At 66.0% G+C, this 56071-nt stretch carries 61 protein-coding genes, 2 tRNA genes and 3 pseudogenes (2 of these 66 running past the window's edge); 55 read left to right on the top strand and 11 right to left on the bottom strand.

What is annotated here, in order from left to right; translation table 11 throughout:
- Window positions 1-2047, bottom strand: the 5' portion of a protein-coding gene (locus ACOCMM_RS19440; RefSeq protein ID WP_419554772.1) for a hypothetical protein. 1385 nt of this gene lie to the left of the window's left edge; 2047 of the gene's 3432 nt are visible here — the first part of the coding sequence; the start codon lies at window positions 2045-2047; the stop codon falls past the left edge of the window.
- A 155-nt stretch (window positions 2048-2202) separates the two neighbouring features.
- On the opposite strand from ACOCMM_RS19440, the gene ACOCMM_RS19435 reads away from it, so the two are divergent.
- Complete coding sequence (locus tag ACOCMM_RS19435; protein ID WP_419551533.1) at window positions 2203-3489, top strand: IS256 family transposase; 1287 nt, start codon at window positions 2203-2205, stop codon at window positions 3487-3489.
- 22 nt (window positions 3490-3511) lie between these two features.
- Here the strand turns inward: ACOCMM_RS19435 and ACOCMM_RS19430 are convergent, their stop codons facing one another.
- Complete coding sequence (locus ACOCMM_RS19430; protein ID WP_419554771.1) at window positions 3512-3751, bottom strand: hypothetical protein; 240 nt, start codon at window positions 3749-3751, stop codon at window positions 3512-3514.
- Window positions 3752-3964: 213 nt separating this feature from the next.
- Here ACOCMM_RS19430 and ACOCMM_RS19425 point away from each other — a divergent pair.
- The 17 genes and pseudogenes from ACOCMM_RS19425 to ACOCMM_RS19345 all read left to right on the top strand — a co-directional run.
- A pseudogene (locus ACOCMM_RS19425) lies at window positions 3965-4120 on the top strand (IS982 family transposase); the annotation flags it as partial.
- An 82-nt stretch (window positions 4121-4202) separates the two neighbouring features.
- Window positions 4203-4279 (top strand) — tRNA-Met (locus ACOCMM_RS19420).
- Between the two features lie 185 nt (window positions 4280-4464).
- A tRNA-Trp gene (locus tag ACOCMM_RS19415) sits at window positions 4465-4538 on the top strand.
- An 81-nt stretch (window positions 4539-4619) separates the two neighbouring features.
- A complete protein-coding gene (gene secE, locus ACOCMM_RS19410; protein WP_419554770.1) occupies window positions 4620-4928 on the top strand; it encodes a preprotein translocase subunit SecE in 309 nt (102 codons plus the stop codon).
- Window positions 4929-4949: 21 nt separating this feature from the next.
- Window positions 4950-5732, top strand: a complete 783-nt coding sequence (gene nusG / locus ACOCMM_RS19405; RefSeq protein WP_419554769.1) for a transcription termination/antitermination protein NusG — start codon at window positions 4950-4952, stop codon at window positions 5730-5732.
- A gap of 61 nt (window positions 5733-5793) precedes the next feature.
- A complete protein-coding gene (gene rplK, locus ACOCMM_RS19400) occupies window positions 5794-6246 on the top strand; it encodes a 50S ribosomal protein L11 (protein ID WP_419554768.1) in 453 nt (150 codons plus the stop codon).
- Window positions 6247-6269: 23 nt separating this feature from the next.
- Entirely contained in the window at window positions 6270-6956 is a 687-nt protein-coding gene (gene rplA, locus ACOCMM_RS19395; RefSeq protein ID WP_419554767.1) for a 50S ribosomal protein L1, read from the top strand.
- A gap of 294 nt (window positions 6957-7250) precedes the next feature.
- On the top strand, window positions 7251-7847 hold the full coding sequence (gene rplJ / locus ACOCMM_RS19390; RefSeq protein ID WP_419554766.1) for a 50S ribosomal protein L10: 597 nt from the start codon (window positions 7251-7253) through the stop codon (window positions 7845-7847).
- Window positions 7844-8236 (top strand): 50S ribosomal protein L7/L12, encoded by a 393-nt coding sequence (gene rplL, locus ACOCMM_RS19385; RefSeq protein WP_419554765.1) that lies wholly within the window; start codon window positions 7844-7846, stop codon window positions 8234-8236. Before rplJ ends, rplL begins: the two co-directional genes overlap by 4 nt.
- Window positions 8237-8493: 257 nt before the next feature.
- Complete coding sequence (locus ACOCMM_RS19380) at window positions 8494-12123, top strand: DNA-directed RNA polymerase subunit beta (protein WP_419554764.1); 3630 nt, start codon at window positions 8494-8496, stop codon at window positions 12121-12123.
- Window positions 12124-12177: 54 nt separating this feature from the next.
- Entirely contained in the window at window positions 12178-16122 is a 3945-nt protein-coding gene (gene rpoC, locus ACOCMM_RS19375) for a DNA-directed RNA polymerase subunit beta' (RefSeq protein WP_419554763.1), read from the top strand.
- Between the two features lie 159 nt (window positions 16123-16281).
- Window positions 16282-16653: a 30S ribosomal protein S12 gene (gene rpsL, locus ACOCMM_RS19370; RefSeq protein WP_419554762.1), complete on the top strand. Its 372-nt coding sequence runs from the start codon at window positions 16282-16284 to the stop codon at window positions 16651-16653.
- A gap of 1 nt (window position 16654) precedes the next feature.
- The gene (rpsG, locus tag ACOCMM_RS19365; RefSeq protein ID WP_419554761.1) at window positions 16655-17125 is read left to right on the top strand and encodes a 30S ribosomal protein S7; all 471 of its coding nucleotides are present in this window, start codon (window positions 16655-16657) and stop codon (window positions 17123-17125) included.
- Between the two features lie 25 nt (window positions 17126-17150).
- Window positions 17151-19235 (top strand): elongation factor G, encoded by a 2085-nt coding sequence (gene fusA / locus ACOCMM_RS19360; RefSeq protein WP_419554760.1) that lies wholly within the window; start codon window positions 17151-17153, stop codon window positions 19233-19235.
- A gap of 182 nt (window positions 19236-19417) precedes the next feature.
- Window positions 19418-20602 carry an elongation factor Tu gene (gene tuf, locus ACOCMM_RS19355; protein WP_419554759.1) on the top strand — a complete coding sequence of 395 codons (1185 nt, stop codon included), beginning with the start codon at window positions 19418-19420 and terminating at the stop codon, window positions 20600-20602.
- A gap of 25 nt (window positions 20603-20627) precedes the next feature.
- Entirely contained in the window at window positions 20628-20942 is a 315-nt protein-coding gene (gene rpsJ / locus ACOCMM_RS19350) for a 30S ribosomal protein S10 (protein WP_419554758.1), read from the top strand.
- Between the two features lie 169 nt (window positions 20943-21111).
- Window positions 21112-21570: a hypothetical protein gene (locus tag ACOCMM_RS19345; RefSeq protein ID WP_419554757.1), complete on the top strand. Its 459-nt coding sequence runs from the start codon at window positions 21112-21114 to the stop codon at window positions 21568-21570.
- 274 nt (window positions 21571-21844) lie between these two features.
- Here ACOCMM_RS19345 and ACOCMM_RS19340 read toward each other — a convergent pair whose 3' ends face one another.
- Genes ACOCMM_RS19340 through ACOCMM_RS19325 form a run of 4 tightly spaced genes read right to left on the bottom strand, consistent with a single transcriptional unit; the run spans window position 21845 to window position 25855 of the window.
- On the bottom strand, window positions 21845-22093 hold the full coding sequence (locus tag ACOCMM_RS19340) for a MoaD/ThiS family protein (RefSeq protein ID WP_419554756.1): 249 nt from the start codon (window positions 22091-22093) through the stop codon (window positions 21845-21847).
- Window positions 22094-22123: 30 nt separating this feature from the next.
- On the bottom strand, window positions 22124-24445 hold the full coding sequence (locus ACOCMM_RS19335; protein WP_419554755.1) for a xanthine dehydrogenase family protein molybdopterin-binding subunit: 2322 nt from the start codon (window positions 24443-24445) through the stop codon (window positions 22124-22126).
- Between the two features lie 37 nt (window positions 24446-24482).
- The gene (locus ACOCMM_RS19330) at window positions 24483-24962 is read right to left on the bottom strand and encodes a (2Fe-2S)-binding protein (RefSeq protein ID WP_419554754.1); all 480 of its coding nucleotides are present in this window, start codon (window positions 24960-24962) and stop codon (window positions 24483-24485) included.
- A complete protein-coding gene (locus ACOCMM_RS19325; protein WP_419554753.1) occupies window positions 24959-25855 on the bottom strand; it encodes an FAD binding domain-containing protein in 897 nt (298 codons plus the stop codon). Before ACOCMM_RS19325 ends, ACOCMM_RS19330 begins: the two co-directional genes overlap by 4 nt.
- Before the next feature lie 227 nt (window positions 25856-26082).
- On the opposite strand from ACOCMM_RS19325, the gene ACOCMM_RS19320 reads away from it, so the two are divergent.
- From ACOCMM_RS19320 to ACOCMM_RS19155, 34 genes and pseudogenes are all read left to right on the top strand, one after another.
- Window positions 26083-27108, top strand: a complete 1026-nt coding sequence (locus ACOCMM_RS19320) for an NADP-dependent oxidoreductase (protein WP_419554752.1) — start codon at window positions 26083-26085, stop codon at window positions 27106-27108.
- Window positions 27109-27164: 56 nt separating this feature from the next.
- Window positions 27165-28130: a sterol desaturase family protein gene (locus ACOCMM_RS19315; protein WP_419554751.1), complete on the top strand. Its 966-nt coding sequence runs from the start codon at window positions 27165-27167 to the stop codon at window positions 28128-28130.
- Entirely contained in the window at window positions 28127-29821 is a 1695-nt protein-coding gene (locus tag ACOCMM_RS19310; RefSeq protein ID WP_419554750.1) for a GH3 auxin-responsive promoter family protein, read from the top strand. Before ACOCMM_RS19315 ends, ACOCMM_RS19310 begins: the two co-directional genes overlap by 4 nt.
- A 23-nt stretch (window positions 29822-29844) precedes the next feature.
- Window positions 29845-30975 (top strand): mandelate racemase/muconate lactonizing enzyme family protein, encoded by a 1131-nt coding sequence (locus ACOCMM_RS19305; protein WP_419554749.1) that lies wholly within the window; start codon window positions 29845-29847, stop codon window positions 30973-30975.
- Window positions 30972-31430 (top strand): hypothetical protein, encoded by a 459-nt coding sequence (locus ACOCMM_RS19300; RefSeq protein WP_419554748.1) that lies wholly within the window; start codon window positions 30972-30974, stop codon window positions 31428-31430. The genes ACOCMM_RS19305 and ACOCMM_RS19300 overlap by 4 nt, the downstream gene beginning before the upstream one ends.
- 298 nt (window positions 31431-31728) lie before the next feature.
- A complete protein-coding gene (rplC, locus tag ACOCMM_RS19295; protein ID WP_419554747.1) occupies window positions 31729-32430 on the top strand; it encodes a 50S ribosomal protein L3 in 702 nt (233 codons plus the stop codon).
- 10 nt (window positions 32431-32440) lie between these two features.
- Window positions 32441-33148, top strand: coding sequence for a 50S ribosomal protein L4 (gene rplD / locus ACOCMM_RS19290; protein ID WP_419554746.1), 708 nt, complete (start codon window positions 32441-32443; stop codon window positions 33146-33148).
- Entirely contained in the window at window positions 33145-33435 is a 291-nt protein-coding gene (gene rplW / locus ACOCMM_RS19285; protein WP_419554745.1) for a 50S ribosomal protein L23, read from the top strand. The genes rplD and rplW overlap by 4 nt, the downstream gene beginning before the upstream one ends.
- Before the next feature lie 11 nt (window positions 33436-33446).
- Complete coding sequence (gene rplB, locus ACOCMM_RS19280) at window positions 33447-34283, top strand: 50S ribosomal protein L2 (protein ID WP_419554744.1); 837 nt, start codon at window positions 33447-33449, stop codon at window positions 34281-34283.
- 4 nt (window positions 34284-34287) lie between these two features.
- Window positions 34288-34569, top strand: coding sequence for a 30S ribosomal protein S19 (gene rpsS, locus ACOCMM_RS19275; protein WP_419554743.1), 282 nt, complete (start codon window positions 34288-34290; stop codon window positions 34567-34569).
- Window positions 34566-35312 (top strand): 50S ribosomal protein L22, encoded by a 747-nt coding sequence (gene rplV, locus ACOCMM_RS19270; protein WP_419554742.1) that lies wholly within the window; start codon window positions 34566-34568, stop codon window positions 35310-35312. The genes rpsS and rplV overlap by 4 nt, the downstream gene beginning before the upstream one ends.
- A 3-nt stretch (window positions 35313-35315) precedes the next feature.
- The gene (gene rpsC, locus ACOCMM_RS19265; protein ID WP_419554741.1) at window positions 35316-36203 is read left to right on the top strand and encodes a 30S ribosomal protein S3; all 888 of its coding nucleotides are present in this window, start codon (window positions 35316-35318) and stop codon (window positions 36201-36203) included.
- Window positions 36203-36619, top strand: a complete 417-nt coding sequence (gene rplP / locus ACOCMM_RS19260) for a 50S ribosomal protein L16 (protein WP_419554740.1) — start codon at window positions 36203-36205, stop codon at window positions 36617-36619. The genes rpsC and rplP overlap by 1 nt, the downstream gene beginning before the upstream one ends.
- A pseudogene (rpmC, locus tag ACOCMM_RS19255) lies at window positions 36619-36849 on the top strand (50S ribosomal protein L29); the annotation flags it as partial. The gene rplP and the pseudogene rpmC, both read left to right, overlap by 1 nt.
- A 122-nt stretch (window positions 36850-36971) precedes the next feature.
- A complete protein-coding gene (gene rpsQ / locus ACOCMM_RS19250) occupies window positions 36972-37226 on the top strand; it encodes a 30S ribosomal protein S17 (RefSeq protein ID WP_419554916.1) in 255 nt (84 codons plus the stop codon).
- Window positions 37227-37256: 30 nt separating this feature from the next.
- Window positions 37257-37625, top strand: a complete 369-nt coding sequence (gene rplN / locus ACOCMM_RS19245; protein ID WP_419554739.1) for a 50S ribosomal protein L14 — start codon at window positions 37257-37259, stop codon at window positions 37623-37625.
- A gap of 13 nt (window positions 37626-37638) precedes the next feature.
- On the top strand, window positions 37639-37977 hold the full coding sequence (gene rplX / locus ACOCMM_RS19240) for a 50S ribosomal protein L24 (RefSeq protein WP_419554738.1): 339 nt from the start codon (window positions 37639-37641) through the stop codon (window positions 37975-37977).
- Window positions 37978-38042: 65 nt separating this feature from the next.
- Window positions 38043-38582, top strand: coding sequence for a 50S ribosomal protein L5 (gene rplE / locus ACOCMM_RS19235; RefSeq protein ID WP_419554915.1), 540 nt, complete (start codon window positions 38043-38045; stop codon window positions 38580-38582).
- Window positions 38582-38767, top strand: coding sequence for a type Z 30S ribosomal protein S14 (locus ACOCMM_RS19230; protein WP_419554737.1), 186 nt, complete (start codon window positions 38582-38584; stop codon window positions 38765-38767). The genes rplE and ACOCMM_RS19230 overlap by 1 nt, the downstream gene beginning before the upstream one ends.
- A 13-nt stretch (window positions 38768-38780) precedes the next feature.
- Window positions 38781-39185: a 30S ribosomal protein S8 gene (gene rpsH, locus ACOCMM_RS19225; RefSeq protein WP_419554736.1), complete on the top strand. Its 405-nt coding sequence runs from the start codon at window positions 38781-38783 to the stop codon at window positions 39183-39185.
- Window positions 39186-39194: 9 nt separating this feature from the next.
- Window positions 39195-39764, top strand: coding sequence for a 50S ribosomal protein L6 (gene rplF / locus ACOCMM_RS19220; protein WP_419554735.1), 570 nt, complete (start codon window positions 39195-39197; stop codon window positions 39762-39764).
- Window positions 39761-40120 carry a 50S ribosomal protein L18 gene (gene rplR / locus ACOCMM_RS19215; RefSeq protein ID WP_419554734.1) on the top strand — a complete coding sequence of 120 codons (360 nt, stop codon included), beginning with the start codon at window positions 39761-39763 and terminating at the stop codon, window positions 40118-40120. Before rplF ends, rplR begins: the two co-directional genes overlap by 4 nt.
- Entirely contained in the window at window positions 40089-40787 is a 699-nt protein-coding gene (rpsE, locus tag ACOCMM_RS19210; RefSeq protein ID WP_419554733.1) for a 30S ribosomal protein S5, read from the top strand. Before rplR ends, rpsE begins: the two co-directional genes overlap by 32 nt.
- Window positions 40784-41038, top strand: a complete 255-nt coding sequence (gene rpmD, locus ACOCMM_RS19205; protein WP_419554732.1) for a 50S ribosomal protein L30 — start codon at window positions 40784-40786, stop codon at window positions 41036-41038. Before rpsE ends, rpmD begins: the two co-directional genes overlap by 4 nt.
- The gene (gene rplO, locus ACOCMM_RS19200) at window positions 41022-41513 is read left to right on the top strand and encodes a 50S ribosomal protein L15 (RefSeq protein WP_419554731.1); all 492 of its coding nucleotides are present in this window, start codon (window positions 41022-41024) and stop codon (window positions 41511-41513) included. Before rpmD ends, rplO begins: the two co-directional genes overlap by 17 nt.
- Window positions 41514-41522: 9 nt before the next feature.
- Complete coding sequence (secY, locus tag ACOCMM_RS19195; RefSeq protein WP_419554730.1) at window positions 41523-42851, top strand: preprotein translocase subunit SecY; 1329 nt, start codon at window positions 41523-41525, stop codon at window positions 42849-42851.
- Window positions 42851-43420, top strand: coding sequence for an adenylate kinase (locus tag ACOCMM_RS19190; protein ID WP_419554729.1), 570 nt, complete (start codon window positions 42851-42853; stop codon window positions 43418-43420). The genes secY and ACOCMM_RS19190 overlap by 1 nt, the downstream gene beginning before the upstream one ends.
- Window positions 43421-43514: 94 nt before the next feature.
- On the top strand, window positions 43515-43628 hold the full coding sequence (rpmJ, locus tag ACOCMM_RS19185) for a 50S ribosomal protein L36 (RefSeq protein ID WP_419554728.1): 114 nt from the start codon (window positions 43515-43517) through the stop codon (window positions 43626-43628).
- An 18-nt stretch (window positions 43629-43646) separates the two neighbouring features.
- On the top strand, window positions 43647-44024 hold the full coding sequence (rpsM, locus tag ACOCMM_RS19180) for a 30S ribosomal protein S13 (protein ID WP_419554727.1): 378 nt from the start codon (window positions 43647-43649) through the stop codon (window positions 44022-44024).
- Window positions 44021-44410, top strand: coding sequence for a 30S ribosomal protein S11 (gene rpsK / locus ACOCMM_RS19175; RefSeq protein ID WP_419554726.1), 390 nt, complete (start codon window positions 44021-44023; stop codon window positions 44408-44410). Before rpsM ends, rpsK begins: the two co-directional genes overlap by 4 nt.
- Before the next feature lies 1 nt (window position 44411).
- Window positions 44412-45029, top strand: coding sequence for a 30S ribosomal protein S4 (gene rpsD, locus ACOCMM_RS19170; RefSeq protein WP_419554725.1), 618 nt, complete (start codon window positions 44412-44414; stop codon window positions 45027-45029).
- A 27-nt stretch (window positions 45030-45056) separates the two neighbouring features.
- Entirely contained in the window at window positions 45057-46058 is a 1002-nt protein-coding gene (locus ACOCMM_RS19165; protein WP_419554724.1) for a DNA-directed RNA polymerase subunit alpha, read from the top strand.
- A gap of 2 nt (window positions 46059-46060) precedes the next feature.
- Window positions 46061-46411: pseudogene (gene rplQ, locus ACOCMM_RS19160) on the top strand (50S ribosomal protein L17); the annotation flags it as partial.
- A gap of 26 nt (window positions 46412-46437) precedes the next feature.
- Entirely contained in the window at window positions 46438-47142 is a 705-nt protein-coding gene (locus ACOCMM_RS19155; RefSeq protein WP_419554723.1) for an RraA family protein, read from the top strand.
- Window positions 47143-47179: 37 nt separating this feature from the next.
- On the opposite strand, the gene ACOCMM_RS19150 is transcribed toward ACOCMM_RS19155, so the two are convergent.
- From ACOCMM_RS19150 to ACOCMM_RS19135, 4 genes are all read right to left on the bottom strand, one after another.
- Window positions 47180-47515 carry a transcriptional regulator gene (locus ACOCMM_RS19150; RefSeq protein ID WP_419554722.1) on the bottom strand — a complete coding sequence of 112 codons (336 nt, stop codon included), beginning with the start codon at window positions 47513-47515 and terminating at the stop codon, window positions 47180-47182.
- On the bottom strand, window positions 47509-48141 hold the full coding sequence (locus tag ACOCMM_RS19145; protein WP_419554721.1) for a hypothetical protein: 633 nt from the start codon (window positions 48139-48141) through the stop codon (window positions 47509-47511). Before ACOCMM_RS19145 ends, ACOCMM_RS19150 begins: the two co-directional genes overlap by 7 nt.
- Before the next feature lie 182 nt (window positions 48142-48323).
- Window positions 48324-49262 carry an acyl-ACP desaturase gene (locus ACOCMM_RS19140; protein WP_419554720.1) on the bottom strand — a complete coding sequence of 313 codons (939 nt, stop codon included), beginning with the start codon at window positions 49260-49262 and terminating at the stop codon, window positions 48324-48326.
- 142 nt (window positions 49263-49404) lie between these two features.
- Window positions 49405-50022, bottom strand: a complete 618-nt coding sequence (locus ACOCMM_RS19135) for a superoxide dismutase (RefSeq protein ID WP_419554719.1) — start codon at window positions 50020-50022, stop codon at window positions 49405-49407.
- A gap of 66 nt (window positions 50023-50088) precedes the next feature.
- Here ACOCMM_RS19135 and ACOCMM_RS19130 point away from each other — a divergent pair, with 66 nt between their 5' ends.
- Both ACOCMM_RS19130 and ACOCMM_RS19125 read left to right on the top strand, forming a co-directional pair.
- Window positions 50089-50472, top strand: coding sequence for a hypothetical protein (locus ACOCMM_RS19130; RefSeq protein WP_419554718.1), 384 nt, complete (start codon window positions 50089-50091; stop codon window positions 50470-50472).
- A gap of 142 nt (window positions 50473-50614) precedes the next feature.
- Window positions 50615-53632, top strand: a complete 3018-nt coding sequence (locus tag ACOCMM_RS19125) for a M16 family metallopeptidase (protein WP_419554717.1) — start codon at window positions 50615-50617, stop codon at window positions 53630-53632.
- A gap of 19 nt (window positions 53633-53651) precedes the next feature.
- Here the strand turns inward: ACOCMM_RS19125 and truA are convergent, their stop codons facing one another.
- On the bottom strand, window positions 53652-54461 hold the full coding sequence (gene truA / locus ACOCMM_RS19120) for a tRNA pseudouridine(38-40) synthase TruA (protein WP_419554716.1): 810 nt from the start codon (window positions 54459-54461) through the stop codon (window positions 53652-53654).
- A 56-nt stretch (window positions 54462-54517) separates the two neighbouring features.
- Between truA and ACOCMM_RS19115 the strand changes: the two genes are divergently transcribed.
- On the top strand, window positions 54518-56071 hold the 5' portion of the coding sequence (locus tag ACOCMM_RS19115) for an N-acyl-D-amino-acid deacylase family protein (RefSeq protein ID WP_419554715.1). The gene runs 204 nt beyond the window's last position; only the first 1554 of its 1758 coding nucleotides appear in the window; its start codon is at window positions 54518-54520; its stop codon lies beyond the right edge, outside the window.

Genomic DNA, 56071 nt, shown 5'->3' with positions numbered 1-56071 from the left:
GCGAAATCGACTGCACCCTCGCCACGTAGTCACCGGTCTCGAACCCGATAGCAAGCGTCTCATCGACGACTGCGTCGTAGGTCTCTTGCAGGCCGGTGAGGGTCGCTTCGACGGTCAGGTCGTAGTCGCCGGTGGTGCGGGCGGGGTTGGTGGTGCTGTGGGCGTGGTAGGTGGTGGTCTCGATGGTGTAGTGGCCGGGTTGGAGGAACACGTCGGCGAGGCGGCTGTCGCGCCAGTGCAGGCTGTGGGTGGCGGCGTTTTGGGCGTCGTCGTTGTGGGTGATGTAGGTGCCGGTGCCGTCGGGTGTGTGGCCTCGCAGGAGTACCAGGTAGGTGTCGATGCGCTGGGTGTTCGTCGCTGCTGACTCGAGGGTGATGGTGACCCAGCCCGGGCTGTTGAGGGTGAAGGTGTGCCGGCGGGCCTGATAGGTGCTGGTGGCGGTCTTTCGGGGGTGGCGGGTCGAGGTGCAGCCGTCCGTGGCGGCGAGCGTGCCCGTTGTCGGCGGGGTGGCTGCGGTGAGGGTGCCGAGGGTGTCGTTGCAGTCGTCGCTGTTCGCGGTCGGTGTGGTGGTCGTCGGCGGGGTCGGTGTGGCGGCGGGCGGGGGGGTCGTTGTGTCGGTGTTTGTGGGTGTGGGGTGGGCGGTGAATCGTGCGGCGGCGAGGTCGCGGTTGGTGTGGTGGTTGCAGATGACGATGACCCATACGGCGGTGCCGGCGGCCACGTCGAGGGTGACGGTGCGCGACGTGCCTGTGGCGGGTGCGACCTGGGGGGTGCCTGGGGTGGCTTGGGCGCTGCATCGCGCTGCGGCGGGGGTGACGGTGAACGTGTCGGTGACTTCGGCGCTGGTCGAGTCTGTGTCGGGGGTGGCAGAGGCGTGGTCGAGGCCGTCGATCTCGACGTCGGGGACGGGCGCGGCGTCGGCGGTGAACCGGGCGTCGGCGCTGGCGGTGCTGGTGCTTGTCATGCAGGTCACCGTGACCGTGACGGTGGTGCCCGCGGCCACGGTGTGGGTCACGGTGCGCGATGTGCCTGTGGCGGGTGCGATCGTGGCGCCGTCGGGCGTCGCAGAACAGGCGGCGCCGGCGGGCGTGACACCGAAGGTGTCGGACGCCGCTGCGGTGGCGGCGCCCGCGGCGGGGGTCGCCGACGCGTCGGCGAGGCCGCTGATGACCACATCTGGGGGCGGGTCGGGGGCGTCTGCGATGGTGAGGGTCATGGTGAACGCGCCGTCCTGGCGGGGCGCCGCGGTGGTCGCCTCGACGGTGTAGCCGGCTGCGGCGAGGGTGACCGCTGACAGCAGCGCGTCGCCGCTGTGGGCGCCTGAGTTGTTGTCGTGGCGCGACAAGCTGCGGTCCGCGTTGGTGAGGTACACATAGGCGTCGGTGGACGAGGACACCCCCACCGTCGCGGTCGCCGCGCCGGCGACGGAGAACGTGTACCGCACCGCCCGGTAGGGCACCTGCGCGGAGCCCCGGTTGTCCGAGGTGCACCCCGCGGCCCACGTCCCGCTGCGGGTCACCGTGCCCGCCCCCAGCGCCCCCAGCGCCACCGAGCACCCCCCGCCGCCGCCGCCGTCTGCGTCGTCGTCGGGGCACGGGTTCGCCTCGTGGGTGCCGTCAGCACGGTGGGTGCGGCAGTCGCCGTTCGCGGCGGTGTGGTCCAGATGGCACCACGAGCCGCTGTAGGTGTGCTCGTGGCGTCCCGACACGCACGCGTCGTCGTCATCGTCGTCGTCTGCGCTGTCGTCGGGGCACGGGTTGGCCTCGTGGGTGCCGTCGTCGCGGTGGGTGCGGCAGTCGCCGTTCGCGGCGGTGTGATCGGGATGGCACCACGAGCCGCTGTAGGTGTGGCGGTGACGGTCCGACACGCACGCGTCGCTGCCGCTGCTGGCGCCGCCGCAGCTTCGCGCGCGGGTGTAGCGGTCGTGGTAGTAGTGATCGCCGTCGCCGCAATGGCTGCGATCGGCGTGGTTCGCGTGCCAGTAGCCGTGCGGCGCAGAATGCTGCCCGCTGCGGTCGATCGGGGTCAGGCTCTCAGGATCCGACACTCCCCCATTCGACGGCGGCGCCGTCGTCGGCGTCGGCGGCGTCGTGGACCGCACCCCGCAGAAATGGCCGTGAGAGTGTCAGATCCTCTGTGTAAGGGGGTTGGTCTGAGAGTGTCGTGTCGGTGATGGATGCCGAGGCGACAGGAAGGACCGCAATGACTGAGAATTATCGAGAGAGGCTGCCGGCGAGGCCGGCGGCGGACACGACGCCGCTGGTGCCTGAGGGGGCGCTGGACGCGGTGATGGAACGCGTCCGCGCCGAGGGCGCCGAGCTGCTGGGCGCGGACGGGCTTTTGACCCAGCTCACCAAGGCGGTGCTCGAGCGGGCGCTGGCGGAGGAGCTGACCGATCATCTGGGCTATGAGAAGGGCGACCCTGCGGGAGCGGGGTCGGGCAACTCGCGCAACGGCGTCACGCCCAAGCGGGTGCACACCGGCGTCGGCACCGTGGATGTGGACGCTCCCCGGGACCGCAACGGCTCCTTTGAGCCTCGGATCGTGCCCAAGGGAACATCGCGCCTGGAAGGGTTCGACGACAAGATCATCGCCTTGTACGCCAGGGGCATGACCGTGCGCGACGTGGCGGCCCATCTGGCCGAGATCTACGGCGTGGAGGTGTCACATGACCTGATCAGCCGTGTCACCGACGGGGTGTTCGACGAGCTCGAGGCGTGGCGCAGCCGGCCCCTCGATGCTGTCTATCCGATCATCTTCATCGACGCGCTGAACGTGAAGATCCGCGACGGCCACGTCGCCAACCGGCCCGCCTATCTCGCCGTGGGCGTCGATCTCGACGGCCGCAAGCATGTGCTGGGCATCTGGATCGGCGACAGCGACGGCGAGGGCGCCAAGTACTGGCTGGGGGTGCTCACCGAGCTGCGCAACCGAGGCGTCCAAGACGTGCTGATCGTGTGCTGCGACGGCCTGCGAGGCCTCCCCGACGCGATCGAGGCGACCTGGCCCGCGGCCACCGTGCAGACCTGCGTGGTGCACCTGCTTCGAGCCTCGCACCGCTACGTCACCTGGAACGACCGCAAACAAGTCGCCAAGGAACTGCGGCCCGTGTACGCCGCCGTCGACGCCCAAGCCGCCGAGGCGGCGCTCGATGAGTTCGAAGCCGGCATCGGCGCCAGATACCCCGCCGTGGTCAGCCTGTGGCGGTCGAGCTGGGAACAGTTCATCCCGTTCCTGGACTACCCCCCAGAAGCCCGCCGGGTCATCTACACCACCAACATGATCGAGTCCATCAACCGCCAGCTCAGAAAGGTCACCAAGAACCGAGGGCACTTCCCCAACGAGCAAGCCGCCCTCAAACTGCTCTACCTCGCCGTGAGGAACATCACCACCAACAGAGGAGGACCACAAGGAACAGGAACCATCGGATGGAAACGCTGCTTGAACCAGCTCGCCGTCCGCTACCCAGGACGACTCCCGCTCACCTAAAATGACCAACCGACCGGCCCGCTTACACAGAACATCGGACACTCCCATGGCCGTGGCCGCTGTTCGCGCCCTCCGCCTCGCCGTAGCTGAACGCACCCGACCCGTAGCGATCCACGCAGTCATGAGCCTGCGCCGACGATCCCCCCAACAGGCCCTCCGCCAGCCACCACGCCCCCACCAGCACACCCCCGGCCAGCACAAGACGCACCCACAGCCGCCACCCCTCGCCCCGCCGCGGCGCCCCCGACCCCGACACACCCATGAGCACAGCACATCAGACAATGAGACACACTGCAACACAGACCCCCGAGCCCAGGGCTCCCACAAGCCCACCAACAGCCCCGCCCACACGAGCACCCCCGCCGCAGCGACACAGCACACACCGCACCGCAATGGCAGCCCGCCGCCGCCGCTGCCGCGAGCCCCTGCCGCCTCCACAGCGCGCGCACCTCCGATGCGACCCCTGCGCCATCGTCTCGAATGCGGCCGCAGCCGCGACACCGCCAAGCGCTCCGATCTCGCGGGATGGGCACAATACGGTTACTGCCGGTCCCGCTAGCGCCGTTCCCGGGGGCTGCGACTGCACCTGCTCGCCACCCCCGCAGAACTTCCGGCCGCGATCGCGCTCACTCGTCGCCTACGACCACCAACCCCTTGGAAACAACCATCTAGGGCGCATATCGGTGCTATCAGTAGGCTTCGCACGACACTTTGGCGGGATAGCTCAGTTGGTCAGAGCGCACGGCTCATAATCGTGAGGTCCCGGGTTCGAGCCCCGGTCCCGCTACCACCGGCAGCGGCGGCCGCTCGCGGTCGCCGCCATGAGCGCAGCATCGTGAGGTCCCTCGCCGCAGCCTCGCTGCGGGCATCGGGCACAGTGAGCCCCGGTCCCGCTACTGGATCTGGACGCGACCCAGATTGCTGCCGGTAGCGTGTTGCGGCGGACATTCGCCCAGAAAGCCCGCATCCTCGCTGAGGGCAGTAGCTCAATTTGGTAGAGCACCGGTCTCCAAAACCGGCGGTTGCGGGTTCAAGTCCCTCCTGCCCTGCGCTTCCGCCAATCTGTGACCGTCAGCCGGGCGGACCGACTATGCCCAAGCCCCTGAAATTCTGAGCCGGAGACTTTCCCGATGGCTATGAACCGACGGACTCGTCGTCACCTGCAGCGTCAGGGCGAGATGACGGCTGACGGCGCGCCGGCTTCGAGGCGCGAACGACGTCAGCCTGCGTCGGCCTCGCCGACCACAGAACGGTCTGGGCCTGCGCAGTTCGTGGGCGAGGTTCGTTCCGAGCTGAAGAAGGTGATCTGGCCGACTCGCGCCGAGATCGTCAACTACTCGATCGTCGTGTTCATCACCATCGTGATCCTGACCGCGATCATTGCCGGCCTCGATTGGATTCTGGGTGAAGGCGTCCTCCGCCTTTTTGATGTGAACTGACGAAGATCTGAACTGACGAGCATGAGTGACTTGACCGATACCTCCGCAGAGCCCGACACCGACCCGATGGCGACCGCTCGCCGGTTGCTGAGTTCACAGACGGCCACGACCCTGATGGGACCGGGCCCCGAGACCGTCGAGGCAACTGATACCGCGGACACCGTCGAGGGAGCCACCGATGAGGCGGGCTCTGCCGACGTGCTCACCGAGGACGAGCTGCTCGCTGCCGACGAACCCGAGACGAAGCGTGTCTCGCCCTATGACCAGCCGGGCCGCTGGTTTGTCGTGCATACGCAGTCGGGCTACGAAAAGAAGGTCAAGCAGAACCTCGAGGCTCGGATCGGCACATTCGACATGGAGGATCAGATCCACGAGGTCGCGATCCCGATGGAGGACGTGATCGAGTTCAAGGCCGGCCGCAAGGTTGTCGCCAAGAAGAAGGTTTTCCCCGGCTACCTGCTCATCCGTTGCCGCCCCAGCGACGAGGCGCACCACATGATCCGCAGCACGCCCGGCGTTACCGGGTATGCGGGCCCAGGTGGCAAGCCGTCGTCGCTTCGCCGCCGGGAAGTAGAGGCCTTCCTCGCCGAGCCCGACGACGGGCCCGAGATGCCGCGCCGCACCAAGCCGTCGATGATCTTCGAAATCGACGAGAGCGTGCGCATCAAGGAAGGTCCGTTCTCGGACTTCCAGGGTCAAGTGATCGAGATCAACGAGGAGCAGCTGAAGGTGAAGGTGTTGGTGAACATCTTCGGCCGCGAGACCCCCGTCGAACTCGACTTCGTCCAAGTCGCAAAGATCTGAGCCGCGCCAGCGGCCGTCAAAGGCCTGAGCATCCGCGCAGGCAATTTCCGAGGAGCACCCCATGGCAGAAAACCCAGCAAGGTCATCGAGGCGCAAGCAAATCACCGCGATCGTGAAGATCCAAATTCCCGCCGGGCAGGCTTCGCCGGCACCGCCGGTGGGCACCGCGCTGGGTCCACACGGCGTGGCGATCATGGACTTCTGCAAGGAGTACAACAACAAGACCGAGAGCCAGCGCGGCACGATCGTGCCGGTCGAGATCACGATCTTCGAGGACCGGACGTTCACGTTCGTGACCAAGACGCCGCCGACATCGGTACTGCTGCGTCAAGCGGCTGGGCTCGAGAAGGCGGCGGACAATCCCGGTCGGGAGACGGTGGCACAGGTCACCGAGGCACAGGTCGCCGCGATCGCCACCACGAAGATGCCCGACCTCAACGCCCGTGACCTCGAGGCCGCCAAGCTGCAGGTGATCGGCACAGCGCAGTCGATGGGCATCGAAGTCAGCCGCTGAGGCGAATCACAGGAGACCCCCATATGTCAGGGAAGAAGTACGCCGACACCGTCCGTCGCTTTGACCGGCAGATGATGCACGAACCGAGCCAGGCAATCGACATGGTGCGAAGCTTCGCCACGGCAAAGTTCGACGAGTCGGTCGAGCTGTCGATCCGGCTCGGCGTCGATCCGCGCAAGGCCGACCAGATGGTTCGGGGCACAGTCGCGCTGCCGTCAGGCACAGGCGGCGATGTGCGAGTTGCAGTGTTCGCGCAAGGTGATGCGGCCGTGCAAGCCTCGCAGGCAGGTGCCGATGTGGTGGGCGCCGCCGATCTGGCGGAGCGTGTGGAGGGCGGCTTCACCGATTTCGACGTGGCGATCGCGACGCCCGACATGATGGGCGTGATCGGTCGCCTGGGCAAGGTGCTGGGTCCGCGTGGCCTGATGCCGAACCCCAAGTCCGGCACGGTGACCCCCGATGTCGGCAAGGCCGTGGGCGAGTTCAAGGGCGGCAAGGTCGAGTACCGCACCGACCGATACGGCAACGTGCACCTGGCGATCGGCAAGGTCAGCTTCAGCGCCGAGGATTTGAACGCCAATCTTGATGCAGTCATGGACGAACTGGCCCGGGCAAGGCCGGCCAGCGCCAAGGGTCGTTACGTCCGCAAGATGGTGGTCTCATCGACGATGGGCCCCGGCATCCGCGTCGACCCCACCACTTTCAACTAGCCGCTGACAGTTGGACGCGTCCGGGACTGCCGGTAGCGTCTGGGGTTCTACAACCTGCTCGCCGTAGATCTCCGGTGGCTTCGGCCTGAAATCGGCCCCGTCTGAACGTGTTTCAGGGGCTTGCTCACCACGGGCAAGCCACACGGGTCGGGCCTGATGAGGCGGACTGTCTTCCTGTGCGCGTATGCGCTGGGGCGCGGTTCTGTCTGGTCTGCGGACCGGTGCCCGATCCGGGACCGGGAGCGATCAACCAGCCCTACGACGGCGAATCCCGCAGCACAGGAGGTCCCCACAGTGCCTACAGCAACGAGCGGGCCGACAGCAACGGAGGCCGACCCACGTACGCCGCGGGCCGACAAGATCGCCGTGGTGGACGAGGTCCGTGAGCGATTCGGTGAGGCCGAAGCGGTGCTGTTCACCGAGTACCGAGGTCTCGACGTGGCCGCGATGGCCGACTTGCGTGGCCGTCTCATCGATGCCGACTGCCGCTACAAGATCTACAAGAACACCTTGGTTCGCCGGGCGCTGTCTGAAAATGCGCCCCCCGGGACGCTCGACTTGGTCGGGGGACCGACAGCACTTGCCTTCTGCGGCAAGGATCCCTCCGCTGCCGCCAAGGCTCTCCGCACGTTCGCGACCACCCACGAAGCGCTCGTCATCAAAGGCGGCGTGCTGGCAGGCACCCTGCTCAACGATGCCCAGGTGCGTGAACTTGCCGACCTGCCGTCACGCGACGAGCTGATGGCACAGATGCTCGGCGCATTCGCTGCGCCGCTCAACGCGCTCGCTTCGATGATGAACAACCTGATCGGCGAAGTGTCCGGTCTTGTCCAGGCCCTGATTGACCGCAACTCCACGGAGAACTCAACAGAAACGGAGAACAACCAGTGAGTACATCCACCGAAGAGATTCTCGACGCCATCGGCAACATGACGGTGCTCGAGTTGGTCGAGCTGAAGAAGGCGTTCGAAGAGCGCTTCGACGTCACTGCCGCTGTGGCCTCACCGATGATGGTGGCTGCCGGTGCCGCCGGATCCGACGGCGATGGCGAAGCCGCCCCCGAAGCCGTCGACGAGGTCACTGTCATGCTGACTGCCATCGGCGACAAGAAGGTGCAGGTCATCAAGGAGGTGCGTTCGCTTACGAGTCTGGGTCTCAAGGAGGCCAAGGATCTCGTGGAGGCCGCTCCGAAGGCCGTGCTCGAGGGTGTGCCGTCCGCAGACGCCGACAAGGCCAAAGAGGCCCTCGAAGCTGTCGGCGCCACCGTCGAGCTGTCCTAGTCGCGCGCTGCCATCGGCTTGCCGCAAGCTCGGCGCCACGGTTGTGGCGCACGCCGGGGCTGGATAGCCTCGTTCTAGCCGTGGCACAGGTGGCCTCTCCCTTCGCGCACCCCACCAGTCCCCAGCATCGAGGCCCAGGGTTGAGGTCACTGTTTGCTGCGGACACCTGCGACTGCGCGCGCTTGAGCTCAATCGTCAACGGCCGTCGGCAGTCGCCTGCGACCCATCCCGCACAACTGAACCGCTAGGAGAGTCCGTTGTCGTCTCTTGTCGGCCGCGAACGCTATTCGTTCGGCAATCTCGACGAAGTCCTGGAACTCCCGGACCTCGTGTCCATCCAAAAGGACTCCTTTCAACGCTTCCTTGATCTCGGCCTCGCTGAGACGTTCGCCGACATCAGCCCCATCAGCGACTTCGGTGGGCACCTGCAGCTGGTCTTCTCTTTTGACCCGCACGACGAGGACCTTCGTCCGCCGCCCAAGTTCTCCGTGGAGGAGTGCAAGGAACGCGACATGACCTACTCGGCGCCGATCTTCGTGCGCGCCGAGTTCAAGAACGCCCACACCGGTGAGGTCAAGGCCCAGACCGTGTTCATGGGCGACTTCCCGATGATGACCCCCAAGGGCACGTTCATCATCAATGGCACCGAGCGGGTCGTGGTCAGTCAGCTTGTCCGTTCGCCCGGGGTCATCTTCCAGCCCGGTGAGCGTTACCGGCTGCGGAACATGTCCAAGCACCAGCTGGTGACCGCAACCATTCACCCCTACCGCGGCGAGTGGATCGAGTTCGACGTCGAGCACAAGCCCGGCAAGGACCCGACTGCCGGCAGCCGTGTGGCCCGAAAGCGCCGGCTCAGCATCTTCTCGTTGCTGCGAGCCCTGGGCTACGGCGAAGACCGCTATCCCGGCCTGCTCGAGCGCTTCGTCGAGCACTTCGACTTTCTCGAGCCGCAATGGGAGAAGGACCGCCACGTCGCGGTCTCCCAGGAAGAGTCGGTCATCGAGCTGTACAAGCGGGTGCGTCCTGGCGAGATGGCCACCGCAGACGCCGCCAACAACTACTTCCAGAACGCCTTCTTCGACGATCGCCGGTACTCGCTGTCCAAGGTCGGCCGTTACAAGCTGAATCGCAAGCTTGGCCCTGAGTTGGATCGCGTGTCCGAGCTGTTCGGCCTCGACTTCGTCGACCGAGACGACCCGCAGGCGCTTGATCATCCCGAGCTCATCCGGCCCGACCCCGAGTCCACGGTGCTCACCCGTAGCGAGGTCCTGGCCACTGCGAGCTACCTGCTGCACCTGGCAAACGCCGAGCCCGGCTACCGGCTAGACGACCAGGACCACTTCGCCAACCGTCGCATCCGCTCGGTCGGCGAGCTGATTCAGAACCAGGTTCGCATCGGGCTGAGCCGTATGGAGCGGGTCGTGCGCGAGCGCATGACCACCCAGGACGTCGAGGCGATCACGCCGCAGACGCTCATCAACATCCGGCCGGTCGTGGCGGCCACCAAGGAGTTCTTCGGCACCAGCCAGCTCAGCCAGTTCATGGACCAGGTGAACCCGCTGTCGGGCCTCACCCACCGCCGCCGCCTGTCCGCGCTCGGCCCCGGTGGTCTGTCACGCGAGCGAGCCGGTTTCGAGGTACGTGACGTCCACTTCAGCCACTACGGGCGCATGTGCCCCATCGAGACGCCCGAGGGCCCGAATATCGGGCTCATCGGGGCGCTGGCCACCTTCGCCCGCGTCAATGAGTTCGGCTTCATCGAATCGCCGTACCGGGTCGTCCGCGATGGTGTCTCGACCCGCGAGGTGCGCTACCTGACCGCCGACGAGGAAGAGGAATACGTCGTTGCGCAGGCCAACGCGCCGCTGAATCCCGACGGTTCGTTCCGCAATCCCCGCGTGCTCGTCCGCAAGAGTCCCCAGGGCGCCAGCCTGGAAGACCTGCGCCTGCAGATGGAGCGCGACACCTACTTCGCTGCCACCACCGAGATCAGCTACGTGCCGGCGTCCGAAGTCCAGCTCATGGACGTGTCGCCCAAGCAGATCGTGTCGGTGGCCACAGCGCTCATCCCGTTCCTCGAGCACGACGACGCAAACCGAGCACTCATGGGCGCCAACATGCAGCGCCAAGCCGTCCCCCTGCTGCGGGCCGAAGCCCCCTACATCGGGACCGGCATTGAGGGCCTGGCCATGGCCGACGCTGCCGAGATGGTCCTGTCCGACATCGACGGCGTTGCGACCGAGGTGACCGGCGACCAGGTCGTCCTGGAATCCGACGACGGCTACGAGCATGTGTTCCCGCTGCTCAAGTTCCGACGCTCCAACCAGGACACCTGCATCAACCAGAAAGCGCTCGTGCGCCCCGGTGACAAGGTGACCGCCGGTCAGGTGATTGCGGACGGGCCGTCAACCGACCACGGCGAGCTGGCGCTGGGCAAGAACCTCCTGGTGGCCTACATGGCCTGGGAGGGTTACAACTTCGAGGACGCCATCATCTTGTCCGAGCGCCTCGTGAAGGACGACGTGCTCACGTCGATCCACATTCACGAGTACGAGATCGACGCCCGCGACACCAAGCTGGGGCCCGAGGAAATCACCCGGGACATTCCCAACCTGGCCGACGACATCCTCGCCGACCTCGACGAGCAGGGCATCGTGCGCATCGGTGCCGAAGTCGAGCCAGGCGCTGTGCTGGTGGGCAAGGTCACCCCCAAAGGCGAGACCGAGCTCACGCCTGAGGAACGGCTCCTGCGTGCCATCTTCGGCGAGAAGGCCCGCGAGGTGCGCGACACGTCGCTCAAAGTGCCCCACGGCGAGAACGGCGTCGTCACCGACATCCGGGTGTTCAGCCGCGACAACGACGACGAGCTGCCACCTGGCGTAAACCAGCTGGTTCGTGTCTACGTGGCACAGAAGCGCAAGATCAGCGTGGGCGACAAGCTTGCCGGCCGCCACGGCAACAAGGGCGTGATCTCGAAGATCCTCCCGGTCGAGGACATGCCGTACTTGGCCGATGGCACACCGGTCGACATCATCTTGAGCCCGCTCGGCGTGCCGAGCCGCATGAACGTCGGCCAGGTGCTCGAGGCGCACCTGGGCTACGCGGCTCGCTGGGGCTGGAAGGCCACCGACGAGGGCGGCAACGGGCAAGTGATCGGCAATGAGCCGGTCAGCAACACCGCCCGCAAGACCCGCCCCACCACCGAGCCATCGCTGTTCATCGCCACCCCGGTGTTCGACGGCGCACGCTGGGACGAGAAAGAGGCCGCTGGACGGCATCCCACGATCCAGCAGACGCTCGAGAACCTGCGGCCGGAGTCGATCACCGGCGAACGGCTCATGACCCGTACGGGCAAGACGACGCTCTGCAACGGGCGCACCGGCGAGCGCTACGACGAGCCGATCATGGTGGGCTACAGCTACATCTTGAAGCTGGCGCACCTCGTCGACGACAAGATCCACGCCCGCTCCACCGGCCCGTACTCGATGATCACCCAGCAGCCGCTGGGCGGCAAGGCGCAGTTCGGCGGCCAGCGATTCGGCGAGATGGAAGTGTGGGCGCTCGAGGCCTATGGCGCCGCCTACTGCCTGCAGGAGCTGCTCACGATCAAGTCCGACGACGTGCTGGGTCGGGTTCGGGTGTACGAGGCGATCGTCAAGGGCGAGAACATTCCCGAGCCCGGCATCCCTGAGAGCTTCAAGGTGCTCATCAAGGAGATGCAGGCGCTCTGCCTCAACGTCGAGGTCATGTCGACGGCAGGGCATCAGATCGACATCCAGGGCCTCGACGAGGACGTCTTCCGGGCCGAGGAATCGCTGGGCATCGACATCAGCCGGCCCGAGCGCGGCACCGACGAAGAAGATGAACTGCGCCGTCAACGCATCTGACCGGCGCAACCGAACCGCAAGAACTCGCACGACACACAGGGCCAGATACACAGCATGATCGACGTCAACGACTTCTCTGACATCCGGATCGGCTTGGCGACTGCCGACGCCATCCGCACATGGTCCAACGGCGAGGTCCGCAAGCCGGAGACCATCAACTACCGCACGCTCAAGCCCGAGAAAGACGGCTTGTTCTGCGAGAAGATCTTCGGTCCCACCAAGGACTGGGAGTGCGGCTGCGGCAAGTACAAGCGCGTCCGGTTCAAGGGAATCATCTGCGAGCGCTGCGGCGTGGAGGTCACCCGCTCCAAGGTGCGACGTGAGCGCATGGGCCACATCGAGCTGGCAGCGCCGGTGGTGCACATCTGGTACCTGCGCGGCACTCGCTCGTGGCTGGCGTACTTCCTGACCGGCCTCGATCCCCGCCAGGAGCTCAAGGCCAAGGCGCTGGAACGCGTTATCTACTTTGCTGCGAACCTCGTCACCAAGGTTGAGAGCGAGAAACTTCACACCGACCTGCCGCGGCTCGAGGCCGAGAAGGCCGAGGAGATCGCCGTCATTGACGAGGAACTCGCTGAGCGGCGGGCCGAACGGCTTGGCGAGCTCGAAGGCGAGCTGGCATCACTGGAGACCGATGGCGCTCGTGAGCGCGACTTGCGGTCGGCCCAGCGTGAGGCCGAACGCGATCTCGAGGCACTCGACGAAGAAGCCGACGAAGAAAAGGATCTCGTCGAGCGTGCGTTTGCTGCGCTCAAAGATCTGCACGAGCGGATGATCATTGACGACGAGGATCTCTGGCGCGAACTGCAGGATCGCTACGGCCAGTACTTCGAAGGCGGTATGGGCGCCGAGTCCATTGCGCAGCTCATGGCCAACATGGACTTCGACACTGAAGAGGCTGAGCTTCGAGCCGCCATCGAGGCCTCCGACGGGCGACGTCCGCTGTCCGCGCAGCGCAAGCAGAAGGCGATCAAGCGTCTCAAGATCCTGAGCGCCTTCAACCGGCGTGACGAGCACGGTCGTCGCATCAACGATCCCCGGGCGATGATTCTCGATGCCGTGCCGTGCATCCCGCCGGACCTGCGGCCGATGGTCCAGCTTGACGGCGGCCGCTTCGCGACGTCCGATCTCAACGACCTGTATCGCCGGGTCATCAACCGGAACAACCGGCTGAAGCGTCTGCTGGATCTGCGGGCGCCCGAGATCATCGTTAACAACGAGAAGCGCATGCTGCAAGAAGCGGTGGATGCGCTGTTCGACAACGGTCGAAGAGGCCGTCCTGTGACAGGTCCCGGCAACCGGGCGCTGAAGTCGCTGTCGGACATGTTGAAGGGCAAGCAAGGCCGTTTCCGCCAGAACCTGCTCGGTAAGCGAGTGGACTACTCGGGCCGGTCGGTCATCGTTGCGGGGCCCACGCTGCGCCTGCACCAGTGCGGGCTGCCCAAGCTGATGGCGTTGGAGCTGTTCAAGCCGTTCGTCATGAAGCGGCTTGTTGACTCGGAGATCGCCCAGAACATCAAGTCGGCCAAGCGGATGGTGGAGCGCCGGCGCGCTGACGTCTGGGACGTGCTCGAGGACGTCATCAAGGAACACCCGGTGCTGCTGAACCGGGCGCCAACGCTGCACCGGCTGGGCATCCAGGCCTTCGAACCGCTGCTGGTGGAAGGCAAGGCAGTCCAGATCCACCCGCTGGTGTGCGCCGCGTTCAACGCCGACTTCGACGGTGACCAGATGGCCGTTCACCTGCCGCTGTCCTCGGAGGCGCAGGCAGAAGCCCGGGTCCTGATGCTGTCGGCCAACAACATCCTGAGCCCGGCCGACGGCCGCCCGATGACCGTGCCCAGCCAGGACATGCTGATCGGCAGCTATTACCTGACCGAGTTGCCCATGCGCAGCAATGAGAACAATCTCAACGATCCCGACGCTGGCAAGCCCATCTTCCGTCACCTGCACCAGATCGAGAGGGCGCTCGAGGGGTCCCAGGTTGGACTGCACCAGCTCATCGAATGGCGCATCCCACAGCTCAGCGACGGTAACGGCGGGTTCATCGCGACCACGCCTGGCCGTGCGCTGTTCAACGCCGCATTGCCCGACGACTTTGAGTACATCAATCGCGCTGTCCGCAAGAGCGAAATGGGCAAGATCGTTCGCACGCTTTCAGACAGCTACAGCACCAGCGACATTGCGACGAGCCTGGACCACATCAAGGACCTCTGCTACGCCTACGCCAGCCGCTCAGGTCTGACGATCTCGGTCGACGACGTGCGCACGCCACCGGACAAGGCCGAGATCCTCGAACGACACGAAGGCGAGGCGGAGCGAGTCGAGACCCAGTTCCGGCGCGGCATCATCACCGACGGTGAGCGGCGTCAGAAGGAAGTGGAGATCTGGACCGACGCCACCGACGAAGTGCGGCGTTCGCTCGAGGCTGAACTGGCCAAGACCACCTTCAACCCGATCGACATGATGGTCGGCTCAGGTGCCCGCGGAAACATGATGCAGGTGCGCCAGATCGCGGCGATCCGCGGGCTGGTGGCCAACCCTCGTGGCGACATCATCCCGCGCCCGATCAAGTCCTCGTACCGGGAAGGCCTCGCCACACTGGAGTACTTCATCTCCACGCCAGGCGCCCGCAAGGGTCTGGTCGACACGGCGTTGCGAACCGCTGACTCGGGCTATCTCACCCGCCGTCTGGTCGATGTGGCTCAAGAGCTCATCATCAACAGCGAGAATCCTTTCGACCGCCCTGGTCCGGTGAACGGGCTGTGGATCGATGACGTCGTCGCTGACAGGCCGGACAAGCGCACGCACCTTGACACGCGGCTGTTCAGCCGCTGCCTCGCGGCGGAGGTGACGCTCAGTGATGGCACTGTGTTCGAAGCCGGGAGGCTGATCGGTGACGACGAGCTGATTGCGCTGCGCGACGATCCTGAGGTCACGGGGGTGCGTGTGCTGTCCCCCCTCACCGACGACTCCGAATTCGGCGTGTCGGCCAAGGCCTATGGCGGATCGCTGGCAACGGGCAAGCTGATCGAGGTAGGCGAGGCGGTCGGCGTCATTGCCGCGCAGTCCATTGGCGAGCCCGGCACGCAGCTGACCATGCGCACCTTCCACACCGGCGGTGTCATCGGCGGCGAGAACATCGCTGGCGGTCTGCCCCGCGTCGTGGAGCTGTTCGAGGCGCGCACCCCGCGCGGCAAGGCTGTCCTGGCCCGCCGCTCGGGCGTGGTGCGCATCGGCGAGGACGACGGTCGGGGCCGCCAGATCGACGTCATCGGTGACGACGGCTCCGAGGACACCTACACCGTCCCGTCGATGTCACGCCTAGCAGTCGTCGACGGTCAGGACATCCGAGCTGGTGACCCGCTCGTGGACGGACCACGCGATCCCAAGGAGCTCATCGAGATCCGCGGTGTGCGCGAGACCCAGCAGTACCTCGTTTCCGAGGTCCAGAAGGTGTACCGCGAACAGGGCGTGTCGATCCACGACAAGCACATCGAGTTGATCATCCGCCAGATGACCCGGCGAGTGCTCGTAGGCGAGCAGGGTGACTCGCCGTTCCTGCCCGGCGAACAGGTCGACCAGCGGATCTATCGCGAAGCCAACCGCGAGCTGGTGGCCCAAAGCAGCCGCCCCGCTGAGGGCCGTCCGATCATCATGGGCATCACGAAGGCGTCGTTGGCGACCGAGTCGTGGTTGTCGGCTGCCTCCTTCCAGGAGACGACCCGCGTGCTGACCGAGGCCGCCATCGAGTCGCGCCGCGACAGCTTGAAGGGCCTCAAGGAGAACATCATCATCGGCAAGCTCATTCCTGCGGGAACGGGCCAGGACTGCTACCGCAACATCGAGACGGTCGCCCCCGAGTACGAGCCGATGGAGTTCTGGTCGTCCGAAGACGCCGAGGATCCGGCCGCATGGCTGGCCTCGATCGGCGACGAGACCGATTTGGACGAGACGGGACTCGACGCGAACGTCGCGTCGATCACCGACGCCAGCTGAACGGCCTGGTCGTCTCGTCGCTGGCGGTTGTCGTGTCGGGACGCGCTGCCTAGCCTGCTCTCTCAGTCAGGTGCGCTGCCGGTGGGGCTCCCCTCAGACTTGCCGGGCACTGCCCGCAAACCTGTCCCACTTACAGCTTCCCCAGCCACAGAGGTCTTGGTGCCCACGATCCAGCAACTGGTCCGCAAGGGCCGCAAGTCGAAGTCGACGAAGGTTCGCACGCCTGCGTTGAAGGGATCGCCGCAGCGGCGCGGGGTCTGCACGCGCGTGTACACGCACACGCCGAAGAAGCCAAACTCCGCCTTGCGCAAAGTTGCCCGCGTGCGCCTCACCAGTGGTGTCGAGGTGACCGCCTACATCCCGGGCGAGGGCCACAACCTCCAGGAGCACAGCATCGTTCTGGTTCGCGGCGGCCGGGTGAAGGATCTCCCCGGCGTCCGCTACAAGATCATTCGCGGTGCGCTGGATGCTTCGGGTGTGAGCGCCCGCCGGCAGGCGCGCTCGCGCTACGGCGCCAAGCGGGAGTCCTGACATGCCTCGCCGCGGTGCAGCGCCCCGCCGCGATATCGCTCCCGACCCCGTGTACGACTCCACGCTGGTCAGCCAATTCATCAACAAGGTGCTGCGGCGTGGCAAGCGATCGCTGGCCGAGCGCATCGTGTACCAGGCCATGGATCTCGTCGGCGAGCGGACGGGCGGCGAGCCGCTCGAGATTCTCAAGCGAGCGGTCGACAACACCCGCCCGCAAGTCGAGGTGAAGAGTCGCCGTGTTGGCGGCGCCACCTACCAAGTGCCCGTCGAAGTGCGACCCCGCCGCGCCACCGCGCTGGCGATCCGCTGGATCGTGGGCTTCTCCCGCGAACGCCGCGAGCGCACGATGTCGGAACGTCTCGCGAATGAGCTGATGGATGCCTCCAACGGCACCGGCTCGGCTGCCAAGCGGCGTGAAGACACGCACCGCATGGCAGAGGCCAACAAGGCCTTCGCGCACTATCGCTGGTGATTTGAGCTACCGGGGCAGCGCTGCGATGGCTCGAACTCAACCTCTCGACCGCGTCCGCAACATCGGGATCATGGCCCACATCGACGCGGGCAAGACAACGGTGACAGAGCGGATTCTCTACTACACCGGCGTCAACTACAAGATCGGCGAGGTCCACGATGGCGCCGCGACGATGGACTGGATGGAGCAGGAGCAGGAGCGGGGAATCACTATCACCTCGGCTGCCACCACCTGCCACTGGAACGATCACATCATCAACATCATCGACACGCCGGGCCACGTCGACTTCACCGTCGAGGTGGAGCGCTCGCTGCGGGTGCTCGACGGCGCCGTCGCGGTGTTCGACGGCGTGGCGGGTGTGGAACCGCAGACCGAGACGGTGTGGCGACAAGCCGACCGCTATGGCGTGCCGCGCATGTGCTTCATCAACAAGCTGGACCGCACAGGCGCCTCGTTCTTCGGCTCCCTGGCCAGCATCGAGGACCGGCTGACTCCCAACACCGTCGTGCTGCAGCTGCCGATCGGACTTGAAGCCGGTTTCGAAGGGGTGGTGGACCTCGTTGAGATGAACGCCGTGTTGTGGAAGGGCGACGATCTGGGCGCCACCTACGACACCGTCGACATTCCTGCCGATCTTGCCGACCAGGCAGCGGAGTACCGCAGCAAGCTGCTCGAGCGGCTCGCGGATGTCGACGAGGACATCATGCTGGCCTATCTCGAAGGCGATGACGTCGACGCTGCCACGGTGCGGCGGGCGATCCGCCAGGGCACCATCGACGGCCAGATCGTCCCGGTGCTCACCGGCAGCGCCTTCAAGAACAAGGGCGTGCAGCCGCTGCTCGACGCAGTGACGATGTACCTGCCCTCGCCTGTGGACATTCCTGCGATTGCGGGCCGTTCACTCAAAGGCAACGATGAGCTCGAGCGCAAGCCCGATGACAGCGAACCCTTCTCGGCGTTGGCGTTCAAGATCATGACCGACCCCCACGTCGGCAAGCTCATCTACTTCCGGGTGTACAGCGGCCGATTCGAGCGTGGCGGCCAGGTGCTCAACACCACGACGGGCAATCGCGAGCGCATCGGGCGCATCCTGCAGATGCACGCCAACAATCGCGAGGACCGTGACGACATCGCAACCGGCGACATCGTCGCGGGCATCGGTTTGAAGAACACCCGCACTGGCGACACGTTGTGCGATTCTTCACAGCCGATCGTGCTCGAACAGCTCAACTTCCCCGATCCAGTCGTGCACGTTGCTGTCGAGCCGAAGTCCAAAGGCGACCAGGACAAGCTGGGCAGGGCGCTCACAGCTCTCAGCGAGGAAGATCCCACCTTTCAGGTCAAGACCGACCACGAGACCGGCCAGACGGTGATCTCGGGCATGGGCGAGCTGCATCTTGAGGTGCTCGTCGACCGGATGCTGCGGGAATTCAAGGTCGACGCCTCGATCGGCAAGCCGCAGGTGGCCTACCGCGAGACGATCACGGCGCCGGTCGACAAGTTCGAGTACCGCCACATCAAGCAGACCGGTGGTTCGGGCCAGTACGCGGTGGTGGTCATCAATCTGCGACCGTCTGAGCCGGGCGAGGGATACGTTTTCGAAGACCGCATTCGCGGCGGTGTGATTCCGCGTGAGTACATCAACTCGGTCAACGCGGGCTTGCAGTCGTCGCTGGAGAACGGCCCGCTGGCAGGCTTTCCGCTGGTGGACGTGGCCGTCGATCTCGTCGACGGCAACCATCACGACGTGGACTCCTCGGAAATGGCGTTCAAGATCGCCGGCACGATGGCCATGCGCGATGCGACCAGGCTGGCGCGGCCGGTCCTGCTCGAACCGGTCATGTCGGTGGAGGTCGTGACGCCCGAGGACTACATGGGAGATGTCATCGGCGACCTGAACTCCCGGCGCGGCCGTGTCGGGCAGATGGAGCTGCGCGGCGTCAACCAGGTGATCGACGCCAAGGTGCCGCTGTCGGACATGTTCGGCTACGCCAACGACCTGCGGTCCCGTACCCAAGGCCGAGCCACATACAGCATGCAGTTCGACAAATACGAACAGGTGCCCTCCAACATTGCCGAGGAGATCATCAAACGCATCCGCGGCGAATGATCCGGCCCGCCGTTGGCGGGCACAACAGCCGTCCGGATTTCTGAGTTATTTGGCCGGGTTTATTGGAACTGGGCCACGGCGTCTCTAACCTCTCACCGTTCAACACGGTGAAGAATCAAAGGCATCCCCTGCACCTCACTCACCTCCGTTAGGCGAGCAGAACCCCGAAAGGCGGGTACGACATGGCCAAAGAGCGTTTTGAGCGGACGAAGCCTCACGTCAACGTGGGCACGATGGGACACATCGACCACGGCAAGACAACCTTGACGGCTGCTATCACGCGTGTCCTTGCTGAACAGGTCGGCGGCCAGGCAACGGCCTTCGACGAGATCGACAAGGCACCCGAAGAGCGCGAGCGCGGCATCACGATTTCCATCGCTCACGTCGAGTACGAGACGGCGAACCGGCACTATGCACACGTCGACATGCCCGGCCACGCCGACTACATCAAGAACATGATCACCGGCGCCGCCCAGGTGGACGGAGCCATCCTGGTCGTGTCTGCTGCCGACGGCCCGATGCCCCAGACCCGTGAGCACGTGCTGCTGGCCCGTCAGGTTGGCGTGCCGTACATCGTGGTCGCACTCAACAAGGTCGACATGGTCGACGACGAGGAGCTGCTCGAGCTCGTCGAGCTGGAGGTGCGCGAGCTCCTCAGCGAGTACGAATTCCCCGGCGACGACGTGCCCGTGATTCAGGTCTCCGCGCTGAACGCGCTCGAGGGCGACGCGGCCGCTGGCGAGCAAGTCATCGAGCTGATGAATGCGGTGGACGACTACGTGCCCGAACCCGAGCGCGACACCGAGCGCCCGTTCCTGATGCCGATCGAAGACGTGTTCTCGATCACTGGCCGGGGCACCGTGGTGACCGGCAAGATCGAGCAGGGCATCATCAACACCGGCGAAGAGATCGAGATCGTGGGCATCCGCAACACGCAGTCCACGACGGTCACCGGTGTCGAGATGTTCCGCAAGATCCTCGACCACGGCCAGGCTGGCGACAATGTCGGGCTGCTGCTGCGAGGCACCGGCAAGGATGACGTCGAGCGCGGCCAGGTCTGCACCCGCAAGGGCGCGATCACGCCCCACACCAAGTTCGAGGCACAGGTGTACGTGCTGAACAAGGACGAGGGCGGTCGTCACAAGCCGTTCTTCTCGAACTACCGGCCGCAGTTCTACTTCCGCACTACCGACATCACCGGCGTCGTTGAGCTTCCCGCAGGCACCGAGATGTGCATGCCGGGCGACAACACCGAGATGACGGTTGAGCTCATCAACCCGATCGCGATGGACGAGGGCTTGCGCTTCGCCATTCGCGAGGGCGGCCGCACCGTCGGTGCCGGCCGGGTCACCAAGATCATTCAGTAACAGAAGCGACGAGTCAGGCGTTCAAATGGCAGCACCTCGGATCCGGATGCGGCTCAAGGCCTACGACCACGAGATCGTGGACCAGTCCGCACAGAAGATCACCGAAACGGTGCTGCGCACCAACGCCAAGGTCCGCGGGCCTATACCGCTGCCGACGGAGAAGCACCGCTACACCGTCGTGCGGTCACCCCACAAGGACAAGGACTCGCGCGAGCACTTCGAGATGCGCATCCACAAGCGCCTCATCGACGTGATCGACCCCACTGACAAGACGGTCGACTCGCTCCAGCGGCTCGACCTGCCCGCCGGCGTCGAGATCGAGCTCAAAGTCCAGCCCTAGGGACGCATCCCTTGTCGAGGGCCTGCGCCCCCGGCGGGCGAGTGTTTCCGAATGGGTGCAACCCCGTGCGCTTGCCGCAGCAGGGACGTTTCCAAGGCCTTCGCAGGCGACTCTAGAGACCTCATCGCTTGGTGCACGAGTTCTCAAAAAGTTCAGGAATCGTGATCGCATGCCGGTGATCGAGCGAACCTTCTCGGATTTCTTGCGCCATCCGAACGAGGTGGTGGCCGAACTTGATGAGCACGATGTCGTGCTCCGTCGACGGAACGCGCCTGCGCTTCGGCTGTGCCGCGCCGACCGTGACGTCGCACGCTCGGAGCCGTTTGACGCGCTCGCTCGACTGTTGCGAAACCTGGCAATGCACAGCCCAGGTTCAATTAGTGCGGCCTTGAGCGATGCGTATCCATGGGTGGCCTACCTGCCCTGCGAGGAATGTGAATTGTTCGCGGAGGAGTTGACGCAGGAACTCCTGGCGGCCGCCTCGGTAGGGAATTACGCACCTGTTGCTCAACTGGTGCGTGAGTGGCAGTCGACTGCCGAGGTCTATGCCGATCCCGAGTTGCTGCGTCGGCTTTCGGAACCGATCGAGGTGACGCACGGCGGGCCGGTTCCGTATCCGACCGGCTGAGTCTGTTAGGCCGAGCATCTTGCCGAGACGCCGGGAACGCGTAGCGCCACCGCCACGATTGGACGGCTGGGATTTCCGCTTTGCGAACAACGATGCAGCGAAGGGCTGGGATCAGGTGTCAGCGGCTGTTCCAGCGAACGATCTGGATGACCGCAGCCAGCACCGGCCATCCCAAGGCCACTGAGTAGCGGTTCTCTCGTCAGCGTCGGTCAATACTGGATCAGCGACAGCATTGCTAGGTGCAGTTGCGTCCGCAAGCGGGCGCTGTGCTGTTCTATCCGCCCGCAAGCGGGCGGACCAAGTGCACCTCCGATGTCTCGGTGAGGGCTTCGAGCATCGGGTCGGGGATGATCTCGCCGTCGATGGCGACCGCGGTGGACGAGGTCTCGACGAGATGCGCATTCAGCGACGGGTAGAGCTCTGAGAGCTGCCGCACGAGATCGCGCACGTTCGCAGCCTCGATCGTGACCTCGGCAAGGTCGGTGTGCTTGCGCTGGTCGGTCGAGAAGTGAACGACCGCCATCGAGCTGCCCCCGACGAGATCCCTCTGCGATCAGCCCTCGTTGGCCGTCAGTGCCGCCAGCACTCGCGGCGGCGAGAGCGGCAGGTCGCTGATGCGCACACCCGTGGCGTCGGCCACGGCGTTCGCCAACACTGGCAGCGGCGGCACGATGCCCACCTCGCCGACGCCGCGCACTCCGTAGGGATGCGATGGGTTGGGAACCTCCACGATGACCGTCTCGATCATCGGCAGGTCTGACGCCACCGGGATGCGGTAATCCAGGAAACCTGGGTTCTCGAGCGCTCCGTCGTCGGAGTAGATGTACTCCTCGTTAAGCGCCCAGCCGATGCCCTGCACGACACCGCCCTGCATCTGGCCTTCGACGTAGCTCGGGTGGATGGCTGTGCCGGCATCCTGGGCCGTGGTGTAACGCTCGACGGTGATGCGGCCGGTCTCGGAATCGACGGAGATGTCCGCCACCTGCACCGAGAACGCCGGGCCTGCGCCGCGGGCATTCAACGAAGCGGTCGTACCCAGCGGGCCGCCGGTGCGCTTCGCGTTGCCGGTAATAGCAGCCAGCGGCAGCGGCTCCTGTTCGCCGGGTCCGTGCACGGCCGAGCCGTCCACCCAGTCAACCTCTTCGAGGTCGCAGTCCCAGGTCTTCGCCGCACGCTTGCGCAGCTGCACCTTGAGGTCGCGGCACGCCTCCACAACCGCCATGCCCGTGGCGAATGTGGCACGGCTGCCCTCGGTGACGTCGGTGAAGCCGACGACCTCGGTGTCGCCCACAACCGGCTGGATCAGGTGCACGTCCAACCCGAGTTCCTCCGCGGCCATGATGGCCATGGATGCCCGGCTGCCGCCGATGTCGGGACTTCCGGTGATGACCGTGGCGGTGCCGTTCTCGTTCAAGTTGACGGTGGCGCTCGACGCCTCGCCGATGTTGAACCAGAAACCGGTGGCCACGCCGCGGCCGTATTGCTTGACGGCGGTCGATTCGCCGCTGGGCCCGGCGGGAGGCTCCGACTGGTAGTGATCGCTGTCTCGAATTGCCTCGAGGCATTCGCGCAGACCGATTAACGGCCACTTGGGGCCGTACGGCGTCGGGTCGCCCTGCGACGGGCAGTTGTGGAGCCGGAGCTCGATGGGGTCCATGCCGAGCTGGCGGGCGATTTCGTCGACCACTGAGTCCATGGCAAACGCCGCAACCGGTGCCGATGGCGCCCGGTACGCAACGTTGACAGGCCGGTTGAGCACCACGTCGTGGCCCTCGACATAGAGGTGATCCAAGGTGTAGGCCGAGACGACGCACATGCAGCCGAGCATCGCCGCAATGCCACCGAAGGCCCCGTTCTCGTACGCCAGCCAAGCCTTCGCCGTGGTAATCGTGCCGTCATTGTGGGCACCGACCTTCATCTTGATGATCGACCCGGGCGCGGGCCCGGTGGCGCGGAAGACGTCCTCGCGGCTCATCACGATCTTGACTGGTCGGCCCGCCTTCGTCGACAGCAGCGCTGCCACCGGCTCGATGTAGATGGTGGTCTTGCCGCCGAAGCCGCCGCCGATCTCGGCCGGTATGACCTTGATGCGCGATGTGTCCCAGCCCAGCACCGTGGCCGTCGACGAACGCACCATGAAGTGGCCCTGCGACGAGCACCAGATGACGGCCTTGCCCTCCTGATCGCAGTCCACGACGCAGGCGTGAGGCTCGATGTAGCCCTGATGCACGGCCTGAGTCGAGAACTCCCGCTCGATCACGATGTCGGCTTCGGCAAATCCCTGCTCGGTGTCCCCGCGCTCATACACCGTGCGAGCTGCGATGTTGGAAGGCTCGGTGGGCCGGGGCTCGACGCCGCGGGTAAACAGGTTGTCGTGCAGGATCGGAGCGTCGTCAGCCATCGCGTCCGCCAGGTTGAGCACGTGGGGGAGCAACTCGTAGGTGACCTCGATGGCCTCGGCCGCTGCCTTGGCTTCGCGACGGGTCGACGCTGCCACCGCGGCAACCGCATGGCCGGTGTAGAGCACCTTGTCGCGGGCGATGACAGTGCACATCAGCTTGCGGGTGGCGCCCTTGGGGGGTGCCTCGAGGAAATCGGCCCCAGTGACCACGGCCTTGACACCGGGCATCGCCGCGGCTGCCGACGTGTCGATGGACACGATACGGGCGTGGGGGTGCGGCGAGCGCAGGATGTGCCCGTGCAGCATTCCCGGAAGGATCAGGTCGGCTGCATAGCGGGCCTTGCCGGCCACTTTGTCGAGGCCGTCGTGGCGGACCGGGCGGGTGCCGACCCAGCGGTACCCGCCGCTGCCATTGCCGTCGGTGCCGTTGCCGTTGGAGGTGCCCGGGGTTGCGGGTGCTTCGGTGGTGCTCATGTTCAGGTGTCCTTGTGCGTTCTCAAGCGAGGTTGGGTCAAGCGGCGGTACGGATCTGGACGGCTGCGTCGAGCACGGAGCGCACGATCTTGTCGTACCCGGTGCAACGGCACAGATTGCCTGCCAGCGCGTAGCGCACTTCGGTTTCGGTGGGATCAGGGTTCTCGTCGAGGAGAGCCTTTGCAGCCACGAGGAATCCGGGAGTGCAGATGCCGCACTGCAGCGCAGCGCCTTCGAGGAAGCACTGCTGCAGCGGGTGCAGCCCCTCGGCGCTGGCGAGACCCTCGCAGGTGGTGATGGCTGCGCCGTCTGCCTCGGGAGCGAAGATCAGGCACGAGCACTGCAGGCGCCCGTTCATGATGATCGAGCAGGCACCGCAGTCGCCGGTGCCGCAGCCTTCCTTGGCCCCGATGAGACCCAGCTCGTCCCGCAGTGCATTGAGCAGCGATTCGCCGTCTTCGGTCAAGAAGTCAACAGTGTCGCCGTTGATCTCGCAGGTCACATGGGTGCGGGTCATTGGGAAGCTCCGGGCTGTTGGTTGTCGGGTTGTCCGTTGCGTGTGCGGATCCGGTCGGCGGCGATGCCGGCGGCTCGACGGGTGAGCACACCGGCGACCTGGCGCCGGTAGTTGATCGTGCCTCGCTTGTCATCGATGGGATTGCAGGCATCGCTGGCGGCTGTGGCTGCTGCGGCCAGCGCCGCGTCGTCGAGACGGCTGCCGACCAGCGCTGCTTGCGCTGCGGGCACTCGCACGACGGTGGGAGCCACCGCGCCGAGTGCAACAGCGGCCGCGCTCACGGTGCCGTTGCCATCCAGCGTGAGCCGTACGCCGGCGCCCACCACGGCGATGTCCATCTCAGTGCGCGGGATGAGCCGCAGGTAAGCGTCCGCGGTGCGGGCTGCTGGGCGCGCGAGCTCGAAGCTCACCACGATCTCGCCGTGGGCCAGCGACGTCTGGCCCGGACCCGTCACCACGTCGGCCACGGGCACTCGTCGCTCGCCGTCGGCCCCTGCGATCACCGCGACCGCATCGTTCACCACCAGAGCCGGCACAGAGTCGGCGGCGGGAGAGGCGTTGCACAGGTTCCCACCGAGGCTCGAGCGGTTCTGGATCTGGTCCGACCCGATGAGCCCGGAGGCCTCGCTCAGGCCCGGAAAATCGGCACTGAAGGCGGCATCGCCGGTGAGCGCCGAAGAGGGCACTGCGGCTCCGACGTGCCAGGTGTCGCCCTCGAGGCTTACCGACATGAGACGGTCGATCTTCTTGAGGTCGATCACCATCGACGGCTCGGGCCGGCCGCCGCGCATCTGCGGCACGACGTCGGTGGCGCCTGCGAACACGATGGCGTCGGTATCGCCAGCGAGCAGCGCCCGGGCCTCATCGATGGTGGTCGGCGCGGCATATTTCATGCGGGTAGCTCCCGATCCGGTATCTGTGGCGAAATGTATCGACGGCACCGCCTCTCGGCGGTCGTGAGTACACGGCAGCGGACGATAGTTGCGCTGGGCCGTGCTTGTCGCGTTAGCGAACGTCGTCGGCCGCACGGGCGAACGCGACCCGGCGGCGAGCGAACGAAGAATGGTCGCCGGAAACCGGCAATCATGGCGGGTGCTGGGCGAGACCCAAGGAGCGAGTCATGGCTGAACAACAGGGTGCAGCGCGGGTGTCCGACTGCGTCGTGCTGGCGAAAGTGCCCGACGGGCCGCTCAGTAGCGAGCACTTCGCGATGCAGACCGAAGACGTGCCCGAACCGGGGCCAGGCGAGGTGCTGGTGCGGGTGCAGGCGATCACGATCGGCGCGGGACAGCGGGCCGGACTGCAAGGCAGTGCCAGCTACGCGGGCGCTCCGGAGGTGGGCGTCGTGATGCGAGGCACTGGCGCCGGCGTGGTGGAGGCCTCGAACGCCGAGGGGATCAACGTGGACGACACGGTGGTGGGCTGGACCGGCTGGCGCCGCCATGCAGTGATGGCCAGCGGCGATCTCCGCGTTGCCGAAGGCTCGCTCGATCCCGCCTTGCACCTGGGTGTGCTGGGTACGAACGGGCTCACTGCCTACTTCGGCTTGCTGGATGTCGGCCGACCGCAGCCGGGCGAGACCGTGGTGGTGTCCGCAGCGGCCGGGTCGGTGGGACACATTGTCGGACAGATCGCCAAGTCGCTCGGCGCCACGGTGGTGGGCGTGGCCGGTTCGGACGAGAAATGCGAGCTGCTGACCGACGAGATCGGCTTCGACACTGCCATCAACCGGCACTCGCCCGATTTCCGGGCCGAGTTCCGGGCTGCCACACCCAGCCGCATCAACGTGTACTTCGACAACACCGGCGGCGAAATCCTGGGCTCCGCCCTGTTCCGCATGGCCACCTTCGGCCGCATCGTGTGCTGCGGAGCCGTGTCGGCCTACGACACCGCCACTCCCGACCCCAGCCCGCGCGGCATCCCGGGCCTGCTGGTGAACAATCAAGTACGCATGCAGGGCTTCATTGTCTTCTCCTACGCCGACCGCTACGACGAGGCCCGCGCGGAGATGCGCGAGTGGATAGATGCCGGTTCGCTCGTGCCCCGTCACGTCACGTACAACGGCCTCGACGCCGCGGGTGGCGCATTCGTCGACCTGCTCGGCGGCCGCACGATCGGCACCACCATCGTCCGCCTCGGCGACTGAGCCGCATGCACCGCGCATTCGGCTGCCATGCGCACGGTGCAACCTAGGCTCAGCCCATGGCGGCCGCGCCCGAGCAGGAGCGAGTGGATTCTGATTGGTACGCCCATAGTGGAGACCGATCATCCGCTCTCGCGAGGCTTGCGGTTCGAGGCTCGTATCCGATCGTGATCCTGCTGGGGATCGGCATCTACACCACGCTGGGATCGCTCGGCGCGCCCGTCGTGGTTGCGTCGTACGTGGCGGTGCTGGTTGGGGCCGGACTGGTCACTTTGCACGAGATCATCGTGCCCTATCGCCCCGAATGGCGTCCGCAGGGTGGCGACGTGCGAGCCGATGTGGCCTTCATGGTGGCCGTGCAGGTGGTGTTGCCGTTGCTGTTCTCGCTCGCAGCAACGACGGCGTTTGCCGGCTGGTTGCGAGAAGGCGACCTCACGCTCGGGGGCCTGTGGCCGCACACCTGGCCCGTCGCGCTGCAGGCGGTCCTGATGCTGGCCGTGGCTGACTTCTTCCGGTACTGGATGCACCGCGCGTTTCACGGCTCAGCGTTCATGTGGCGGTGGCACGCCGTGCACCACTCGCCGCACCGGCTGTACTGGCTCAACGTCGGGCGCTTCCATCCAGGAGAGAAGGCGGTCCAGTTCTGCGTTGACGCATTGCCGTTTGTGCTCGTGGGCGTGGGAAGCGAGGTGCTTGCGGCGTATTTCGTCTTCTACGCGCTGAACGGCTTCTATCAGCACTCCAATTGCGATGTGCGCCTTGGGTGGCTCAACTACCTCATCAGCGGCCCTGAGCTGCACCGTTGGCACCACTCTGAGCTGCCGGCGGAGTCCGATCACAATTTCGGCAACAACCTGATCATCTGGGATGTGCTGTTCGGGACCCGGTACCTCCCCGCGGACCGAGCCGTCGGACGGCTCGGACTGCTGAACCGGGAATATCCGACGGGCTTTGTGGCCCAGATGCGCACCCCATTGATTCGAGGACTCGACAAGCGGGCCGTCGAGACAACGACGTCTTCGTGACCGACGGCTTCAACTACCGCCTGCTTCGAGCTGGACTGGCCGCGGCCAGCGGGCGAACGCACCGTCGGCTCGTCGATGCGTGCGCCCATCCGCGGGCGGCTCAGGATCAAGTGCTGCAACGCATCCTGTCCGACAATGCCGGCACGGTATTCGGCGCCGATCATCGATTCGGCTCCGTCGCAGGATTCGAGGACTACCAGCGTGCCGTGCCAGTGCAGACTTATGAGGACCTGCGGGAGGGGATCGAGCGGCAAGAGGCCACCGGCGAGCCCTGCCTTACCGCGGAACAGCCCGTCTATTACAACCAGACCAGCGGCACCGTCGCAGCGCCCAAGAACATCCCGCTGACCAAGGCCGGCTTGGCCCGAATCCAACGCTTGCAGCGACTCGCCGCATACGCGTTGTCGAGGCGGACATCAGCACTCGGCGGCAAGGTGTTCGTGGTGAGCGGCGCTGCGCACGAAGGCACCATGCCGGCGGGCACGCCGTACGGCTCGGCATCGGGCCAGATCTACGCGAGCCAGGGTGCGCTGCTTCGCCGCCGGTATGTGCTGCCCGCGTCGGTCTCGGACATTGCCGACTACGACGCCCGCTACTTGACGATGGCGGTGCTGGGTGCCGCTGACGACTCCGTCACTGCGATGGCGACGGCGAACCCGTCGACGTTCGTCCGGCTGATGGATGTGCTCAACACGCACGCCGAGATGGTGCTCACCGCAGTGGCCACGGGGAAATTGCCAGCGGGCTGCTCTGTCGAGAATCGCAGCGACCAACTCGGGCTCCGGGCGGATCCGGAGCGAGCTGCAGCGCTGGGCCGATGCCTCGAGACTGCTGGCGAGCTCACCTACGCCGACATCTGGAGCGATCTGCGCGCGGTTGTGACGTGGACCGGGGGGAGCTGCGGCCTGGCCGTCGAGCGCCTCCAGCCAATGTTGACGAGCGGTTGCCCCGTGTTCGAATTGGGCTATCTCGCCAGCGAGGTGAGCGGCACCGTCAACATCGATCCCATCGAGGGCTCGTGCGTGGCGACCCTGGCCGACAACTTCTTCGAGTTCGCAGAACGCGACGCGTGGGAGGCGGCAGCCGATGAAGCGGACCGTGGCCTGCAAACCTGCACGCTCGCCGACCTCGAGACCGGACGCGACTACTACGTCATCGTGACCACGGCCGACGGTCTGTACCGCTACGACATGAACGACATCGTGCGGGTGACGGGCTGGGTGGATCGCACGCCGGTCCTGTCCTTCATCCAGAAAGGCAAGGGAGTCACGAGCATCACCGGCGAGAAGCTCTATGAGTCTCAGGCGATCTCGGCCGTGACCGCTGCGATCGCGGAACTCGGGACCGTCGCGCCGTTCTTCATCATGCTCGCCGACGAGGCCGAGGCGACCTACACGTTGTACGCGGAACTGACGAGTACACGCGACGCCGTGCCGGAGCCCAGCGTGGCCGGCGACTTGGCGAGCAGCATCGAACGGTCGCTGCGACACGCCAATGTCGAGTACGACGCGAAACGAGCCAGCGGTCGGCTCGCTCCGCTGCGCGTCCGGTTCCTTGCTGCGGGCACCGGCGACGCATACCGGCGGCAGCGTGTCGCCGACGGCCAACGCGATGTGCAGTTCAAGTACCTCCACTTGCAGTACAGCGCCGAGTGCTCGTTCGGCTTCGACGACTTCCTCACCGCTACCTGAGCGAGATTCGACGGGGTCACCGCGTGCAGATCCGCCATCTGAAAGCGTTCACGTTCCCGGTGCCGTTCAAGCGTGTGTTCCGGCATGCCTCCGCGAGCCGCAGCCAAGCCGAGAACGTCATCGTGGCGGCCCACGCTGCCGACGGGAAGATCGGTTACGGAGAGGGGTGTCCGCGGCTGTACGTGACTGGGGAAACGGTCCTCGACTGCGCTGCATTCGTCAGCCGGTACGCCGATTTGTTCTGCGCGGATGTCAGGAGCGTGAACGATCTGCGGGCGTGGGCCGATGCCCATCGCAGCGCCATTGACGAGAATCCAGCCGCGTTCTGTGCGATGGAGATCGCTGCGCTCGATCTTCTGGGCAAGGAAAACAGCTGCAATATCGAGCAATTGCTCGGCGTTGCGGCGGGCCCGCCCGACGTGGCGTACTCCGCAGTCGTGGGCGACATGCCGTTGCCGCTGTATCGATGGCAGCTCCGTGGATACCGGGCGCGCGGCTTCACCGATTTCAAGGTGAAGCTCTCGGGCTCGCTCCGGCGTGACCGCGCAAAGCTGGCACCGTTCGCCTCTCGAGATCCAGGGCCGGGGACCGTGCGCCTCGATGCGAACAACCTCTGGGAGACGCCCATGGCGTGCATCGAGCACTTGGACGCGTTGGATGACGTCGCGTTCGCCATCGAGGAACCGCTGCAGGCGGGTGACATCGAGGGGTGCGCTCAGATCGCCCGTGAGTGCCGCATCAAGATCATCGCCGACGAGAGCGTGTGGCTCGCCGACCAGCTGGAGGCGTTGGCGGATCCGTCCCGGTGGATCGTCAATGTGCGCGTGTCGAAAATGGGCGGCGTCCTCAGGTCACTCGACGTCGTGGCCGCCGCAGCGAATGCCGGCATCGATGTCATCGTCGGATGCCAGGTGGGGGAGACGAGCCTGCTCACCCGGGCAGCGCTTCCAGTCATCGCGAGCGCCCCGGGCGCAATCGTGGCGGCAGAGGGTGCATTCGGCACGCACCTGCTGGCCAGTGATCTCACTGATCGGACCATCATGTTCGGTCACGGCGGCGTGCTGCGGGGACGCGACGTGCCCGATCGCAGCGGCGGCGGGCTGGGCCTTCGGCTTGATCCCGCAGCCGTTCTGGTGCCGCTGGAGGTCACGTGAGCGACGACCGCTTCGCCGCGGCGAGCCTGGCGCTGGGCCTGGCGTTCTTGGCCCGCGTCGCGGGCCAAGCCACCCAGCGCTGGTGGGGTGTCAGCTTCTTGCCCTCGCAGGACGCATGGCAGGGCAGCAGCCTGCCGTTCCCGGCACTGTTCGTGTCCCAGCTCGTGATCCTGGTCATCATCGCGGTAGCGACGCTGCGGATCCGAGCAGGCCGGAATCTCTTCGGGCGGCGCTGGATGACGCCGGTCGCTTGGCTTGGGATCCTGTACTTCACCGTGATGTCGGCCCGCCTGGTTCTCGGGCTCGGGGGCAGCGCCGGCGTATTCGGCGAGGACAGCTTTGCCGCCGGAAGGTGGTTCACTGCCTACCTGCCGACGGTGTTTCACCTGGTCCTGGCGGGTGAAGTGCTGCTGTTCACGGCCTACCAACGCGCTCGCCTGAGACAGATCAGCTGAGCGCCAGCGGGGTTGGGGCAGTCGTGGGGGCTCGGTAGGCTGCTTCATTCGCGGTGTGGGAGTTCCTGCGCCGAACCGACGTCCGGCCAGGCCGGGTGCTGCGAGCGAAGAGTTCGGGGCACACGGAACCGGTCGGCACAACCAGAGAACCGCTCCGCCGGCAGTGCCGTGCGGAGCGTTTACGTGCCGCTCGTGAGAGCGGTCCGGCAAGCAGAGTGCCGCCCTTACGGGTGGACTGGCAAGCCGAGCCACCCGCAAGGGTGGCGAGAAGGTACGAAGGCACGAGAGAGACGCGCACATGGCGAACAAGGCGCTTGTCGCCACCAAGGTCGGCATGACACAGCTCTGGGACGACGACAACAAGGTCGTCCCGGTCACCGTGCTGCGCGTGGATGCATGCCGGGTCACCCACGTCCGCACCACCGAGCAGGACGGCTACACCGCGGTGCAGGTCACCTACGGCCACCACGAAGCCCGCAAGCTCAACCGCCCCACGGTGGGTCACTACGAGCGTGCTGGGGTCGACCCCGGCGTACGCCTCGTAGAACTGCGGCTCGATGATGTGAGCGAAGTGAAGGTCGGCGCCGAATTGGGCGCCGACCTTTTTGGTCCTGGCGAGCTCGTCGATGTGACGGCCACCTCCAAAGGCAAGGGCTTCGCCGGAGTCATGAAGCGGCACAATTTCTCGGGCCAGCGAGCCAGCCACGGCGCCCACCGCGTGCATCGCGCTCCCGGAGCCATCGGTGCCTGCGCCACGCCCTCGCGTGTGTTCAAGGGGACCCGAATGGCCGGCCGCATGGGCAGCGAGAAGGTCACCACGCTCAACCTCGCTGTCGTCGAGGCCGACGCGGAGCGCGGCCTGCTGTTGGTGCGCGGTTCGGTCCCCGGACCCAAGGGCGGCACGGTCATCGTCCGCAACGCTGTCAAAGCGCCACTGGGCGCGTCCGCAAACGCAGCGCCACTGGGCGCGTCGGCAGCCCCAGCGCCGGCAAGGGTTTGAGGGGGTTCAGATGACGCTCACGCTCGACGTCCGCACCTCCGACGGCGGCACTGCCGGCACCGTCGATCTCGACGAGGCCCTCTTCGGCATCGAACCGAACATGGCGGCACTGCACCAAGCCGTGACCGCCCAGCTTGCAGCTCGCCGCAGCGGCACTCACAGCACCCGCACGCGCGCCGAGGTGCGCGGTGGCGGCGCCAAGCCCTGGCGGCAGAAGGGCACCGGTCGGGCCCGGGCGGGTTCGATCCGCGCCCCCCAGTTCGCCGGTGGCGGCGTGGCACACGGTCCCAAGCCTCGCGACTACCGCCAGAAGGTGAACCGCAAGATGGTGCAGCTCGCCCTCCGATCCGCCCTGAGCGATCGGGCTCGCAGCGAGCGCGTCATGGTCATCGACGAGTGGCGCTTCGCCCAGCCCCGCACGAAGGAAGCCATTGCCGTGCTGGAGAACCTGTCCCTCGACGGACAGGTTCTGCTCGTTCTGGACGACAGCTCCGCACACAAGACCGCCGACCGCAGCTTCCGCAATCTCCCCTCAGTGCGTTCTGTCCGCACGGCCGAGCTGAACGCCTACGACATCCTGCGCTCGGACTGGCTGGTCTTCACCCGCGACACCTTGCCAATCAGCAGTGGGCCAATCAGCAGTGGGCCAATCGGCAGTGAGCCGACCAGCAGTGGCTCAACCAGCCGCGGCTCGCAGAGCGGGGGAGCAGACCAGTGAAGGACCCTCGCGACGTGCTGATCGCCCCCGTCATCTCGGAGAAGTCCTACGACTTCCTCGAAGAGGGCGTGTACGTGTTCCGCGTCCATCGGTCGGCCAGCAAGCCGGAGATCCGCCAAGCCGTCGAGTCGGTCTTCGACGTGAAGGTCGCCAAGGTCAACACGCTGAACCGCAAGGGCAAGGCCCGCCGCAACCGGCGCAGCGGCACAATCGGCAAACGGCCGGACACCAAGCGGGCGATCATCACCCTCGTCGAGGGCGACTCGATCCAGATCTTCAATTCCTGAGGCGCAGCGTCATGGGCATTCGAGTACGCAAACCGACAAGTCCCGGCCGGAGGTTCCAGACCGTCTCGGACTTTGCTGACATCACCGCAACCAAGCCCGAGCGCTCGCTCATCGCCAAGCAGCACTCCACCGGCGGCCGGAACAGCTACGGCCGCAAGACCTCTCGCCACCGTGGCGGCGGTCACAAGCAGCGATATCGGCTGATCGACTTCCGCCGCAACAAAGACGGTGTGCCCGCCACGGTCGCCACCATCGAGTACGACCCCAACCGCAACGCACGCATCGCGTTGCTGCACTACCACGACGGCGAGAAGCGCTACATCCTGGCGGCAGCGGGGCTGGAAGTCGGCGACAAGCTGGCCAACGGACCCCAAGCAGAAGTGCGCGCCGGCAACGCCATGCCGCTGCGGTACGTGCCGGTCGGCACCACCGTTCACAACGTGGAGCTCAAGCCCGGCGCGGGCGGCCGCATTGCGCGTTCGGCAGGTTCCAGCGTGCAGCTGGTGGCCAAGGAAGGCGCGTACGCCACCTTGCGCCTGCCGTCCACTGAGATGCGCCGGGTGCCGATCGACTGCCGGGCCACGATCGGCTCGGTCGGCAACTCCGAGGCCGATCTCATCAAGATCGGCAAGGCGGGCCGGAACCGCTACAAGGGCGTGCGCCCGCAGACCCGCGGCGTGGCCATGAACCCCGTCGACCACCCCCTCGGCGGCGGCGAGGGCAAGTCCTCGGGTGGCCGCCACCCGGTGTCGCCGTGGGGCAAGCCCGAAGGCCGCACCCGCTCCAAGAACCGCAAGTCCAACGACCTCATCGTCCGCCGCCGCCGGACGCGCGGGTCCCGGAGGTAGAGCGATGCCGCGCAGTCTCAAGAAGGGCCCGTTCGTCGACGACCACCTGCTGTCCAAGGTGGACGCACTCAACGAGAGCGGCGAGCGCAAGGTCATCAAGACGTGGAGCCGGCGCTCCACGATCATCCCCGAAATGATCGGCCACACCATCGCCGTGCACGACGGGCGAAAGCACCTGCCGGTATACGTGACCGAGTCGATGGTGGGCCACAAGCTCGGGGAGTTCGCGCCGACGCGGACATTCAAGTTCCACGCGGGACAGGAGCGAGGCGGTCGTCGGCGATGAGCGGCTTGATCGATCTCGACGTCATCGCTGGGGCGAAGGCGACGCACAAGTACGCGCGGCTGTCGGCATCGAAGGCTCGCGTCGTGCTCAACCTGGTCCGCGACGAGGACCTGGGACTGGCCCGCGACCGCCTGCGCTTTTGCGAGCGCGGTGCCGCCGAGGTCGTGTCCAAGGTGCTCGAGAGCGCCGTGGCCAACGCCACCAACAACGAACAGCTCGACGCCGACGAGCTGTACGTGGCCGAGTGCTGGGCCGACGAGGGTCCTGTGCTGAAGCGGTGGCGCCCGCGGGCGCGAGGCCGCGCCACGCGCATTCACAAGCAGACCTGTCACATCACGGTGATCGTGGCGCAGCTCAGCTCTGAGGAACTGGAGTTGCGCGAGGCCCGCCTCGCGGCCTCGGGCGCTCAGACGGCCACCGCCGCTCGCGCTGCTCGCGTTGCCGCCAGCCGTGTCGCCGACGCCACCGATGAGGCGCAAGACGCTGAGCGTGAGGACATTGTCAACGTGGCCGAAGCAGTCGACGAGACCGAAGACGCGACCGCCGAGACCGACGTGGCCGAAACAGTCGCCGAGGCCGACGAGACCGAAGACGCCGCCGCCGAGGCCGACGAGACCGAAGAAGTCTCCGCTGTTGCGACGGACGATGTCAGCCCAGCCGATGAGACCGACCCCACGACAGAGGCCGAGTCCGCCACCGACGACGCCACCGACGACGCCACCGACCGCAAAGAAGGCAGCTGAGCCATGGGTCAGAAAGTCAACCCATACGGCTTCCGCTTGGGAATCACCACCGACTGGAAGTCGCGCTGGTACGCCGACAAGGAGTATCAGGACTATCTCATCGAGGATTGGAAGATCCGCGACTTCCTGCGGACCGAGCTTCCGCATGCTGCGATCAGCCGCATTGAGGTGGAGCGAACCCGCGACCGCCTACGGGTCGACGTGCACACGGCCCGACCGGGCATCGTCATCGGTCGCAGGGGGAGCGAGGCCGATCGCCTGCGCACCAAGCTCGGGCAAATCTCGGGCAATCCCAAGGTCCAGCTGAACATTCAGGAGATCAAGCAGCCCGAGCTTGAAGCGGCGCTCATCGCCCAGGGGATAGCGGATCAGCTGGCCGGCCGGGTCGCATTCCGGCGAGCCATGAAGCGTGCAGTGCAGAACGCCCAGAAGGCGGGCGCACTCGGGATCCGGGTGCAGTGCTCAGGCCGTCTGGGCGGTTCGGAGATGGCCCGCACCGAGTGGTACCGCGAGGGTCGTGTGCCACTGCACACACTGCGCGCCGACATCGACTATGGCTTCCGCGAAGCGCGCACCACAGCGGGGCGCATCGGCGTGAAGGTATGGCTCTACAAGGGCGACATCCTCCCCTACAAGGTCTCCTCCGATGATCGCATTCACCGTGAGGCGGCCATGGCAACGGGGCAGACCTCAGGTGACGGTGCTCCTCCCGGAGGGGTGGTGGCATCCGCCGGGCGCCGGGGCGACGCCGATGAACATCCGGAAGAGCCAGCACCGCTGCTGCGCGAAGCCGATCCGGAGTTTGAGCGCCTGCTGGAAGAGGAAGAGCAGATCGAGCGGGCAACGCGCGACCAGTCCCAGACGCCGAACTTCAGGCCGGGAGACGACTGATGCTGATGCCTCGCAAGGTGAAGTACCGCAAGGCGCATCGCGGCCGCATGAAGGGCCGTACCAAGGGCGGCACGGCCGTGCATTTCGGCGACTTCGGCATCCAGGCGCTCGAACCCGGCTGGATCACTGCCCGCCAGATCGAAGCGGCACGTATCGCCATGACCCGTCACGTCAAGCGTGGCGGCAAGGTCTGGATCAACATCTTCCCCGACAAGCCCGTCACGGCGAAGCCCGCGGAGACCCGCATGGGCTCTGGCAAGGGCAACCCCGAGAAGTGGGTGGCCGTGGTGAAGCCCGGTCGGGTGATGTTCGAGCTGGGCGGAGTGAACGCCGAGCTGGCTCGCGGCGCCATGGAGCGCGCCATTCAGAAGCTGCCGGTGCGCGCACGGGTGATCTCCCGAGAGGAGGCCATCTGATGGCAAAGGCCGCAACGCTTCGCACGCTGTCGGACGATCAGCTGTTCGACGAACTCGACAGCGCAAAGCAAGAACTGTTCAACCTGCGCTTCGCCTTTGCTACCGGGCAGCTCGACAACTCCGCGCAGATGTCCGCGACCAAGCGCGACATCGCTCGCATTCACACCGTGCTGCGCGAACGCGAGATCGCCGCTGCCGACGTGCTGGCGGGCGCTTCGGATGGCTCAGCTGCTGTGCCGGCTGGCGCTTCGCAAGGCTCAGCCGCTGTGCTGGCGGGCGCTTCGCAAGGCTCAGCCGCGCAAGGCGCAGCTTCGACAGGAGACCCGTCATGAGCACCGATACCTCTGAATCCATCGAGCGCAACCGGCGCAAGGTGCGTGAGGGGATTGTCACCTCGACCAAGATGGAAAGTACGGCGGTCGTGTCGGTGACCGAGCGCGTGCGGCACCCCCGTTACTTCAAGACCGTCCAGCGCACCAAGAAGCTGTACGTCCACGACCCCGCTGGAGACACACGCCCGGGTGACCGAGTGCGCGTCATGGAAACCCGACCGATCTCGAAGACCAAGCGCTGGCGCTTGGTGGAGATCGTCGAACGGGCTCGCTGAGCCCGCGGCGCCGCAAGCACAGGGAATGCCATGATCCAGCAAGAGTCCAGACTCAAAGTCGCTGACAATTCCGGCGCACGCGAGGTGCTGTGCATTCGCGTGCTCGGCGGCACGGGTCGGCGTTACGCCTCGATCGGCGATGTGTTCATCGCCACCGTGAAGGATGCCATTCCCGGCGCAGCGGTTCGCAAGGGCGAGGTGGTGCGCTGCGTCGTGGTGCGCACTCGCAAGGAGCGCAGGCGCCCCGACGGCAGCTACATTCGCTTCGACGAGAACGCCGCGGTGCTCGTCGACGACAACCGCCAGCCACGCGGCACTCGCATCTTCGGTCCCGTCGGCCGCGAGCTGCGCGACAAGCGCTTCATGCGCATCGTGTCGCTCGCCCCTGAAGTTCTGTGATTGGGGTGACGTGATGCCGAGACAGCGAAACCAGCTGCCCCGCCTGCGCGTCCGCAAGGGCGACACGGTGCGTGTGATCTCCGGACCCGACAAGGGCCGGGAAGGCGAAGTCGTGTCAGTGGATGTGCAGCGTCGCCGCCTCACGGTCGAGGGCGTGAATGTCGGGCACAAGCACCAGCGACCCTCCCAGCAGAATCAGGAAGGCCAGATCATCGACTACCTGCTTCCGATCGACGCGTCGAACGTGACAGTTGTGTGCCCGCGCACGGGCCAGCCGGGCCGTGTCGGCTTCCGCTTCGAAGGCGGGCGCAAGGTGCGCTACCACCGGGTTTCCGGGGAGGAACTGCCATGAGCGTGACCGAGGCCCAATCCGAGCCCCAATCCCTCGACGGTGGCCCCGCGCAGCCCGAGCCCCGCATGAAGGTGCTCTACCGCGACACCCTGCGCGCCCAGTTGCAGACCGAACTCAGGCTTCCCAACATCATGCAGGTGCCCAAGCTGACGAAGATCAGCGTGAACATGGGCGTGGGCGCGGCGCTGACGAACCGGTCGTTGCTTGAAGGCGCCATCGGCGACCTCAGCCGCATCTGCGGTCAGCGGCCGGCGATCACCCGGGCGAAGCGTTCCATCGCCGGATTCAAGCTGCGCGAGGGCAACGCGATCGGGGCCCGGGTCACGATGCGGCGGGATCGGATGTGGGAGTTCTACGACCGTCTCGTGTCGCTGGCGATCCCGCGCATCCGGGACTTCCGCGGCCTGTCGCCGCGCAGCTTCGATGGGCACGGCAACTACACGTTCGGCATCACCGAACAGCTGGTTTTTCCAGAAATCGATTACGACAGCATCAACCAAGTCCGGGGCATGGACATCACCCTCGTTACGTCGGCCGTCGACGACGAGGGCGGACGTGCCCTGCTGGTTGCACTCGGCTTCCCATTCCGACAGGGGCAGAACTGATGGCCAAGAAGGCACTCGTCAACAAGCAGCAGCGCACTCCCAAGTTCAAGGTGCGCGCGTACACGCGCTGCCGCGTGTGCGGTCGACCGCGGTCGGTATACCGCAAGTTCGGGCTGTGTCGAGTGTGCCTACGAAAGATGGTCCATGCCGGCGAGGTGCCCGGCGTGACGAAGGCCAGCTGGTGAGGGCGGTGCGCACATGTCGATGACCGACCCCATTGCGGACATGCTCACTCGCATCCGCAACGCCAACATGGTGTTCAAGGACGCAGTGGCCATGCCGTCCTCGAAGCAGAAGGAGCGCCTCGCGGCGATCCTCAAGAGCGAGGGCTACGTAAGCGATTACAAGGTGGAAGATGCCGCCGACAGCCGTGTCCGTACGCTCACCATCAACCTGAAGTACACCGGTGACCGGGATCGCACGATCTCGGGACTGCAGCGGATCTCCAAGCCCGGGCTGCGGGTGTACACCAAGTCCGGCAAGGTTCCCCGTGTGCTCGGCGGTCTCGGCATCGCCGTGCTGTCGACGAGCCGGGGCTTGATGACCGACCGCGAAGCCCGCCGCAACCGCATGGGCGGCGAAATCCTCTGTTACGTCTGGTAGGAGGCGACAATGTCACGCGTGGGCAAAACGCCCATCTCGATTCCCGACGGGGTGACGATCACGGCTCGACCGGTCGCGGATGTCGCCGGCTCGGCGCCAGGCGAAGTGGTGACCGTCAGCGGACCGGGGGGCGAGCTGAGCCGGGAGCTGGCTGCGGGGATCACGATGCGTCTCGACGAGGGCGAAGCCACCGTCGAGCGTGCCGACGACAGCCGCACGCAGCGGTCGCTGCATGGGCTCTGCCGGGCGCTGGTCGCCAACATGGTGCTTGGCGTGTCGCAGGGCTTCTCCAAGGAACTGCAGATCGTCGGCGTGGGTTACCGGGCAGCTGCCAAGGGGCCATCGGCGCTCGAGCTGTCGCTGGGGTTCAGTCACACGGTGCCGGTGACCGCACCCGACGGCATCAGCTTCGAGGTTCCGAACCAGACGTCGATCATAGTGAAGGGCATCGACAAGCAGCTCGTCGGGCAGGTCGCGGCCAACATCCGCGCGCTGCGCAAGCCCGAGCCCTACAAGGGCAAGGGCATTCGCTACCTCAACGAGCGCGTGCTGCGCAAAGCTGGGAAGGCGGCCAAGTGAGCGTTCCCACGAGGGCGGCTCGGCGCGATCGGCGCCGCTACCGCGTCCGCAAGAAGGTGATAGGCACTGCGGAGCGTCCGCGCCTCGCCGTGTTCAGATCCAATCGGCACATCAGCGCCCAACTCATCAACGACGAAGCGGGGAACACGCTGGCCGCCGCGTCTACCCGCGAGCCTGGGCTGGCGGCGGCTGGCGGCGGCAATATCGTGGCCGCCGGCGAGGTCGGTCGGCTCATCGCCGAGCGGGCCCGCGCGACCGGCACCACCACGGTCACCTTCGACCGGGGCGGCAACCGTTACCACGGCCGCGTCGCGGCCCTTGCAGATGCTGCCCGCGAGGGCGGCCTGGAGTTCTGAGGGAGGACTCGTGACAGACGCACCAACCTCAGCGACTCGACCTGAGCGAGAGCGCAGCGGCAACCGTCGCCCGCGCGACCGTCAGTTCGAAAATCCGCGCCACAGCGGCGATGACGGCTTACGCGAGTCGCGGGTCATCGACATCAACCGTGTGGCCAAGGTGGTCAAGGGTGGCCGCCGCTTCTCGTTCTCTGCGCTCGTCGTGATCGGCGACGGCGCTGGCCGGGTCGGCCTCGGCTACGGTAAGGCCAAGGAAGTGCCGCTGGCCATCCAGAAGGGCACCGATGAGGCCCGCAAGAGCCTCTTCCAGGTGCCGCTGGCCGGTTCCACCATCGTGCACCCCGTGCTGGGCGTCATGGGCGCCGGCAAGGTGCTGTTGCAGCCGGCGGCACCCGGTACAGGGGTCATCGCCGGCGGCGCGGCGCGGGCAATCCTCGAGGAAGCAGGTATCAGCGATGTGCTGGCCAAGTCCCTTGGCTCGTCCAATCACATCAACGTGGCCCGCGCCACCATCGCAGGCCTAGCGGCGCTGAAGCGGCCCGACGAGGTGGCAAAGCTGCGAGGGCTGTCGCCCGAGGAGTGCATCCCCGCCGGTCTGCTGGAGGCGTACCGGGAGACCGAGCGCACTCGCAAGCTGAGCCAGGCCTCGCCAGGAGCCCAATCATGAATCCGCCCAGCATGAGCGAGCGCAGCACGAACCAAATCGTGGTGACCCAGGTGCGGTCAGCCATCGGAGCCAAGCCCAAGGCGCGCGGCGCCCTGCGGGCACTGGGGCTGTGCAAGATTGGCCGTAGCAATACCCTTCCAGATCGGCCCGAGATCCGCGGCATGCTTCGCAAAGTCAGCCACTTGATCACAGTTCAAGAAGTGGCACGGCAAGAGGTGACAGGGGAGGTCAGCGATGCTGAGACTGCATGACCTGGCCCCGCCGCCGGGAGCGAAACGCAAGCGCAAGCGGGTGGCGCGCGGTACCAGTGGCAAGGGCGGCAAGACCGCAGGCCGCGGCACCAAGGGAGCCCGCGCTCGCGGGACCGTGCCCGTCTGGTACGAGGGCGGTCAGCTGCCGCTGCAAGTCCGCATTCCCAAGCGGAAGGGTTTCAAGAACCCGTTCCGTGTCGAATACCAGCCGATCAATCTCGACACGCTCGAAGATTGCGGCCTCGACGAGGTGACGCCATCAGAACTGCTGGCCCGCGGCTTGGTGTCCAAGGGCGCCATGGTCAAGGTGCTCGGCCGTGGCGAGATCACCCGGTCCATCTCGGTGAAGGCCCACGCGGTGTCCGGCTCGGCCCGCGAAGCCATCGAGGGCGCGGGCGGCAGCATCGAAATCCTGCCGCCCAACTTCGGCGGCCCTCGGCCACCCGCCCAGGGCAATCAGCACACCAATCGCTAGGGATTCATCGTGCTCGGCCACATGCGCAACATCTTCCGGATCGCCGATCTGCGCCGGAAGATCATGTTCACGCTGTTCATCATTGCGGCGTACAGGCTGGGCTCCCAGGTGCCGGTGCCGGGTATCGACTTCGATGCCATCGTGTCACTGCGCGAGCAAGCCAGCTCCACCGGCGGCGTGCTTGCGCTGCTGAACCTGTTCTCGGGCGGCGCGCTCACCAACTTCGCGATCTTCGCGTTGGGGATCATGCCGTACATCACGGCGTCGATCATCATCCAGATCCTCACCGTGGCCATCCCGCGCTTCGAGCAGCTCCAGCAGCAGGGGGCGGTGGGTCAGCGGAAGCTGACGCAGTACACGCGTTACTTGACGCTGGGCATCGCCTTCGTGCAGGCCACGGGCATCACGTTCATCTTCGGCCGGGGCCAGGGGACGGCGCTCGGCAACACGGCGGGCGTCATCGTTATCCCCGACTTCACGTTCAACCGGGTGGCATTGGTGATCCTGTCGCTGACGGCAGGCACGGCGCTGCTCATGTGGATGGGCGAGCTGATCAGCCAGCGGGGCGTGGGCAACGGCATGTCGCTGCTGATTTTCGCCTCGGTCGTGTCCACAATCCCCTTCGACGGGGCCCGCTTGCTGGCAGTGCAAGGCACGGTGTACCTCGCTGCCGCGGTCATTGTTGCCACGGGAATGATGGTGGCAATCATCTTCATCGAGCAGGGCCAGCGGCGCATCCCGGTGCAGTTCTCCCGCCGGCAGGTGGGACGCCGGCTCTATGGCGGGCAGAACACCTACATCCCGCTGAAGGTCAACCAGTCGGGCGTGATCCCGGTCATCTTCGCCAGCTCGATCCTGTTCCTGCCTGTGCTGCTGTCGAACGTGGCGAATTGGGGCTGGCTGCAGATCGCGGTCGACGACTACCTCACCCAGCCCGACAACATCGCCTACATCCTGTTCTTCGGCGGGCTGATCGTCGGTTTCGCCTACTTCTATACGGCTATCTCGTTCGATCCGGTGCGCCAGGCCGACAACATCCGCAAGCAGGGTGGCTTCATTCCGGGCATCCGGCCCGGGCCGCAGACCGAGCGCTACCTGTCCAAGGTGCTGAACCGCATCACGCTGCCCGGTGCGCTGTTCATCGCCTTAGTGGCGCTGCTGCCCAGCGTGCTGCTGTCGCTCACGAGCGACCTCGATGCGTTGGGCTCCGGCGGGGCCGGTGCAGCTATCGGCTTCGGCGGCGTGTCGATCCTGATCGCCTCCGGCGTGGCGCTCGAGACCATGAAGCAGGTCGACAGCCAGTTGCTGATGCGCAACTACGAAGGGTTCCTGGCCTGATGTCCGACACCATCACCAGGCGCCTCGTCATTCTGGGCAAGCAAGGGGCCGGCAAGGGCACCCAGTGCGAGCTGCTCGTCGAGCGCTACGGCGTGGCGCACATCTCAACGGGCGACATACTCCGGGCTGCGGCGGCCGCTGGCACCGAGCTCGGACGCCAGGCGAAAGAACTGATGGATGCGGGTGAGCTCGTCGGCGACGAGTTGATCCTGGGCATCGTGGCCCAGCGTCTCACCGAGCCCGACACCGCCGCTGGTTTCTTGCTGGATGGCTTTCCTCGCACCGAGGCCCAGGCCGACGGTCTGTTCGCGCTGCTCGCGCCCCACTCCGTCGAACGAGCCATCGATCTCGATGTGCCCGATGAAGTGGTGACCCAGCGCATGCTGGACCGGAGCCGAGCCGACGACACACCGGAGGCAATTGCCCGCCGGTTGGAGCTGTACGAGGCAGAAACGGCGCCGTTACGAAAGCTGTTTGCGGATCGGGGCGTGCTCGTCACGGTTGACGGCCGCGGCACCCCCGCACAGATCCATGGCCGCATCGTGGCCGCCATTGAGGCGGCACCGTGAGTTTGCGTGGCGGCCATGGAGGCCGCACCATCCGCATCATTGATGCCATCGAGGCCCCTATACTTGCTCGCTCGCCTAAAGCGCAGGTCACCCGATGAAAGTCCGTCCGAGCGTCAAAAAGATCTGCGACAAGTGCCGCATTATTCGCCGTCACGGGCGGATTCGGGTGATCTGCCCGAACCCGCGGCACAAGCAGCGACAAGGCTGAGACAGGAGTCCCGTATCGATGGCCCGAATTGCTGGCGTCGACATACCGCGTGAGAAGCGTGTCGAGATCGCTCTCACCTACATCTATGGCATTGGCCGCTCGGCCAGCCAGAAGATCTGTGAAGACCTGAACATCGCTGAGCGCACCCGCGTGCGCGACCTGACCGACGCCGAGGTGGCCCGCATCCGCAACCACATCGACGCCAATCGCACGGTCGAAGGCGACCTGCGGCGCGACGTGGCCCAGGATGTCAAGCGGAAGATCGAGATCGGCTGCTATCAGGGTGTCCGCCACCGCCGCGGACTGCCGGTGCGAGGCCAGCGGACACACACGAACGCACGCACTCGCAAAGGCCCGCGCAAGACGGTGGCAGGCAAGAAGAAGGTACGCAAGTGAATCAGCAGCCCCGGCGCGGACGGCGCAAGGAGCGCAAGAACGTCGGTGACGGCGTCGCGCACATCAAGAGCTCGTTCAACAACACGATCATCACCTTCACGGACCTGCAAGGCAACGTGGTGTCGTGGGCGTCGGCAGGCAATGCCGGCTTCAAGGGCTCTCGCAAGTCCACGCCGTTCGCTGCGCAGCAGGCCGCAGAGCAAGCCTCCGAGCGTGCCATGGAGCACGGGGTGCGGCGGGTGCACGTACACGTGAAGGGTCCTGGCTCGGGCCGCGAGACCGCTATCCGCTCCATCCAGAATTCCGGCATCGAGATCAAGGGCATCCGCGACATGACACCGGTGCCTCACAACGGCTGCCGTCCTCCGAAGCGCCGGAGGGTTTGAGATGTCTCGCTATACGGGTCCCAAGGCGCGCGTCTCGCGACGTCTCAACACCAATATCTGGGGTACCTCAGGCGAGACGAAGGCGCTCGACCGCCGCCCGTATCCGCCTGGCGAACACGGTCGTGGCAGGCGCCGCAGCCAGAACTCAGAGTTCCTCATGCAGCTGCAGGAGAAGCAGAAGTGCCGCTTCACCTACGGGATGACGGAGCGGCAGTTCCGCAACCTCTACGAAGAAGCAGCCCGCCAACGAGGGGTCACTGGCGAGAACCTGCTGCGGCTGCTCGAGCTGCGCCTCGACAACATCGCGTACCGAGCCGGCTGGGCAGCGACTCGCCCGCAGGCCCGCCAATTCGTCAGCCACGGCCACATCGATGTCAACGGACGCCGGGTGAACATTCCCAGCTTCCGGGCTCGCAAGGGCGACGTGATCGAGCTGCGGTCGAAAGCCCGTGAGATCGTCACCGTCCGCTGGAATCTCGACGTGCTGGATCGCACTCCGCCCGTGTGGCTGGAGGCGAGCGACGGAGACCAGCGTGTCACCGTGCGCGAGCTGCCGATCCGGGAACAGATCGAGATCCCGGTGCGCGAGCAGCTCATCGTCGAGCTCTACAGCAAATAGCCACCAACTGCCCACGAAGGGGTCAACGTGTCCATTTCCGACACCTTGGTCATGCACCGACCGACTATCGACATTCTCGGCGAACCCGAGGGCAACCGCCAGCGTTTTGCCATCGGCCCGCTGGAGCCCGGGTTCGGGCACACGCTAGGCAACTCGTTGCGACGCACGCTGTTGTCGTCGATTCCCGGCGCAGCCGTCACGCAGGTCCGTTTCGATGACGCGCTGCACGAGTTCACGACCATCACCGGCGTCGTTGAAGACGTCACCGACATCATCCTGAATCTCAAGGACGTCGTTCTGCGCTGCCACAGTGACGAGCCTGTGGCAGTGCGCCTCGACGAGCGTGGCGTGGGCCCTGTGCTGGCAGGACACGTCGACTGGGGCGTCGACGTCGAGTGCCTGACGCCGGACCTGCACATCGCGACGCTCGGCGAAGGTGCCCGCTTGGCGATGGACCTCACCGTCGAGCGCGGATGGGGCTACGCGGCGCCTGAGAGCGACCGTGCCGGTGCCACGATCGGCGTCATCCTCATGGACGCCCTGTTCAGCCCGGTGCGGCGCGTGGCGGTCGAAGTCGAACCGGTGCGCGTGGAGCAGTCCACCGATTTCGACCGGCTCGTGCTCGACATCGAGACCGATGGCGCGATGAGCCCTCGTGAGGCGCTTGCGTCGGCCGGCGACACCCTGTGCCGGTTGATGCTCATGATCGCGGAGCTGTCACCCGAGCGCTTGGGACTCGACATTGCCGATGTGGTCGTCGGCGACGGTCGGGCCAGCGATCTGGAACGGCCCATTGAGGACTTGGGCCTGTCCGAGCGTGCCCGGAACTGCCTCAAGCGTGCGCAGTTCAACACGATCGGCGAGCTGCTCGATCAATCCGTCGATGAGCTCATGACCGTCCCGAACTTCGGCCAGAAGTCCCTTGACGAGGTCATCGAGAAGCTCGACGAGCGCGGCTTGGCGCTCCGGGGTATGCGCCCGTCAGCGGAGGTCACCCAAGAGCAGGCTGAGCCTGCGGCGGTCAGCTGACCGTGCCGGCACCCACGAAGGGTCGACGCCTCGGCGGCAGCGCCAGCCACCAGCGCGCCATGCTGGCGAACCTGGCGGCTTCGCTCTTCGCGGCAGAGGCCATCGAGACCACCCAAGCCAAGGCCAAGGCGCTGCGGCCGTTTGCCGAGAAGCTCATCACCAAGGCCCGCAAGGGCGGCTTGGCACGGCATCGCCAGATCATCGCCAGCCTCAACGGCGACCAGGAGATGGCGCAGAAGCTGATCGACGAGATCGGACCGCGCTATGAGGGGCGCCCGGGCGGCTACACGCGAATCCTCAAGCTGGGCCCGCGCCGCGGCGACAACGCCCCTATGGCGCTCATCGAGCTGGTCTAGCCCGGCCCACGAGGCACCCGGTCATGGCTGCCGACCCGCTGAGCCCCGACGTTCTCGGTGCCTTGCGGGCGCTTGACACTCCCACGGTCTGCAACGCGCTCGAGATTGCTGCGCCGCACCGCCGTGCCTATGGCTACACGACCTCGCCGCTGGTGTGCCCGAACCCGGATGCGCCGCCCATGGTCGGCTATGCCCGGACGGGCACGATCCGTGCGAACGCACCGTCGGGCCGCTCCGGCGATGAGGATCTGGCGGTCCGAGTCGGCTACTACCGCCACATGGCCGAGGCCCCCCAGCCCACCATCACGGTCATCTCCGACATCGACGCATCCCCGGGCTATGGCGCGTGGTGGGGCGAGGTGAACAGCAGCATCCACGCAGGACTGGGCTCGCTGGGCGTCATCACCAATGGCTCCATCCGTGACCTCGGAGATTGGGCCCCCGGCTTCGGCGCTCTCGCCGGCTCTATCGGTCCCTCCCATGCGTGGGTTCACGTCGTGGAGTACGCGGTGCCGGTGACCGTTCACGGCATGTCCGTGCGCCCCGGAGACCTCATCCACGCCGATCGCCACGGCGCGGTCGTGGTGCCAACCGACGTCGCGGCCGACGTGCCCGAGGCCGCCGCCCACATCGCCGCCGCCGAGCGAATCCTCATTGACGCCGCCCGAGGCGGCGGCTTCACCATCGACCAGCTCACGAGCCTGCTCGACCCCAAGGGCGATCACTAGCCCTGCGCCCTGCCGGGAGGCCGCACGGTGAGCCCGTTCAGGGCCGCCCACCGACGCCGAGCGCCCGTTCGAGGTTCAACAAGTACTCGGCGAACGCATGGCGCCCCACCGCTGTCGCCTGGACCCACGTGCGCGGCTTGACACCGTGAAACTCCTTGGTGATCGCCACGTACTGAGCGTCTTGCAGTTTTCGCAAGTGGGTCGTGAGGTTGCCCGGGGTCAAGTCCAGGTGGTTCTGCAGGAATCCATACGCGAGCGGGTCAGTCGCGTCCACTGAGACAAGCAACGACATGATGCGCAGCCGGGTCGGCTGATGAATCGTCTCGTTGAGGACGATTGCACCGCTGTCGGGCACCTCGCCGGTGTCTACCATTCGCCGGTCCTGTGCACCCAGACGAACGTGGCAGCGAGCAACGTAAACATCGCAATTCCGGAGATTGCCGGAGCGATGTCATCGAAGATGTAGTGCGGAAGGTAGAACGACACGGCATAGCCCAAGCCGAACACTGCAATCACGGGCCTGTGCAAGATGCCGAAGAGCACGTATCCCAGCGCGATAACACCCACCAGGACGTACGGGATGTTCTCGGCACGGGTCTCGTTCCACAGTCCTGCCGCTCCTGGCAAGAGTCCAGCCGCCGTCACGACGGCCATCCAGTAGAGAAACACCCGGATTCCAACGCTCTGCATGGCGGCGCCCGTCGACAGAGCTCGGCCGGCGCGGTAGCCGATGGTCATGCTCCCAATCACGCCGGGGAGCGTGAGGCCTGCCCACAGCGGCCCCGGGAACCATGGATATTGCTCGGCAAAGTCAGTGGCGAACGTCGAGATGGCGTACTGGGCGAGGTACGCAGCCGAGATGATCCCGGCCCACATCAGCAGGATTGCCGTGCTCCCCGCGGTGTACATGGCCCCGCGGGCGTTGTGGATGGTGGCCTGAATGGTCTGCCACCCCTCCTCGGTGCTCAGCACGGCCGTGTCGTCGTTGTCTGACGTCATCGGGCTCTCCTCCTCTGTAACGCAAACTAGTTTGTAATACAAACTAACAGAGCAAGCGAAAACAAGCAAGCGCGAATTCAGGGCGTCCTGTTCCAGACTTCAAGCCAGCCGCGCCTTTGTTGTGTCGGCACCCTGGCGGAACGCAGCGGCCGCCTAACGCCGAGCGCCAGGTGCGCCGAGAGCTATTGCGACAGCGCTGCGTCTCGGCTCAGCGATCTCCGCGCTTCGGAGTAACGCTCAGCAAGACGCTGGCTCACGCGGCCGATCCGATCGATCAGCTTCATGAGCCGGTCGCGGGCCGCCTCGGCAATGCTGGACAGCTCCGTCAACCCCGGCAGATTCCAGTCCCGCAATACCACGGGCTGAAGGATCTGGTCGTGATGAATCGACAGGTCGTAGATCCCGGCCTCGGCGATGATGCGCGCGTGGTTGTCGAAATCGGTGATTCCCAGCCCGGGCATGGCAAAGCCCTTCACTTGGTTGGCGATGGCGACCACCGCGCTGGAGGGATCCATCTCGACGGCGGCGCTCATCACATCCCGATAGAACAGGAAGTGCAGATTCTCATCGAAGGCGACCCGGCGCATGATGGCCTTGCCCGCTGGGTCGTCGATGTGGCGCCCTGTGTTGAAATGCGCAATACGGGTCGCCAATTCCTGCAGTGTCACGTAAGCGAGGCCCTCCAGGATGCCGGGGGGTTCGGGCACCTGCCCGCACTGCACCATCGCCATGCGGGCCCGCTCCAATGCCACCGGATCCAAGGCGCGGGTGACGGACAGGTAGTCGTAGATCACCCGGCCATGCCGCCCCTCTTCCGCGGTCCAGCGGCGCACCCACTCGCCCCAAGCGCCGTCTCGGCCGAACAACCGCTCGCTGTCGCGGAAGTAGTAGGGCAGGTTCTCCTCGGTGAGCACGTTCACGAACAGGGCGCTGCGAGCCTCTTGGGTGAGATTTGCCTCTTCGGGCGACCATTCGTAGTCAGGCCCAAAATCCTTGCCGCGGCTCCACGGCACTAACGCGTGGGGATGCCACTCCTTGGTCTGCCGAAGGTGGCGCTCAAGCAGTTGCTCTACGGTCGGCTCAAGGTCGGCAAGCGACCGGACATCGGCTTCTACAGACATCGGGCATCGCCAATCTGACTTAGGAATTCAGCCTAACGACCTGCGCCGCCGCTGTAGGACACGAGCCAGAGGCGATGTCGGTGTCAGTTCAACTTCGACAACCGGCGCTCATCTCCTCCAACGGCAGAAACGAGCGGTTGGGCTAGGCGTGGATGCGCAGGGCTGCGGCGTAGTTGGCCGAAGCGAACTCCCAGCAGACCAGGTGCTCAACAAAGGCGTTCACATAGGCAGCTCGCGCGTTCTGGTAGTCGAGGTAGTAGGCGTGCTCCCACACATCGATGACCAGCAGCGGTGTCAGCCCGTCCGTCAAAGGCGTCTGCGCGTCGTCGGACTGGACGATGCGCAGGGCACTCGACCCCGCACTCGTACCGTCGAACACGAGCCAGCCCCAGCCCGAAGCGAAGTTCCCGACCGCCCCGACGGCGAATTCGTCCCGGAAGGCGTCCACGCTTCCGAAGCTCGCTGCCAGCGCCGCCGCCAGGTCGCTATCAGGCTCGCCGCCAGCGCCCGGAGACATCGACCGCCAATAGAAGTCGTGATTCCACGCCTGAGCTGCAGCGTTGAACAGGCTGCCCGCCGGCAGCGAACGCACCAGTTCGGGGAGCGGCCGGCCCTCGTCGGGTGTGCCCGCAACCCCAGCGTTCACCGCCTTCACATAGGCGGCATGGTGCTTGCCGTAGTGGAAGCTGATGGTGCGCTCGCTGATGTGCGGTGCCAGCGCATCGGGCGCGTAGGGAAGGTCTGGAAGCTGAATCGTCATGTGAGAGTCACGTGGTCACCGGCCCGGGCGAGTATGCCAGCGGGCACGGCAACTTCCCCCGGGAGAGTGATCAAGACGCTGGCCAACGCGCCGGTATGGTGCGGCGTGCGCTTGGTCGGCATCTATGACGCAGACGGAACGCTGGCCGGTGAGTTCCGTTACGCAGTCGGCAAGCTCATGGGCCGCAGCAGCTGCGCCCTGTGCGACATCACCCACGGCTGGAATCCGATGGGTTCACGCCAGTGGAAGCAGGCCTGTGCGGCCTCGCCGGTCGACCTGGAGCTCGTCCACCGCGACGATGCCACCGCCGAGCAGCTCGCGGCCACCTCAGCGCTTCCGAGCATCGTTGCCCACGACGGCGAGGGCTGGAGCGAAACCCTCACCACCGCAGACATCGCTGGTCATAAGGGCTCACCCGAGGCCTTGCTCGAGCGGCTTGAGCAGCTGTGACGATCGCTCACGTGGACGCCAGTGCGCCGAAGAGCAGCAAGCGAGAATCGCCGATACCGTCCTGTGCCGCTCGCCTGCTGTGCTGCAGCTCCTTCGCCGCGCACGCGGCATCGTTCTACTCGTCCGAAAGGCGACTCTGCCGATGAACACCACCTCCTGGCGCAAGCTGTTCGCAGCCCTGTTTGTCTCCGTGTTGCTGGCGGCAGCCTGCGCAGCTGACCCTCCCGACGCAGTCCCCGACGAGGCCGACGACGAAATGTCCGAAGTCCACGAGGAGGCTCCCGAGCCGGAGGCCCCTGCTGAAGTGGAAGACGCAGAGGAGCCTTCAACTGAAGCCGAAGAAGAGGCCGAGCCCGGCGAAGAAGCCGAGCCCGAGCGGGAGCCCATTGGCGATCCGGTCGACCTGGGCGAGTTCAACGACTACGAGCCTGCCGATCCGGACCCGACGCTGCTGCCGGTCGACTCGAACGTGCTGATCGGCGAGCTCTCGAACGGCCTCACCTACTACCTGCGGTCGAACGACTCGCCCGGCGAGGCCGTCGTCATGCACTTAGTCGTGAACGCAGGCGGGGTGCAGGATCCCGATGGGGCTGAGGGCGCCGCGCACTTCTTGGAGCACATGCTGTTCAACGGCACGGAGCGCTTTTCCGAGAACGAGCTCGATCAAGTGCTGCGCGACTTCGGCACCGACTTCGGCGCCGACCTGAACGCCTTCACCAGTCCAGACGAGACCGTCTACATCCTGGACTTCCAGCTTGACGATCCCGAGGCGCTCGGCCTCGCGTTCACGGTGCTGTCGGAGTGGGCGTCGGCTGCCACGATTCTTCCCGATGACGTCGAGGAAGAGCGGGGCATCATCCTCGATGAGTACCGGCTGCGAGACGAGTCGGCGTCGGGCCGGATCTCGAACTTCCTCGATGCGATCTACTACAAGGGCACCGTCTACGAGGGCATGCTGATCGGGGGCAGCGAGGAGTCCATCTCGTCGGTTACCGCCGCACAGCTCCGTGAGTTCTACGAAACCTGGTACCGGCCCGACAACATGGCCGTCGTCGTAGTGGGCGACCTGCCGGTCACGCAGATGGAGCAGCTGGTTGTCGAGCACTTCGGGGACTGGGCCGCGCGCACCGATGCTGCGCCGGCTCAGCCGGACCGGGACGCGTTCACAGTGGAATTCGTGACCGAGCCGGTTACCGGCGTCGTCACCCACCCTGACCATGGACCCATCTACATATCGCTGGATTGGCAGCTGCCGGCATGGCCTGCTGGCACCGTCGGGGGTGAGCGGTTGACGTTGATGGAGGAACTCATCGCCCGCATGCTTGATATTCGGTTGGATGCCGCGCATCGAGCAGGGCTCATGGCGCAGGCCACCGAGCCGCACATCAGCGCGTTCCCCGCTGCGCGCGGACTGCGCCTGTACGGCACGAACTACCAGGGATCAGATCTGGTGCAGGCGACGACCGACTATCTCGCGGTCGTTGAAGGGGCGGCTCACTTCGGCTTTAGGCCCGATGAGCTTGACCAGGCCGTCAGCGCCTTCCGCACATCGCTCGAGTTCCAGCTCGAGAGCGAGGAGACCCGCCAGGACGGCGAGTACGCGTTCAGCTACGTCGACCACTTCCTCTCGGGAGCAGACATCTCGTCGACCGCGGACCGGGTCAACCGCCTCGAGGCTCTCCTGGGTACCTACTCGGTCACCGAGCTGACTGCGCATCTGCGCTGGGTGCTGGACAAGGCGCCACCGCTCGTCGTGTCGATCGGACCCGATCCATCCCAGGTGCCGACCGCGGAAGAGCTCCTTGGGGCGGTCGAAGCCGTGGTGCCGCTGGCGCCGCCGGAGGCCGAAGAGGCGGTTGACGTTCTGATGGAGGCGCCGGATCCGGTCGCTCCCTCGCGGCAAGCAGCGCTGGATCTGTTCGAGGACGCGTACGAATGGGAGTTCCCCAACGGCGCCCGGGTCGTGTTCGCGCCATCGGACATCGCTGCGGGCGAGGTGAACGTCGTTACTGAGGGCTTGGGCGGCTGGTCGACGTTGTCGCAGGGCGACTCTGCGCTGGCGCGCCATGCGGTAGGGGCAGTTGCCTCCAGCGGCGTGGGGGATGCCTCCGCGACTCAGCTGGACGAGTACCTCGCCACCACGACAGCCCGGGTCAGCCCCTTCATCGCCGAGTTCTCCGAGGGCTTCTCCGGCGCGACGGGTTCTGATGACCTCGAGGCCTTGTTCACGCTGATGCACCTGTACATCACGCAGCCCCGCATCACCGACGTGGCGGTCAACGAGCAGGTCCAGGCCATGACGACGCGGCTCGCGAATGCGGAAACCTTCCCGCGGTGGATTTCGCAGTTGGCGCTGCTTGATGCGCTCTATCAGGGCAGCCCGTGGTACCAGTTCATTGCCACGCAAGCCCAGATCGACGCCACGACGACGTCGTCACTGCTCGGCTTGTACGAAACGCGGCTGAGCGACGTGGACGACTTGGTGGTGGCAGTCGTGGGCGACATCGACCGTGCCACCGTGGCCGACTTGGCTGCTCGCTACATCGGCACACTGCCGTCCGGTGCCTCCGACACGTTCGTGAACCACCGTCCGGGCTTCCCCTCTGGCGTTAAGCGCATCACGATCGCGGTCGACGCCGATGCCGGCGCGGCAGGCTTCGACGTCATGTTCGGCGCTGCGGCACCGATCAGCACCGAGAGCTTGGTCATTGCCGATGTGACTGCTGCGGTCATCAATGACTTGCTCACCGTGCGGGTGCGCGAGGAGCTCGGCGATGCCTACGCCGTCGGAGCGTCAGTGTCGCCGAACGACGCGGTGGGAACCTGGGAGGCACAGATTTCCTCCACCGGTGCCTCGGAGGGCCACGAGGCCGGTCACGCTGAAGTCATCGAGATCCTCAGCGAGTTGATCGCCGACGGTCCGACAGAGCGCGATCTCGCCCAGGCAATCGCCGTGGTCCGTGACAACTACGTGCTGGAATCCAACTCGCTGATCATCAACCCCCTCCTGCGACGTCACCATCTCGACGACGCAGACGTGGGCACGCCGGCTCAGCGACGGCAGGCGCTCAACGAGGTGACGGCGGACGACGTGCAGCAGTACGCCGCTCTGCTGTTCAACCTCGACAACCGCATCGAGGTCTTCCGCACCTCCGAGTGAGCCGGGCGACCAGCCTCGCCTAGAACTCCTCGTCGCGGTAACGCACCGCCACGAGGGTCAGCCCGTGGGGCGGGGCGATCGGCGCGGCCGCGTCCCGGCGGCGCGCAGCCAGCACGGCGGGTACATCGTCGGCCGAGCGATCGCCGCGGCCAACCGCAACGCACTGCCCCACAATGGCTCGCACCATCTGGTGGCAGAAGGCATTCGCTTCAATCTCGAACAGCAACTGCGCGCTCTCAGCTGACCAATGCGCCTGCATCACGGTCCGCACCAGCGACGCGTCGGGACGATCCTTCGGCCGGCGGCAGAACGACGTGAAGTCGTGCTCGCCGACGAGGTGGCGGGCCGCAGCGTTCATGCGATCCACGTCGAGGCGCTGGTGCACATGCCATTCGAGGTCGGCGGAGCGCGGGTCGAGGTGTGCTTCGTTGCGGATGCGGTACTCGTAGGCCCGAGCGCTGGCCGAGTGACGCGCGTCAAAGCTGTCTGTGGCCAACGCTGCACCCGTTACGGCAATGTCGGGATTCAGCAGGCGATTCAGCGAAGCCGCGAGGCGATCCAGACGATCACCAGGCTGGCTATCGCCGATGCGGCGCAGCCCCTCGTTCCCGATCTTGAACGACACCACCTGACCTGTCGCGTGGACTCCCGCGTCGGTGCGACCTGCCGCGGTCACCGGAGGCGCCTCGCCGAGGACCCGCTCAAGCGCTGCGTTGAGATCGCCTGCAACCGTGCGCACGCCTTCATTGGCGGCGAAGCCACGAAAGCCGGTGCCGCGGTAAGAGAGATCCAGCCGCACCGTGCGGTGCTCGGACTCATGTTCGTTCACCGTTGGCACGGTAACTTCGCCTTCAGCTTCGCGGGACCGGCTCGCAGGGGCCATCTGTGAGGGGGACGGGGCAGATGCTCGATATCAGGATTGCGGGCGGCACGATCATCGACGGCACCGGGGCGGCACGCAGCCACGGCGACATCGGCATTCGAGACGGCCGCATCGTGGCCATCGGCGACGATGCGGTGCACGCGGCGGGCACTGCTGCGCGAACCATCGACGCCGACGGCATGGTCGCCGCACCCGGCTTCGTCGACATCCACACGCACTTCGATGCACAAGTGTTCTGGGACACGACGCTGTCCCCGTCGCCACTGCACGGCGTCACTACGGTGATCGGCGGCAACTGCGGCTTCACCATCGCCCCGCTGGAGCCCGACCACGGCGACTACCTGATGCGGATGCTCGCCCGGGTGGAGGGCATGCCGCTCGCATCTCTGTCCGAAGGCGTCCCGTGGGACTGGCGCAGCTTCGGCGAGTACCTCGACTCCATCGACGGGACGCTCATGCCGAACGCCGGGTTCCTGGTTGGCCACTGCGCGCTGCGCAGGGTGGTGATGGGCGAGCGCTCCGTAGGGCACGAAGCCACGCCTGAAGAACTCGACGCCATGAAGAAGATGCTGGCCGACAGCATCGCCGCCGGCGGGCTGGGCTTCAGCTCGTCGTGGGCCAAGACCCACAACGACGCGTCGGGCGAGGCAGTGCCGTCGCGCCACGCCTCGACCACCGAGCTCATCGAGTTGTGCTCGGTGCTGCGCTCGAGCCCTGCAGTCGCGCTCGAGTTCATCCCGACCATCGAACGCTTCGATACCGACGTGTACCAGCTGCTCACCGACATGTCGGTGGCTGCGGACCGGCCGCTCAACTGGAACGTGATCTTCGCCAACGGCCGGCATCGAGACGCCATCGCCCAGAAGCTCGAAGCCAGCAATTTCGCAGCCCGCCAAGGTGGACGGGTGCTGGCACTCACGGCGCCGATGCCCGCCGTCAGCCGACTGTGCTTCGAGAGCGGTTTTCTGCTCGACACGCTGCACGGCTGGGCCGAGCCGATGGCACTGCCGCCTGATGAGAAGATGCGGCTGCTGTCTGACCCGGTGCGCCGGGCCGAGTTGAACGATCTGGCCCAGCAGCCGAGCGCGTTCCGGGGCGTGGCTCGCTGGGAGCGCCTGACAGTCGGGGAAGTCACCAAGCCCGATCTGACGCACTTCGAGGGCCGCACGATCGGCGAGATTGCCGACCAGCAGGGCATCACGCCATGGGATGCGCTCTGCGATCTGGTCGTGGCCGACGATCTCAAGACCGGTCTCTACCCGCGAGCCGCTGGGGACGACGACGACAGCTGGGCACTGCGTCAAGAGCTGTGGAACGACGACCGCTGCGTGATCGGGGCATCCGATGCGGGTGCCCACCTCGACTTCCTGGCGACGTTCAACTATTCGACGTATTTGCTGGCTGCTGCACGTGACCGCGAGATGCTCGAGCTCGAGGATGCCATCCACAAGCTGACCGATATCCCGGCTCGGCTGTACGGACTTGCAGGTCGGGGACGGTTGGCCGAAGGCTGGCACGCCGATGTGGTGGTCTTCGATCCCGACGCGGTTGCGCCG

Source organism: Candidatus Poriferisodalis sp., from assembly GCF_965198245.1.
GTDB lineage: Bacteria > Actinomycetota > Acidimicrobiia > Acidimicrobiales > Poriferisodalaceae > Poriferisodalis.
The sequence above is the reverse complement of the archived record's forward strand: the minus strand, read 5'-3'. Positions and strand labels throughout refer to the sequence as shown.

Bases quoted from the DNA above. Each gene is read 5' to 3' on its own strand.
- ACOCMM_RS19435 (WP_419551533.1), top strand. From the start codon at position 2,203: ATGACTGAGAATTATCGAGAGAGGCTGCCGGCGAGGCCGGCGGCGGAC.
- ACOCMM_RS19430 (WP_419554771.1), bottom strand. From the start codon at position 3,751: ATGGGTGTGTCGGGGTCGGGGGCGCCGCGGCGGGGCGAGGGGTGGCGG.
- secE (WP_419554770.1), top strand. From the start codon at position 4,620: ATGGCTATGAACCGACGGACTCGTCGTCACCTGCAGCGTCAGGGCGAG.
- nusG (WP_419554769.1), top strand. From the start codon at position 4,950: ATGAGTGACTTGACCGATACCTCCGCAGAGCCCGACACCGACCCGATG.
- rplK (WP_419554768.1), top strand. From the start codon at position 5,794: ATGGCAGAAAACCCAGCAAGGTCATCGAGGCGCAAGCAAATCACCGCG.
- rplA (WP_419554767.1), top strand. From the start codon at position 6,270: ATGTCAGGGAAGAAGTACGCCGACACCGTCCGTCGCTTTGACCGGCAG.
- rpoC (WP_419554763.1), top strand. From the start codon at position 12,178: ATGATCGACGTCAACGACTTCTCTGACATCCGGATCGGCTTGGCGACT.
- rpsG (WP_419554761.1), top strand. From the start codon at position 16,655: ATGCCTCGCCGCGGTGCAGCGCCCCGCCGCGATATCGCTCCCGACCCC.
- fusA (WP_419554760.1), top strand. From the start codon at position 17,151: ATGGCTCGAACTCAACCTCTCGACCGCGTCCGCAACATCGGGATCATG.
- tuf (WP_419554759.1), top strand. From the start codon at position 19,418: ATGGCCAAAGAGCGTTTTGAGCGGACGAAGCCTCACGTCAACGTGGGC.
- rpsJ (WP_419554758.1), top strand. From the start codon at position 20,628: ATGGCAGCACCTCGGATCCGGATGCGGCTCAAGGCCTACGACCACGAG.
- ACOCMM_RS19345 (WP_419554757.1), top strand. From the start codon at position 21,112: ATGCCGGTGATCGAGCGAACCTTCTCGGATTTCTTGCGCCATCCGAAC.
- ACOCMM_RS19340 (WP_419554756.1), bottom strand. From the start codon at position 22,093: ATGGCGGTCGTTCACTTCTCGACCGACCAGCGCAAGCACACCGACCTT.
- ACOCMM_RS19335 (WP_419554755.1), bottom strand. From the start codon at position 24,445: ATGAGCACCACCGAAGCACCCGCAACCCCGGGCACCTCCAACGGCAAC.
- ACOCMM_RS19330 (WP_419554754.1), bottom strand. From the start codon at position 24,962: ATGACCCGCACCCATGTGACCTGCGAGATCAACGGCGACACTGTTGAC.
- ACOCMM_RS19325 (WP_419554753.1), bottom strand. From the start codon at position 25,855: ATGAAATATGCCGCGCCGACCACCATCGATGAGGCCCGGGCGCTGCTC.
- ACOCMM_RS19320 (WP_419554752.1), top strand. From the start codon at position 26,083: ATGGCTGAACAACAGGGTGCAGCGCGGGTGTCCGACTGCGTCGTGCTG.
- ACOCMM_RS19315 (WP_419554751.1), top strand. From the start codon at position 27,165: ATGGCGGCCGCGCCCGAGCAGGAGCGAGTGGATTCTGATTGGTACGCC.
- rplC (WP_419554747.1), top strand. From the start codon at position 31,729: ATGGCGAACAAGGCGCTTGTCGCCACCAAGGTCGGCATGACACAGCTC.
- rplD (WP_419554746.1), top strand. From the start codon at position 32,441: ATGACGCTCACGCTCGACGTCCGCACCTCCGACGGCGGCACTGCCGGC.
- rplB (WP_419554744.1), top strand. From the start codon at position 33,447: ATGGGCATTCGAGTACGCAAACCGACAAGTCCCGGCCGGAGGTTCCAG.
- rpsS (WP_419554743.1), top strand. From the start codon at position 34,288: ATGCCGCGCAGTCTCAAGAAGGGCCCGTTCGTCGACGACCACCTGCTG.
- rplV (WP_419554742.1), top strand. From the start codon at position 34,566: ATGAGCGGCTTGATCGATCTCGACGTCATCGCTGGGGCGAAGGCGACG.
- rpsC (WP_419554741.1), top strand. From the start codon at position 35,316: ATGGGTCAGAAAGTCAACCCATACGGCTTCCGCTTGGGAATCACCACC.
- rplP (WP_419554740.1), top strand. From the start codon at position 36,203: ATGCTGATGCCTCGCAAGGTGAAGTACCGCAAGGCGCATCGCGGCCGC.
- rplN (WP_419554739.1), top strand. From the start codon at position 37,257: ATGATCCAGCAAGAGTCCAGACTCAAAGTCGCTGACAATTCCGGCGCA.
- rplX (WP_419554738.1), top strand. From the start codon at position 37,639: ATGCCGAGACAGCGAAACCAGCTGCCCCGCCTGCGCGTCCGCAAGGGC.
- rplE (WP_419554915.1), top strand. From the start codon at position 38,043: ATGAAGGTGCTCTACCGCGACACCCTGCGCGCCCAGTTGCAGACCGAA.
- ACOCMM_RS19230 (WP_419554737.1), top strand. From the start codon at position 38,582: ATGGCCAAGAAGGCACTCGTCAACAAGCAGCAGCGCACTCCCAAGTTC.
- rpsH (WP_419554736.1), top strand. From the start codon at position 38,781: ATGTCGATGACCGACCCCATTGCGGACATGCTCACTCGCATCCGCAAC.
- rplF (WP_419554735.1), top strand. From the start codon at position 39,195: ATGTCACGCGTGGGCAAAACGCCCATCTCGATTCCCGACGGGGTGACG.
- rpsE (WP_419554733.1), top strand. From the start codon at position 40,089: ATGCTGCCCGCGAGGGCGGCCTGGAGTTCTGAGGGAGGACTCGTGACA.
- rpmD (WP_419554732.1), top strand. From the start codon at position 40,784: ATGAATCCGCCCAGCATGAGCGAGCGCAGCACGAACCAAATCGTGGTG.
- rplO (WP_419554731.1), top strand. From the start codon at position 41,022: ATGCTGAGACTGCATGACCTGGCCCCGCCGCCGGGAGCGAAACGCAAG.
- ACOCMM_RS19190 (WP_419554729.1), top strand. From the start codon at position 42,851: ATGTCCGACACCATCACCAGGCGCCTCGTCATTCTGGGCAAGCAAGGG.
- rpmJ (WP_419554728.1), top strand. From the start codon at position 43,515: ATGAAAGTCCGTCCGAGCGTCAAAAAGATCTGCGACAAGTGCCGCATT.
- rpsM (WP_419554727.1), top strand. From the start codon at position 43,647: ATGGCCCGAATTGCTGGCGTCGACATACCGCGTGAGAAGCGTGTCGAG.
- rpsD (WP_419554725.1), top strand. From the start codon at position 44,412: ATGTCTCGCTATACGGGTCCCAAGGCGCGCGTCTCGCGACGTCTCAAC.
- ACOCMM_RS19155 (WP_419554723.1), top strand. From the start codon at position 46,438: ATGGCTGCCGACCCGCTGAGCCCCGACGTTCTCGGTGCCTTGCGGGCG.
- ACOCMM_RS19150 (WP_419554722.1), bottom strand. From the start codon at position 47,515: ATGGTAGACACCGGCGAGGTGCCCGACAGCGGTGCAATCGTCCTCAAC.
- ACOCMM_RS19145 (WP_419554721.1), bottom strand. From the start codon at position 48,141: ATGACGTCAGACAACGACGACACGGCCGTGCTGAGCACCGAGGAGGGG.
- ACOCMM_RS19140 (WP_419554720.1), bottom strand. From the start codon at position 49,262: ATGTCTGTAGAAGCCGATGTCCGGTCGCTTGCCGACCTTGAGCCGACC.
- ACOCMM_RS19135 (WP_419554719.1), bottom strand. From the start codon at position 50,022: ATGACGATTCAGCTTCCAGACCTTCCCTACGCGCCCGATGCGCTGGCA.
- ACOCMM_RS19125 (WP_419554717.1), top strand. From the start codon at position 50,615: ATGAACACCACCTCCTGGCGCAAGCTGTTCGCAGCCCTGTTTGTCTCC.